Genomic DNA, 56,086 nt, shown 5'->3' on the forward strand with positions numbered 1-56,086 from the left:
ACAAACTGACGAGAATATTACATTCTCAATCCAAATGATTTCTCATTTGTTTTGTTCTCACTTTCGTGAAAACCACTCACTCGTTGTTCAGTTTTCAAAGATCAATTTCTCTTTCGTTTCTCTCCGATTGTTCTCGGCGACAACTTCTATAATATATCACACCTACCAAATGTTTTGCAAGTACTTTTTTTAAAAAGTTTCAAAGTCATTTGGAATGAAATCTTCTCGCATCTTAATGATTACTATTATGACGCGAGATTTAATTTATCATATATCAATCAATTTAGTCAATAGTTTTTTATTATTATTTTGTTTGAGGAAAACGATTGTTACGAGCATACTTCGATAATTCCTTTTGTGGCGCGAATCTAGCGTACATACGGAACACCACTTTATACCGCCTAGCAATGGATTGTCTTATATCTTGATCTAACCTTTTATCATCTAAATCCATTAACATTTCATCTAATTCTTTGCGAATTACATAATCTAACTCCTTACACTCTTTATCATTAAATAACATCCCTAACATATTTTCTTACCTCCTCATTAAACTCACAAACGGATATACGTCGAACTCCTTCATACCCATCTCATATAACCGTGTTATTGTTATGCACATATTTTGGGAAATTTATGATTTCATTTTTTAATACTGCTTACTTCATGAGCCAAAAGGTCAATGTACTCTCAATAACGGCAGCGCCTAAGAGCAAGATCACGATCCACATGGAGATAGGACCAACTCTTTTAAAAAAAGAACTCCACTGTTGTCCCACATTCGCTCTCTTCTCCCTACTCCCTACTCCCATACTAATCCACACCAAAGTTCCTAACCGAAGTCCAAAGGCGCACGCAATGATAATGGCTGGAATCTCAATAATACCGTGAGGCAATAGTCCTTTTACAATAACTTCAAACATACTCTCGCCTTGAATCGATAAATGATGTACTAAATATCCTAGAACCATACCGTTCACCATCAAAAATATAATGGGAAGGATGCCAAAAAATATTCCTAAGAAGATAATCATTACACCTTTAATACTGTTGTTTAAAAAAATAAAAACAAAAAAGCTCCACTCTGGGTTGTCTGATTCGCTTAAGCCTTCGCTTATAACACGAATCCCTTCAATTTGTTGATTAATGAACTGTGCTATTGAATCTGTCCCTACCCACCCAATTAGAATCCCTACACCGAATAGCAAGGTAGATAACATCATCGTTCTCTTGATCGAGGTAACATCTTTTATAAAAGTTGAAAATTTAAACATAAGCCATCTCCTTAAAAGTTTTGGAACAAAACTTACATCGTAAGCATAGTCCTTAAGAGTTTTGGGACAAAACTCACTTCGTAAGCATTATCTTAGTTTTGGAACAAAACTATCTTCGTAAGCATCATCTTAGTTTTTCGAAAAAACTACTTCGTTAACTCCACATTTTAGTATTAACTCCCCTGTACGAGCATAGAATTTGAAGTAAACAAGCTTTCACGCAGGAAAGGGGCGGATTAATCCAATGAATTCATTTTTTTATGTATTGAGCTGGAAGAAAATCAAAAGGTTCTTATTAGTTACCGCGGCTGTAGTATTTGCACTTGGAGTAGTCTACATCGAACGGGATCAAATCACCGTGTTCTCTGAAGGGGCTCCCTCAGCTATTTATAGTGTACCCACGGAGAAAAAATTAATTGCCTTGACCTTTGACATTAGCTGGGGCGACACAAGGCCAGGTCCTATTATACAAATTTTGAAGGATAAAAAAGTGCAGAAGTCTACATTCTTCCTTTCGTCACCCTGGAGCAAGAGTCATCCAGACATCGTCAAAGATATTAAGGAAAGCGGCTTTGAAATAGGGAATCACGGCCACAAGCATGTCAATTACACGACTCTGAGTGATGATGAGATCCGTAACCAAATTTCAATCTCTAATTCAGTATTAACCGATATGATAGGAAGTGAACCTAAACTGCTCCGGTTACCGAACGGCGATTTCGACAAAAGAGTTCTTCGGATTGCAGATAGTATGAATTATAAAGTGATTCAGTGGGATACCGACTCGTTAGATTGGAAAAATATTGGGGTTCAAAATATCGTCGATCGTGTGTTAAAGAAAGCTCATCCAGGCGATATCGTCTTATTACATGCAAGTGATTCCTCTAAACAAACACATGAAGCACTCCCCATCATTATTGATGAACTGCGCAAGCAGGGGTATCAATTCGTAACGGTTTCTGACTTACTTAACCAAACAGAGGCCAAAGGCACTGAAATCCGTGATCAAGCATTGGTTCAAAATTTCTTCAAAGGTTCAGATGACCTCTAGATTTATTAAAAAAAGAGCTAAGTTTTAGCTCTTTTTGTTTTGTACTATGCGATGAAGAATTAAAATCTGAAATACATTACAAGCTAATAATGGAATAACAATAAGAACTGTAGCATTATCAACATTAATCTTGAGTCCACCTACAATTTCTATAATTGTAACAGCAATCATAAAGAACATTGTCGGAATCCACGCTGATGTATTCGTCAATCTCGCTTTAATAAAAGCTGTCATTACAGCCACCACGAGAATTACAATACTCAGAATAAGGTCAGATGATTTTCCAGTTTGTCCACCGACAAACGTACGGAAGAACATTAATTCAAGTAATGCCAACACGGTTAGGACCATCTGTATGTATTGCCAGCCTTTTTTGGAGAAAACACCACTACCCATATAATTCAATATTAAATAAGCAAAGAAACCCATTTGAGAGTAAACGCTGGCAAGCATACCAAATCCGGATAAAAAGATGAAATAGGCTACATAATCAGAAAAACCATTAAATGAAATGCCACCACTTCCAAAATTAAATACGATGCCAGTAATAAGCGAAGCTACAGCACCAACTAATACGACCTGCCAGAACAATATGAACCATTTTCTTAATGTCAAAAACTCACCTCCCTAAGAATGTATTGTACCAACGTTTTTTATAAAAAACCATTACCCTCCAAACATATTTTTTGTTCCAGCTTCACATACTACACATAGTGTTCTTATGTTAAGGAGGTGCACATAAATGAAACCAATGGACATACGCTCAATTGTAATGATATTTGTTCTTGTAACAACTCTAACTGCCTGCGGCTCGGAGAGCAGTTCATCTTCCCCCATGGGATATAAAGAAATGAAAACCATGGTTGTGGATATTCTCAAGAGTGATGACGGAAAAAAAGCTGTAGAAGAAGCATTAAGCACTCCCAGTTCTGAAAGCGGCAGTTCTGGCGGAGGAATATTAGGGATGAAGATGTTATCATCAGCTTCTTCAGAAGAAATTCGAACCGCAGTTAAAGATACAATTACAGCTCCCGAGTATACAAAAGAAATCGAAAAGATTATGAAAGATCCTAAATTTGCAGGAGATTTTGCCAAGGCGCTTAATTCACAAAGTAAACAACTCCATATGGAATTGATTAAAGACCCTACTTATCAAAAAGCTGTTTCCGACATTATGAAATCACCTGAAATCTCAAAGATGTTCCTCGATCTAACCAAGACATCTGATTTCCGCAAACAAACGATGGCCGTCATGAATGAAGCTATGCAAAACCCTTTGTTCAAAATGGAAGTGATGGACTTACTTAAAGCAGTTGTGCTAACCGAACTTCAGCCTAAAGAGGAAGAGAAAAGCGAGAGTGGCGAGAGTGAAGCTCAAGGTGAAAGTAAGGAGGGTAGTGGCGGTGGTGGTGAGTAAAATGCACACTTATATTCGGCCATATTCCCCTATTAGTACTTTTAGTTGCATAAAGGGCATCTAATTATTGGAGAATCGTCTATTCTCACGTAATCTTTATGTATGAAGTGTTCTTCCAAATGAAGTGTTTCAACACCCCTGGATGAACTCTATCTTAAGACTCATAATAAATAGGCCTAGGAGAAGAGTCAGCCAAAAACCTTATACTTTTCTATTATATCAAGAAAAGAGTTCCCAACATTATACAGGGAACTCTTTCTTTATTCCTTGAACTACCCTCAGACTAGTTCTGCTCACATTTGCCAATAATGGAATTGGCAATATCTGCATAAATTTTGCCACTCGTTGTTTCAGCCTTATATATTGAGGGAGAGAAATCCGGCTCAGACAGATGATTATTAGGAATACCCAATGGTAATTGGGCTAGTAACTCCGTGTGAAGCGTTTCAGCCAATTGTCCGCCACCGCCTCTACCAAATATATAGTCACGATTCTCGCAGCCAGGACATTCATAATAAGCCATGTTCTCGACTACTCCCAAGATCTCATGATTCGTTTGTAGCGCCATCGCTCCGGCTCTAGCGGCTACAAACGCAGCTGTTGCATGTGGTGTAGTGACAATAATCTCTTTACTCTGAGGCAACATTTGGTGCAAATCAAGGGCGACATCACCTGTACCAGGAGGTAGATCCAGTAACAGATAATCTAAATCCCCCCACCTCACATCACTCAGAAATTGCCGTAACATCTTGCCTAACATAGGCCCACGCCATATGACTGGATTATTCTCGCGGATAAAGAATCCCATCGACATCACTTTCACGCCAAAACGTTCCACCGGTATAATGACGTCGCCTTCAACGATAGGGCCCTCTTCCAACCCCATCATATCCGGAACGCTAAAGCCATATATATCTGCATCAATCAGACCTACACGTTTACCTTGACGTGCTAAAGCAACAGCTAAATTGACAGTGACGGTTGACTTACCAACACCGCCCTTACCACTTGCTATCGCTATAAAATGTACTCCCGAATCCTCTTTTATTAGAGCATGATCCTCTAATCCAGCAGCATGACCTTTCTTCAATACCGCCTCATCCTCCGGTGACATTTCTTCTCCGAAGGCTAATTTACGATCATAATCCGTAGCTTCACGTAAACGAATATGAATATCCTCTACTCCCGCCTGCTCAAGACGTTGTCGGATTACCTTATCGAGTTCAGCTTGATACTCATCACTAGAATCTATAAATATAGCTGAAAGTGAAACTCGATTATCTTTTATTACAATATCTCGTATGAGCTGCAATTCAATCAAGCTTTTACCACTAGTAGCCTCAGTAATCGGCTGTAAGATTTCCTGCACTTGCTCTCTTGATAACATAACAGCAGCACCTCAATTTCGTATATTAGTATCTGCTTATTATACCATTTCTAATCTTACTCTGACGACACCTAAGGTTTTTCTCCTGAAGTATAACGTAGAATACCTTTATAAATTGAAGCTGCCACTTTCCGTTGATATTTCTCATCTTTTAACAACAATGCTTCTTCCGCATTCGATAAAAAGCCGACTTCAACCAGTACCGATGGAATCTTCAGAGCCTGAAGGATATACACAGTGTTAACTGTCTTAGCTATTCGATCCGTATTTTCTAAATTACGTTTTATTTCTTCTTGCATGAGAGCAGCCAAGTCTGCGTTATCCGGGTGAGAGGGGTAATAGAACACTTGAGCACCCCTCCAGCGATTGGACGGTATACTATTCATATGAACGCTGATAAATAGATCCGACTCGTTTTCCTCTATTACTCTCACACGCTGTTTCAAATCCTCTGTCTTACGTTTAGAATAACCCTTTGTTTCAGGCGAAGCTAAATCATAGTCGCCTTCCCGTGTCATTTTCACAATCGCCCCCGACTGTTGTAAATAATCACGCAAGGTTAAAGTAATAGCAAGGTTAATATCTTTTTCAATAACGCCCTGACGACTTACAGCACCTCCATCAGGCCCACCATGCCCAGCATCGAGGGAGATTACTTTACCCGCTAAAGGCAAGCTCCAATACTTCGTTGCTTGTTCCGCAGGAATTTCATATGTAACTATAGCCACGAACACAATGAGTAAGCTCAGCCCTAACAGTAACTTTTTGATTGTCCTTATCTGAATCCACACCGATATCACATCTCGCTTAGGCTTGGACATACACAAAAACACCCCCTGTCCCACATAGACTCTTATCATCTATATGGGAGGAGGCGGACAAATAGTACCTTATAGAGGAAGTTCAAAAAGTCGACTTTTGAACTCTCAGTTATATCGTAACTTGCTCAGCCATTCCTTCAATAAGAATCTTAGCTACCTCAGGACGTGTGAATTCAGGTGGTGGACATTGGCCATCGCGAAGTAATGCCCGTACCTTTGTTCCCGACAGTGTCATATGATCTTCTTTTCCATGAGGACATGTTTTACTTGATGCCATGTTGCCACATTTGATACAAAAGAAGCTATGCTCAAAAAATAAAGGCGTAATTCCTATTTCTTCGGCTGTAAAGTTCTTGAATATCTCTTGCGCTTCATACGTGCCATAGTAATCGCCAACACCCGCATGGTCACGCCCTACGATAAAGTGTGTACAGCCGTAGTTCTTACGCACAAGAGCATGAAATATAGCTTCACGTGGACCAGCGTAACGCATTGCAGCAGGAAAAACACCAAGAAAAGCACGATCCTTTGGATAATAGTTTTCTAAAAGTGCGAAATAACTGTTCATTCTTACATTCGCAGGAACATCGTCAGATTTAGTCTCTCCGACAAGCGGATTCAAGAATAGAGCATCAACAATTTCCATAGCACTCTTCTGAATATATTCATGGGCTCGGTGAACAGGATTACGAGTTTGGAATCCAACGACCGTCTTCCAACCTTTATCCGCGAACAAACGGCGTGTTTCAGCAGGAACAAAGTAGAATTCTTTGAACTTCGCAGGCTCAGGTCTATTCAACACTTGAATGGAACCACCCACATAGGTTGAAGAACGCTCCATTAGTTTCTTCACTCCCGGATGCTCTGGATCATTGGTTCTGAATACGTTAATAGCTTCCTCTGCTTGATCTACTACATATATGCTTTCTACAGTAAGTGTTCCGTACACAATTCCATCTGCCTCACCAACTAAAGCAACTTGTTCTTGAAGTGCCAATTTCGAAGCTAGGACTGGATCAATAGCTAATGTAATAGGAATACTCCACACTGTACCATTAGCCAATTTCATCGAAGAAATAACCGATCTATAATCCTCTTCATTCAAGAATCCTGTGAGTGGTGAGAAGGCACCTACGCCGATAAGATCCAAGTCTGAGATGGTCCACGTATTAATAGCAATTTGCTTAAAGCTTTGTGCAGCCTTCAATAACACTTCTCTTTCTTCACCCTGTACAACCCGCTGAACTAATTCTCCGCCATGCGGTAATATTGAAGTCATCTACCCATCTCCTCGTAAACAGTTATATTGTTCAACTCTTTATTTATGAAGTCCACATTCCGTCTTCTCACTACCCGCCCAACGCCCAGCACGAGCATCTTCTCCAGGCATAACTTGGCGTGTACAGTATTCACAACCAATACTAGGATAATTTTGATCATGCAATGGATTGTAAATAACATCATTTGTACGAATATAATCCCATACATCCTCGCTACTCCAAGAAGCGATTGGATTGAATTTAATCAGCCCAAATTTAGCATCATACTCTACTTTTCTACTATTGGCACGTGTTGGCGCTTGATCACGACGAATGCCTGTAATCCAAGCATCGTACTCTGTTAGAATTCGAGTTAGCGGTTCAACTTTACGGATATTGCAACATTGGGTAGGATCCACCTTCCACAAAGCATCTCCAAACTCTAATGCCTGTTCTTCTGGCGTTATCTTAGGAGACACACGAACAAAATCCATACCATACTTCTTTACCATCTTATCTCGCGTCTCATAGGTTTCTTTAAAATGAAAATCCGTATCTAAATAAAATACATCGGTAGATGGACTAATCTTTTGAATCATATCCACTAATACAACATCTTCCGCTCCGAAACTACATGCAAAGGTAATGTTAGGAAATGTCTCTATTGCCCAACGGATGACTTCCTCAGGTGATGAGTGTTCAAATTCATCTGCCTTCACTTGAATAAGTTGTTCTTTCTCCAATAAATTCATGATTTTATCTCCCCCAATTCAACTAAATATTAAAGCCGACTATCTTAATATGAATTATATACTATTATAAATCTTAATCCCTTTTTGTCAACAAAACAATAGAAAAAAGCCCTTGACCATGATGGCCAAGGGCTTAAAAATGTTAATAAATAAGTAATATTAACGTTTCGAGAACTGAGGAGCACGACGTGCTGCTTTAAGTCCGTATTTCTTACGTTCCTTCATACGTGGATCACGTGTTAGGAATCCTGCTTTCTTAAGAGGGGAACGCAATTCTGGATCTACTTTAAGCAATGCACGTGAAATACCGTGACGAATTGCTCCAGCTTGACCGGATGTTCCTCCACCATGAGCAATTACGAGAATATCGTATTTACCTAGTGTTTCTGTTAAGTTAAGTGGTTGTTTAACAATCAACTTAAGTGTTTCAAGACCGAAATATTCATTAATGTCGCGTTTATTAATGACAATGCGTCCTTCACCCGGTATAAGGCGTACACGTGCTACCGAATGTTTACGACGACCTGTCCCATAGTATTGTACTTGTGCCATGAAACTGTCCTCCTTTTAAATTAGCCGCGAAGTTCGTAAACTTCTGGATTTTGTGCTACATGTGGATGTTCCGTACCTGCATATACTTTAAGTCTCAATTGCATCTTATCACCCATACGAGTTTTAGGGATCATACCTTTAACGGCTGCTTCAATAATACGCTCTGGGAAAGTCTTAAGCATATCTTGAGCTGTCGTTACTTTCAATCCGCTCATGTGTTGTGAGTGACGGTAGTATTTCTTGTCTGACCACTTTCTTCCTGTCAGATGAATCTTCTCAGCATTGATTACGATAACGAAATCGCCAGTATCAACGTGTGTTGTGAATTGTGGCTTATGTTTGCCGCGAATAAGAGCAGCAACTTCTGTTGCCAAACGACCGAGCGTTTTACCATCGGCATCTACAATATGCCAGTTGCGCTCTACTTCATTTGGCTTAGCCATATAGGTGGTACGCATAAATATTTCCTCCTTGTTGTCGTCCTAAAATCAAATATATTTCATTTATCTTCGATCATAGTAGTTAGTTAATGTTATTTATTAAATATAATTATACTGTGAATATCTTATTTGGGGCTGTGGGAAAGCCATTAAGAAAACACAATTACTATTGTACAGCATCCACAGACAAATCGCAAGTGATTTATAAAGTTTCATTCGTAAATTCATTGTATTCTACATCCCATAGCATAAGGCCTTTTCCTTCCGCAGTTGGACCCGCCTGTGTTCGATCTAAAGCTGCTATAATACGTGGAATATCCTCCGGAAGTTTCTTGCCTTCGCCAACCTCTAGTAGTGTCCCCATCATAATACGAACCATGTGCTGAAGAAAGCCACTTCCAGTAACGTAAGTATGGATGACCCCTTGATCACGCGATGAAGTCCGACACATTGATTCATCCACTTCGATATAAGCGTCGAACAATGTGCGAATATGAGATGTCTTCGTAGAAGCTCGTGAAGCAAATGATGTGTAATCATAAGTTCCAATGAAATACTTTATAGCACTCTTCATCGCCTCTATATTCAATCTCCCGTGATGATGAAATTGAGTATGACGCTGAAACACATCAATAAATTGATTAGCATTTACTGTGTAACGATAAGTCTTGCGCTTGGCGGAGTAACGAGAATGAAATTGTTCAGACACTTCAATTGCTTCTATGACAATAATATCTATAGGTAGTCTCGTGTTGAGTGCCATAGCCCATCGCTCTACAGGAATGGTAGAACTTGTTGGGAAATTGAACACCTGACCGTAAGCATGCACACCTGCATCCGTACGACCCGATGCTATAATCTTCACATCTTCACCTGAGAGCATCTTAATAGCCTTCTCAAGCTGGTCCTGAATCGTTCTGCCATCAAGCTGTGTCTGAAAGCCGTTATAGTGTGTCCCATCGTAACTGACTTTCATGCATAAGTTGCGCAATTACATCACCCTATTTCATTTAAAAAGGAAGCCCCTTCAGGAGCTTCCTTTTCCCGAAATGAAGTGAAAAAAGGGTTAGTACAGAATCTGTGATTCCTGCTTACCCTTTCAACATTTCGATAGTTACGCGCGGTCTACTAATTCCAAATAAACCATTGGCGCAGCGTCACCACGACGAGGTCCTAGTTTCAAGATACGTGTGTATCCACCTGGACGCCCAGAGTAACGAGGTCCCAAATCGCTAAACAATTTTTGAATAGCATCTTGCTCGCCGTCCACTGTCTCACGACGAACGAATGCAGCAACTTGACGACGTGAATGAAGATCACCTTTTTTAGCTTTAGTAATCAGCTTTTCAGCAATCGAACGAACTTCTTTTGCCTTCGCTTCCGTTGTTTGGATGCGTTCGTATAAGAAAAGGTCCGTTACTAGATCACGAAATAATGCTTTACGTGCACTAGCATCGCGGCCCAACTTTTGGTATGCCATGTTTTTCCCTCCTTCACTAACGATCTTAAGAAGCTATTCTTCTGTCCGAAGTCCCAAACCTAGTTCCTCGAGCTTCTCTTGTACTTCCTCCAAAGATTTGCGGCCTAAGTTACGAACCTTCATCATATCTTCTTCGGTCTTAGTTGTAAGTTCTTGTACTGTATTGATACCAGCACGTTTGAGACAGTTATATGAACGAACGGATAGATCCAGCTCTTCAATCGTCATCTCAAGAACTTTTTCTTTCTTATCTTCTTCTTTTTCAACCATAATTTCAGCATCTTTAGCTTCGTCAGTAAGACCAACAAACAGCATTAAGTGCTCAGTCAAAACTTTGGCTCCAAGACTCACTGCTTCTTCTGGTCTGATGCTACCATCTGTCCAGATTTCCATTGTAAGCTTATCATAATTCGTTACCTGACCAACCCGAGTGTTCTCAACGCCATAATTGACACGAGAAATCGGTGTGTAGATAGAATCAATCGGAATGACGCCAATAGGCTGATCATCACGTTTGTTCTTATCTGCTTGGACATAACCACGACCACGATTAGCAAAAATGCGCATATGAAGTCTAGCTCCAGGATTCAATGTTGCAATGTGAAGATCCGGGTTAAGGATTTCTACATCACTATCCGCACGAATATCAGCTGCCGTAATTACTCCTTCACCTTCAGCATCAATCTCGAACACTTTCTCTTCGTCAGAATGAATTTTAAGGGATAGAGCTTTCAAATTCAGAATAATCTCCGTAACGTCTTCTTTTACTCCTGGAACTGTTGAGAACTCATGCAGAACACCATCAATCTGAACAGAGTTAACGGCTGCACCAGGCAAGGAAGACAGTAAGATTCGGCGAAGTGAATTCCCCAATGTCTGACCGTACCCTTGTTCTAGTGGTTCTACTACGAATTTACCATAGTTACCATCTTCGTTTACGTCAATGGTCTCAATCTTTGGCTTTTCGATTTCAATCACGCATGTACCCTCCTTCAAACGTCGCTCCTATATGAACCAGTCACCTTGTCAAGCGTATCCCAAGTAGTATGCCTAAACAACCATTGTTAGCAGATTGCGCCGGTTTTATACCACATTGTTCAGGTTGACCTTATTAGACACGACGACGCTTAGGTGGGCGGCACCCGTTATGTGGAACTGGAGTTACATCCTTAATCAGGTTGACTTCCAGACCAGCGGCTTGCAAAGAGCGAATAGCTGCTTCGCGACCAGCACCAGGGCCTTTGACCATAACTTCTACCGATTTCATGCCATGTTCCATCGCTGCTTTTGCTGCTGTTTCAGCGGCCATTTGTGCAGCAAACGGTGTTGATTTACGTGAACCTCTAAATCCAAGGCCTCCTGAGCTAGCCCATGAGATTGCATTACCATGTGGATCAGTGATTGTTATGATTGTATTGTTGAACGTGGAACGAATATGAGCCACGCCAGATTCAATATTTTTACGGTCGCGACGCTTAGTGCGTACGACTTTTTTTGGTTTTGCCATTGTCTTTTATCCCCCCTTATTATTTCTTCTTATTCGCTACCGTACGACGAGGGCCTTTCCGTGTACGTGCATTCGTCTTAGTACGTTGTCCGCGAACCGGCAACCCACGGCGATGACGCACACCACGATAGCAACCAATCTCAACGAGACGCTTAATATTCAAGGAAATTTCACGACGTAGGTCACCTTCAACTTTAACCGTTTTGTCGATCGTTTCACGCAATTTGCTTACTTCATCTTCTGTCAGATCTCTAACGCGAGTTTCAGAACTAATGCCTGTTTCTTGTAAAATTTTCTGGGAAGTCGTTCTACCGATTCCGAAAATGTAAGTTAAGGCGATCTCAACGCGCTTATCACGTGGTAAATCCACTCCAGCTATACGTGCCATTTTACGCTACACCCCCTTCTTAACCTTGTTTTTGTTTATGTTTCGGATTTTCACAAATCACCATTACAATCCCTTTACGACGAATGACTTTGCATTTCTCGCACATGGGTTTTACAGAAGGTCTTACCTTCATGTTAATTACCTCCCTAAAGTTTTGCGAAGCAAAACTAACTTCGTAAGGATTATCTCAATTACTTGTACTATTTACGGTACGTTATACGACCTTTGGTTAAATCATAAGGTGATAACTGTACGACCACTTTGTCTCCAGTCAGAATACGAATAAAATGCATCCGTAGCTTTCCTGAAACATGACCTAATATTTGATGACCGTTCTCAAGCTCAACCTTAAATGTTGCGTTAGGCAACAATTCAAGAACTGTACCTTCTACTTCAATGACATCTTCTTTAGCCACAATTAGTCTCCTTTCTCTTCTACATATGATTCGGTAGATTGTCTAAACTTCATCACTGCATGACGCAGCTTTCCATTTGTCACCCGACCGTTTTCCATTAAACTGTTTGCAACCTCACTGCTAATGTAGGATTGGGTTTCCAAATGAAGAAGATTCTTCTTCTTCGCTTGGTCAAACTTTCGTTTATCCCCATCCGCAATATAGACGAACTTGTTATCGTCATGCGAGAGGACAACCGCCAACTGTCCGGCATCCTTACCTCTCAATATCTTCACAATCTGACCAGCATGGGGTACGGATCGGTTATTCAAGGTCCATCACCAACCACTTCAGTTATTTTGTGAAAACCCACGATACTTCGCTCTAATGTCTAGCATAACAATGTGCCCATCGTTTAATTTACGTTTAGCGGTGGATCCAAAGACTAAGACCGAAGTGTAAATGCTAGTAAGAAGACCATGGTAGCCCATATTGGATGGCACTAATGTTACACTGCGAAAGTACTGGTCAGCAAGTTGACTTGTAGCCACAACAGGTTCTGCTTCATTCATTAGCCCAAGTTCCGTTTCGGACTTAACTATGATCATTACAACTAACCTCTTAATATAGATACGATATCTGTTGAAACCGTATCTATATCTTGTTCACCATTGATCTGACGCAATAAGCTTTTACTCTCATAAAAATCTAGGAGTGGTGCTGTTTTGTTGATATATTCGTCAAGCCGTTTCCCAACACTCTCTTCATTATCATCAGAACGTTGGTATAATTGCCCTCCATCTATATCACATACACCTTCCTGCTTGGACGGGTTAAAGATCACATGATATGTGGCTCCACAGTCCTTACAGATCCGTCTTCCAGTTAAACGCGCCAACAATTTGTCGCGATCCACCTTCAAATTAACGACATGATCCAATTGGGTATTCAATTGAGACAGAATTCCTTCCAGCGCTTCCGCTTGCGAAAGGGTTCTTGGAAAACCATCCAATAAGAAACCTTTTTCGCAATCGGACTGCTGTAGACGCTCAGCAACAATTCCAATTGTTACATCATCCGGTACCAATAAGCCTTGATCCATATATTCTTTGGCCTTAATTCCAATAGGAGTCTCCTGCTTAATCGCTAAACGAAATGCATCGCCAGTCGATATGTGAGGAATCCCAAATTCATTAATAACCGCCGCTGCTTGTGTACCTTTGCCTGCCCCAGGAGGTCCCATGAAAAGAATGTTCACGATTATCACTCCCATCAAGAATTCCTATTGCAAGAAAACCTTTATTTATTAATGAATCCCTTGTAATGACGTTTGATCAATTGGCTCTCGATTTGCTTCATAGTATCCAGCGCTACACCGATCACGATCAGTAGTGCTGTACCCCCGATTTGCACCGATTTAGGCAAACCAGCCAACGTACCTAAGAATATCGGCGTTAATGATACAACCGCTAGAAATATAGCACCAGTCATAGTCAAACGAGTCATGACTTTAGTCAAGTATTTCTCAGTGGCTTTCCCTGGACGAATCCCTGGAATATATCCGCCGTTCTTCTTCATGTTCTCAGCCATTTGTTGTGGATTCATCTGTACAAATGTATAGAAGAATGTAAATCCAATAATCATTATAACATAGAGGACCATACCCAGTGGTTGATCATGACTTAAGTTTTTAATAACCCAGTCAGCCCATAGGTGTGTCGACCAGAAGTTTGCAAGGATAACCGGAAATTGAAGCAATGATATAGCGAAGATAACTGGAATAACACCCGCCGCATTAATCTTAAGCGGTATATGCGTATTCTGTCCGCCATACATTTTGTTACCAACGACACGCTTTGCATATTGTACAGGGATTTTACGAATCGCTTGCTGGATGTATATAACACCAACAACAATTAGTAAAAGCACAATTACTAGAAGAAGTGTCTTCAGGGAATTCATAAATACTTGGTTCTCCTGAATAAAGGATGAGTTTGCTGTTGTCGTAATATACGTTGGAATATTGGCAACGATACCTGCAAAGATAAGGATCGAAATCCCGTTTCCAATACCTTTTTCCGTAATTTGTTCTCCCAACCACATAAGGAAGGCAGTACCAGCAGTCAACACAATAGCGATCAGAAGATACTTTGTAAATGTTGCATTTGGAATCATCACCGTACCATACATACGGTTAAATCCGATTGACATCGCAAATGCTTGAATTGTTCCCAAGATAATCGTACCGTACCGTGTTAGTTGAGCTGACTTCTTCTTACCGTGTTCGCCTTGTTTGGCCCACTCGGCAAGCTTTGGAATAACATCCATAGAGAGCAACTGCACTATAATGGATGCGGTAATATAAGGCGTAATTCCTAGGGCGAAAATCGAGAAATTCTGAAGTGCGCCACCAGAGAATGTATTAAGGAGACCTAGTAGGTCTGCTCCAGCATTGTCCGCTTGAGCTAACACTGATTTATCAACACCAGGTACAGGTACGAAAGTACCAATACGGTAGATAAACAGTACGAACAATGTGAATAAGATCTTTTTACGTAGATCCTCTATATGCCAAATATTTTTGATCGTCTTAATCAATTAGATCACCTCGGTTTTACCGCCGGCAGCCTCGATTTTCTCCACCGCAGATTGAGAAAACTTATTCGCTTTGACAGTCAGCTTAATAGTTATTTCGCCGTTGCCTAGAATCTTGATTCCGCTTTTAGCATTTTTCACGATTCCGTTTTCGAACAAAAATTCAGGTGTTACTTCTGTATCTGCCGCAAAGTTGTTAAGATCTTCAATGTTGATAATCGCATATTCTTTACGCGTAGGATTCGTAAATCCGCGTTTAGGTAAGCGACGATACAACGGGTTTTGGCCACCTTCGAAACCAGGGCGTACTCCACCGCCGGAACGAGAATTTTGACCTTTATGACCACGGCCTGATGTCTTACCCGTGCCGCTACTAGGACCACGTCCAACGCGTTTGCGTTCCTTTTTGGATCCAAGGGCTGAGGACAGCTCATGTAATTGCATCGTTCGTTGCACCTCCTTAATTTTTGTAGACTAATCTCTTAGGTCAATTAACCTTCGATTTCAGTAACTGATACTAAATGGGACACTTTATTGATCATTCCGCGAATCGCGGGATTGTCGTTATGAACAACAGTTTTGTTGAGTTTTTTCAAGCCTAGTGTGGTGACAGTCGCACGTTGATCTTCTGGACGACCAATCAAGCTACGGACGAGGGTAATTTGCAATTTTGTCATGACGTTCCCTCCTTAACCGAGCAATTCTTCGACGGATTTGCCGCGTAATTTCGCAACATCCTCAGCGCGTTTTAGACGGGATAAACCCTCTATAGTTGCGTTGACCATATTCATGGAATTCGAAGAACCCAGAGATTTTGTTAAAATATCACCTACACCAGCAAGTTCAAGTACAGCACGTACAGGACCGCCAGCGATTACTCCAGTACCTTCTGATGCTGGTTTCAATAAAACTAGACCAGCTCCGAATTTACCTGTAACAAGGTGAGGAATAGATGTTCCTACAAGAGGAACAAGTATTAGATTTTTCTTAGCATCTTCAATACCTTTGCGAATCGCATCAGGTACTTCGCCAGCTTTACCGATACCGACGCCAACATAACCTTTGCCATCGCCGACAACTACTAACGCGCTAAAGCTAAAACGGCGTCCGCCTTTTACAACTTTTGCTACACGGTTAATATTTACAACTCTTTCAGTCAGTTCTAAAGTATTCGGATCTACACGCAAGTCGTTAACCTCCTTTTTTAAAAATATCTTAGAATTCTAAGCCAGCTTCGCGAGCTGCATCAGCAAGTGCTTGAATCCGTCCGTGGTATAAGTAACCTCCGCGGTCAAAAACAACCGAAGTATAACCTTTATCTTTCGCACGTTTAGCTACGAGTTCTCCAACTTTGCGAGCGGATTCTACGTTAGCTCCATTGGTAATTCCTTCACTCAATTCTTTGTCAACCGTAGATGCTGCTACTATTGTAACACCAGCTACGTCATCGATTAATTGAGCATAGATATGTTTGGAAGAACGGAAGACGTTGAGACGAGGACGTTCAGCTGTTCCAGTAATTTTCTTACGAACACGAAGATGTCTTCTCACACGCGCCTTGTTCTTATCTTGTTTTGTAATCATAAATTCCTTTTCACTCCTTTCAGTTTGCCTTCAAAGCTCCACTGTAAAACGTAAAGGATATATCGAAAATAAGTAATAACAACTTATTTCTTCTTACCAGCTTTACCTTCCTTACGAATAATACGTTCACCTTCATACTTAATCCCTTTACCTTTGTAAGGTTCAGGTTTACGTACTGAACGTATTTGGGCAGCGTAAGCACCTACACGTTCTTTATCGATCCCTTTTACAATAATCTTTGTGTTTACAGGCACTTCAAATTCGATACCCGATTCTGGAGTGATTTCAACAGGGTGAGAGTAACCCACGTTCAATACGATATTATCTCCGGATTTACTTGCACGATATCCGACCCCAACCAATTCCAGAGATTTAGTGAACCCTTCAGTTACACCATTTACCATATTGGAGACAACGGTGCGGGTTGTGCCGTGTAGAGAACGATGCAATTTGTTGTCGGATGGACGCTCAACAAGAATTTCATTATTATCTACGGATACTTTCATATCTTTATGAAGTTCACGAGTCAAAGTTCCTTTAGGTCCTTTTACTGTGATTACAGAGCTATTCAAAGTGATTTCTACACCACTTGGTACTGCGATTGGTTTACGACCAATACGTGACATATATGTTGCACCTCCTTGTCTTGTGACATTATATTACCAAACGTAGCAGACAACTTCTCCGCCAGCTTTTGATTGTCGAGCTTCTTTATCGGTCATAATCCCTTTTGAAGTAGAGATAATCGCAATACCTAGACCGCCTAGAACACGAGGAACTTCTGTGCTTTTCGTGTACACGCGGAGGCCTGGTTTACTGATTCTCTTCAAACCAGTTATAACGCGTTCGTTATTTTGTCCATATTTCAAGAAAATACGGATAATCCCTTGTTTGTTGTCAGCGACAACTTCTGCATCACGAATGAAGCCTTCACGCTTTAGAATATCAGCGATTTGTTTCTTCATCGTTGAAGCAGGCATTTCTACCGTTTCGTGACGTACTGTATTAGCGTTACGAATACGAGTTAGCATATCTGCAATTGGATCAGACATAGTCATGTGTGTAAACCTCCTTCCCGTTTATGGACTTCTTACCAGCTTGCTTTTTTCACGCCAGGAATCTGGCCTGCATGAGCTAATTCACGGAAACAAATTCTGCAAATTTTAAACTTTTGCAGCACCGAGTGTGGACGACCGCAACGTTCGCATCTTGTATATCCACGCACTTTAAACTTAGGTGTACGTTGTTGTTTCACTATCATTGACGTTTTTGCCACTTAGACTGACACCTCCTAATAATTTTCGGAGAAATGGATTTGCGAAATTATTTCGCAAAAGGCATTCCCATTTGAGCGAGCAGCTCGCGGGACTCTTCATCAGTATTAGCTGTCGTTACAATAACGATATCCATACCACGAACCTTATCAATCTTATCATATTCAATTTCCGGGAAGATCAATTGTTCTTTAAGACCAAGTGTATAGTTACCGCGGCCATCAAACGATTTGCTTGATACACCGTGGAAGTCACGGACACGAGGAAGAGTAATGCTGAACAATTTGTCCAAGAAATAATACATACGTTCACCGCGTAGAGTTACTTTTACACCGATTGGCATATTTTCGCGCAATTTAAATCCAGCAATGGATTTCTTAGATTTAGTAATAACTGGCTTTTGACCAGAAATCATTTGCATGTCGCTAACAGCGGCATCAAGAACTTTGGAGTTAGAAACGGCTTCACCAACACCCATGTTGATAACAACCTTCTCAACCTTAGGAACTTGCATTACTGTTGTATAGTCGAACTTCTGCATCAAAGCAGGAGTTATTTCGTTCAAGAAACGGTCTTTTAGTCTTACTGCCATGAATTACAAACCTCCTTTCTTCACTAGTCGATTAGTCGATAACTTCTCCGGATTTTTTCGCTACGCGAACCTTTTGTCCGTTATCCAATACTTTGTATCCGATACGAGTTACTTTTCCGCTCTTTGGATCTATATGCATCACGTTCGAAACGTGAATTGCTGCTTCTTGTTCAATGATACCGCCTTGCGGATTAGCTTGGTTCGGCTTTTGGTGTTTCTTCACCATGTTTACACCCTCAACTAACACACGGTTATGACGGGGGTAAGCAGCGATGACACGACCTTTTTTGCCTTTGTCTTTTCCGCTAATCACCATCACTGTATCATCTTTTTTGACGTGCAGCTTGTGGCTATGCGATTCTAGAACTTTTTTCACTTTTGGCATTTATTACACCTCCTGCGGCTTGCTATATGTTGCAAGTTAAAGGTTATTTGGTTTAGATAACTTCTGGAGCCAAGGAAACGATCTTCATGAAATCTCTGTCGCGAAGTTCACGAGCAACAGGTCCAAAAATACGAGTTCCGCGTGGGCTCTTATCGTCCTTAACAACAACTGCTGCATTCTCATCAAATGTGATATATGAACCGTCTTTACGGCGAACCGTACGTCTTGTACGAACTACAACCGCTCTAACAACATCACCCTTTTTGACAACGCCGCCTGGTGTTGCTTGTTTGACAGAACATACGATCAAATCTCCAATTGCAGCTGTACGACGTCCTGTTCCGCCTAGAACTCGGATACACATCAGTTCTTTCGCTCCGGAGTTGTCGGCAACATGCAAACGTGTAAATGGTTGAATCATTTATATTTCCTCCTTTCGAACAAAAGGTACTAGAGTTTAGATAATAATCGCTTTTTCTACGATTTCGACCAATCTCCAGCGTTTATCCTTAGATAGTGGACGTGTTTCCATGATTTTAACAAAATCACCGATTTTCGCAGTATTGTTCTCATCATGCGCTTTAAATTTCTTAGTGTACTTAATGCGCTTGTGATACAAGTTATGCTTTTTATGAGTTTCAATAGCGACAACAATCGTTTTATCCATTTTGTCACTAACTACTTTACCGAATTGTACCTTTCGAGCATTACGTTCTTCACTCATTGTAAGCCTCCTTCCTGAATATAGACAACATCAGTCCGATTCAATTAACTAATCCCAAGTAATCTTTCATGGATAATAGTTTTAGCACGAGCTATTTCTTTACGAACATCACGAATCCGAGTTGGGTTGTCAAGCTGGCCAGTAGCCAGTTGAAAACGAAGATTAAAGAGTTCTTCTTTAAATCCGGATATTTTTTGTTCTATCTCAGCGGAGGTTAAGTTACGAAATTCACTGGCTTTCATTTGCTTCACCACCCACTTCTTCACGTTTTATAAACTTTGTTTTGATTGGAAGCTTATGTGCTGCAAGACGCATTGCTTCGCGAGCAATATCTTCCGGCACTCCACCAAGTTCAAACATGATTTTTCCAGGTTTAACTACTGCTACCCATTTTTCCACGTTACCTTTACCACTACCCATACGAACTTCTAGAGGCTTCTGTGTAATTGGCTTATCCGGGAAAATTTTGATCCATACTTTACCGCCCCGTTTGATGTAACGCGTCATAGCAATACGCGCTGCTTCAATCTGACGGTTCGTAATCCAAGATGGTTCAAGAGCTACTAGACCGTATTCACCGAAGTTCAATTCAGTGCCGCCTTTAGCTTGACCTCTCATATGTCCGCGTTGTTGCTTGCGGTGTTTTACACGTTTTGGTACCAACATGATTAGTTGCCTCCTTCCTGCGCAGCCTGTTTCTTAGCCGTAGGAAGAACCTCTCCACGATAGATCCATACCTTCACTCCGATTAGACCGAAAGTAGTAGCTGCTTCAGCTGTACCATAGTCAATATCAGCACGAAGCGTATGAAGTGGAACAGTTCCTTCGCTGTAGCCTTCTGAACGAGCAATCTCAGCACCGCCAAGACGTCCGCCAACTTGTGTTTTAATCCCTTTTGCACCAGAGCGCATAGTTCTTTGCATTGCTTGTTTCAAAGCACGACGGAATGAAACACGACGTTCCAATTGTTGTGCAATGCTTTCTGCAACTAGAATAGCATCCAGTTCAGGGTGTTTGATTTCCGATATGTTAATATGAACTTTTTTACCATCAGAGATTTTAGTAATTTGGCTACGAAGTACTTCTACTTCAGCACCACCCTTACCAATAACCATACCAGGTTTCGCAGTATGAATAGTAACGTTCACTCGATTAGCAGCTCTTTCAATTTCAATATGGGAGACAGCTGAATCTTTTAATTTAGCCTTAACGTAATCACGAATTTTAAAGTCTTCTACCAATAGAGTACCGAAGTCCTTGCCTGCGAACCACTTTGATTCCCAGTCACGAATAATACCTACACGCAATCCAATCGGATTTACTTTTTGACCCACTCGTTATCCCTCCCTTATTTTTCAGATACCACTAAAGAAATGTGGCTAGTGCGTTTGTTTATTTTACTAGCACGTCCCATCGCACGAGGACGGAAACGTTTCATCGTCGGCCCTTGGTTGACATAAACTTCACTGACAAACAGTTTGTTAATATCTAGTGAATAGTTGTGCTCAGCATTAGCAATCGCTGAATTCAACAACTTTTCCACAACCGGGGAAGCGGCTTTCGGAGTGTGGCGAAGAATTGCGATTGCAGCGCCAACTTCTTTACCACGTATCAAGTCAATTACCAATTGAACTTTACGTGCTGAAATCCGAATAGATTTAGCATGTGCTTTTGCTTCCATTGTGTTACCTCCTCTCAGACAAAGAGCTTAAAATATTATCTTCTTGTTTTCTTATCATCATCCGAATGACTTCTGTAAGTACGAGTTGGAGCGAACTCGCCCAATTTGTGTCCTACCATATCTTCCGTTACATATACAGGAACGTGTTTACGTCCGTCATACACACCGAATGTGTGTCCAATAAATTGTGGGAAAATAGTGGAGCGACGAGACCAAGTCTTAATAACTGCCTTTTTAGCCGAATCTTCCATAACTTCTACTTTTTTCAGCAAGTAACCGTCAACGAAAGGTCCCTTTTTTAAACTTCGACTCATATGTGAATCCTCCCTTCATCAAATCTTCTCGTTACTTTCGCATACTTCACAATGTTATGCACAATGTGCATTATTTTGTGCGGCCACGAACGATATATTTGTCAGAAGCTTTACCTTTTTTACGTGTTTTCCAACCAAGAGTTGGTTTACCCCAAGGTGACAATGGTGATTTACGACCGATTGGAGCACGTCCTTCACCACCACCGTGTGGGTGATCGTTAGGGTTCATAACTACTCCGCGGACTGTTGGACGATTACCCAACCAACGACTACGACCCGCTTTACCAATCTTGATTAGTTCGTGATCCCCATTACCTACAGAACCGATAGTAGCACGGCAAGTTTTAAGAATGTGACGAACTTCACCTGAAGATAAACGTACAGTTACGTACTTTTCTTCTTTACCAAGAAGTTGAGCCTCAGTACCAGCTGCGCGTACCAATTGTCCACCTTTACCTGGTTGCAATTCAATGTTATGAATGACAGTACCTACTGGAATGCTTCCTAGAGGAAGAGCATTACCAATTTTGATATCAGAAGTAGGTCCTGACTCGATTACATCTCCAACCTTCAGACCTTGAGGAGCGATAATGTAACGTTTCTCGCCGTCTGCATAATTGATCAGAGCAATGTTGGAAGTACGGTTCGGATCGTATTCAATCGTAGCAACGCGACCTGGTATGCCGTCTTTAGTCCGTTTAAAGTCAATAATACGGTATTTACGCTTATGTCCGCCGCCGTGGTGACGAACAGTGATTTTACCTTGGTTATTGCGGCCCGCATGTTTGAATAGTGGGCTCAACAAGGATTTCTCCGGTTCGTTTGTAGTTATTTCTTCAAACGTAGACACAGACATATGTCTTCTAGCCGGGGAAGTCGGTTTATACTTTTTGATTGGCACTGAATTTCCCTCCTTACTTTAGCGATTTTATTACTCTACTGCTTCAAAAAATTCTAATGGCTTACTATCTTTGCTAAGCGTTACAATAGCTTTCTTCCATTCTGATCTGTAACCAGAATATTTACCATAACGTTTAGGTTTCTGTGGAACACGCATTGTGTTAACACTTGTTACTTTAACCTTGAAAATAGCTTCAATTGCTTGCTTAATCTCGGTTTTATTAGCACGGAGTTCTACTTCAAAAGCGTACTTCAAGTCGCTCATATATTCGGCCGTACGTTCCGTAATTACTGGACGCTTGATCACATCGCGAGGATCCTTCATTACGCGAACACCTCCTCTACCTTCAGAACTGCTTCCTTCGTAATAATCAACTTGTCGTACAACAGTACGTCAAGGACATTAATGCCGTCCGCAGCTACAAATTTCACACCAGGAATGTTACGAGCAGACAAAGCTACTGTATCATCATAAGCAGGTGTTACAATTAGTGCTTTACGATCGACTTTCAAATTACTCAAAATTGCTGCAAACTCTTTCGTTTTTGGCGAACTCAATGTCAATGCATCCAGAACAATAATATTATTATTGATCACTTTGGAAGACAAAGCAGATTTGATTGCCAAACGACGAACCTTCTTAGGCAGTTTGAAAGTATAACTGCGTGGTGTTGGTCCAAATACCACACCGCCGCCCTTCCACTGTGGCGAACGAATTGATCCTTGACGTGCGCGACCCGTACCTTTTTGTTTCCAAGGTTTACGTCCACCGCCACGTACTTCAGAACGTCCTTTAACTTTGTGAGTACCACGACGTAACGAAGCTCTTTGTAGCAAGACAGCTTGATTCATAACATGGACATTCGGTTCAATACCGAATACCGTGTCACTCAATTCCACTTCTCCTACTTCACTTCCGCCGACATTAAAGAGGACTAATTTGGGCATTGTTGTTTCTCCTTTCTAAAGGTGATTATTTCTTCACCGTTTCTTTAATTTTCAAATAACTGTTTTTAGGTCCTGGAATAGCACCTTTAATGAGTAGAACATTACGTTCCACATCCACTTTAATTACTTCCAGTCTTTGAACAGTAATCGTTGTATGACCCATATGTCCTGCAAGCTTTTTACCTTTAGGAACACGGTTTGCTTGAATGGAACCCATGGAACCTGGTCTACGGTGATAACGAGATCCGTGAGACATTGGCCCGCGGCTTTGTCCCCAGCGTTTAATTACACCTTGGAAACCTTTACCTTTAGAAGTACCTGTTACGTCAACAAATTCACCTACAGTGAATACATCAGCTTTCAATTCTTGACCCACTTCAACAGTTGTGGAGTCAATCCCGCGAATTTCGCGAACGTAGCGCTTAGGCGCAGTGTTTGCCTTTTTCGCATGACCTATTTCAGGTTTGATCGCGTTTCTTTCCTTTTTATCGGAAAAGCCTAGTTGAACTGCTTCATAGCCATCGTTCTCTAGATCTTTCTTTTGCAAAACAACACAAGGTCCTGCTTCAACTACTGTTACAGGAATTACATTACCTTCAGGGGTAAATACTTGAGTCATCCCGAGTTTTTTTCCTAAGATACCTTTCATGTTGACACCTCTTTTCGTTTAAAAATTTCATTGCTTGATATTACAATTTTATTTCAATATCTACACCGGACGGCAGGTCCAAGCGCATTAAGGCATCCACTGTTTGTGGAGTCGGGTTCACAATGTCGATCAAACGCTTATGTGTGCGTTGCTCGAACTGTTCCCGCGAATCCTTATACTTGTGTACCGCACGTAGAACGGTAATGATTTGCTTCTCAGTCGGAAGTGGAATCGGCCCGGATACACTAGCACCCGAACGTTTTGCAGTTTCAACAATTTTCTCAGCGGATTGATCAAGAATTCTGTGATCATAAGCCTTCAAACGAATACGAATCTTTTGTTTTGCCATTTTAGTCCCTCCTTTTATCGCCCAATTTGGTATCGGACATACTCCGCGAAAATTTTCTAACAACCGCTCCATGGCAAAGGGGCCTGGTGTGTCAGTAACCTCTCACTTCATCGCAACGTCTCAGAACAACATTCATTATTATATATAATAGTAAGAGATTATGCAAGTATTATTTCAAACTTATTGAAAAGAAAATGGAGGGTCTTATCCATGGAGGACAAGACCCTCTATTGTAATTGCGTTCACATCACAATGTTGCTCGTTACAGTACACTGTTGCTTATGATTAAAGACCGAAGTCCTTTATTACTTAGTGATAGTTGCAACGGCGCCCGCACCAACAGTACGTCCACCTTCACGAATAGAGAACTTAGTTCCTTCTTCGATCGCGATCGGGTTGATCAATGCAACAGTAACACCGATGTTATCACCAGGCATAACCATTTCAGTACCTTCTGGCAATGAGATAACGCCTGTTACGTCAGTTGTACGGAAGTAGAACTGTGGACGGTAACCTGTGAAGAAAGGCTTATGACGTCCTCCTTCTTCTTTGGACAACACGTAGATTTGTGCAGCGAATTCTGTGTGAGACTTAACAGTACCTGGTTTAGCAAGTACTTGACCACGCTCGATCATTGTACGGTCAACACCACGAAGCAATGCTCCAATGTTGTCACCAGCTTGAGCGGAATCTAGCAATTTACGGAACATTTCCACACCAGTAACAACTGATTTCTTGGATTCTTCAACGATACCGATGATTTCGATTTCTTCTCCGACTTTAACAGTTCCACGCTCTACACGACCTGTAGCAACGGTACCGCGACCAGTGATAGAGAATACGTCCTCGACAGGCATCAAGAATGGTTTGTCAGTGTCACGAACTGGATCTGGTACATAAACGTCGATCACTTCGAACATCTCAACGATCTTCTGAGCCCATTCTCCAGTTGGATTAGCCAATGCTTCACGTGCAGAACCCTTGAAGATAGGAGTATCGTCACCTGGGAAATCATACTCGTTCAACAGGTCACGAACTTCCATTTCAACCAATTCAAGAAGCTCTTCGTCTTCAACAACGTCACATTTGTTCAAGAATACAACGATGTAAGGAACACCAACTTGACGAGACAACAAGATGTGCTCGCGAGTTTGTGGCATCGGACCATCAGCTGCAGATACAACTAGGATAGCCCCGTCCATTTGAGCAGCACCAGTGATCATGTTCTTAACATAGTCGGCGTGACCTGGGCAGTCAACGTGTGCATAGTGACGTGTAGGAGTTTCATATTCAACGTGAGATGTAGAGATTGTGATTCCACGTTCGCGCTCTTCTGGAGCTTTATCGATTTGATCAAACGCGATTGCAGCACCCCCGTAAGTTGTAGACAATACAGTAGTGATTGCAGCAGTCAAAGTCGTTTTACCGTGATCGACGTGACCAATAGTACCGATATTTACGTGTGTTTTATTACGTTCAAATTTAGCCTTTGCCATTTTAAATACATCCTCCTTCAATATATAAATTGTTTATGTTCATACATCGCAGAGCTAGGCAGGTTCACCTTTAACTCCGTTCTGTATGGAAAACTTGAATTATTCTTCACCTTTATGCTTCGCAGCAATTTCTTCGGAGATACTCTTCGGAACTTCTTCATAATGAGAAAGCTCCATTGAGAACACACCGCGTCCTTGCGTACCAGAGCGAAGCGTTGTTGAGTATCCGAACATTTCGGAAAGAGGAACCTTAGCACGAACAACCTGTGCTCCTGCACGAGCGTCCATACCTTCAATCCGTCCTCGACGGGAACTCAGAAGACCCATTACATCACCCATGTACTCTTCAGGCACTGTAACTTCTACCTTCATGATTGGCTCAAGAAGAACTGGCTTACACTTATCTTTAGCAGCTTTGAGCGCTAGAGAACCAGCAACCTTAAACGCCATTTCATTGGAATCGACATCATGGTAAGAACCATCAACGATAGTTGCTTTAACGTCCACAAGCGGGAAGCCTGCAATGACACCATTCTTCATTCCTTCTTCAATTCCTGCAAGAGCTGGAGCGACATATTCTCTAGGAACAGATCCACCGACAACCTTGCTTTCGAATTGGTTACCAGTACCTGCTTCAAGTGGTTCGAATTCAACCCATACGTGACCGTATTGACCACGACCACCGGACTGACGTACGAACTTACCTTCTACACGTGCTGGCGTACGGAATGTTTCACGATAAGCAACCTGTGGTTTACCCACATTGGTTTCGACTTTGAATTCACGACGCATACGCTCGATGATGATGTCTAGGTGAAGCTCACCCATCCCTGCCAGAATCGTCTGGCCTGTCTCTTCATCTGTATGTGCACGTAATGTTGGATCCTCTTCAGTCAATTTACCGAGAGCTACACCCAACTTATCTTGGTCTGCTTTAGTTTTAGGTTCAACTGCAATAGAGATAACTGGATCCGGGAAGTCCATTGATTCAAGAATTACCGGGAATTTCTCATCACATAGTGTATCACCTGTACTTGTATCTTTCAAACCTACAGCTGAAGCAATATCTCCACAGTAAACTATGGAAATTTCTTGACGGCTGTTGGCATGCATTTGAAGGATACGTCCGATCCGTTCGCGTTTACCTTTCGTTGCATTCAGTACATATGATCCAGAATTCAATACACCGGAATATACACGGAAGAACGTAAGTTTACCCACGTAAGGGTCAGTCATAATTTTAAATGCAAGCGCTGAGAATGGCTCATTATCATCAGAATGACGAACAGTTTCTGTACCATCTTCCAAATGACCAATAATAGCTGGTACATCGGTTGGTGCTGGAAGATAATCAACAACAGCATCCATCATTAGCTGAACTCCCTTGTTGCGATAAGAAGATCCACAGATAACTGGGAATATCTTCGTATCAACAACACCTTTACGAAGTGCCGCTTTTATTTCTGGAATTGTGATTTCTTCACCTTCAAGAAACTTCATTGTCAAATCTTCGTCCAACTCTGCCACTTTTTCGACTAGTTCTGCACGAAGTTCTTCTGCTTGAGCTTTATACTCTTCTGGTATTTCAACAACTTCGATATTTTGACCCATATCATCTTTATACATATGAGCTTTTTGCTCAATTAGGTCAATAATACCGATGAAGTTATTCTCTGCACCAATTGGCAATTGAATAGCTACCGCATTCGCACGAAGACGATCACGCATAGCATCAATTACGTTTAGAAACTCAGCACCAATGATATCCATCTTGTTCACGTATGCAATACGTGGTACGCCATAACGGTCAGCCTGTCTCCATACGGTTTCGGACTGAGGTTCTACGCCCTCTTTTGCACTGAACACACCTACTGCCCCATCCAACACACGAAGAGACCGTTCAACTTCAACTGTGAAGTCAACGTGTCCCGGGGTATCAATGATATTGACGCGGTGACCTTTCCAAGAAGCGGTCGTAGCTGCGGAAGTAATCGTAATTCCGCGCTCTTGTTCTTGTTCCATCCAGTCCATAGTCGCAGCACCTTCGTGTGTTTCACCGATTTTGTGCGTTATGCCTGTATAGTACAAGATTCGCTCCGTGGTAGTTGTTTTACCTGCGTCAATATGAGCCATGATCCCAATATTACGTGTATTATTCAAGGAGAACTCTCTTGTCATAAAAATAGTCTCCCTTCAACATCTCGTTTATTATAAAACAAATTCTACCAACGGTAGTGAGCAAACGCTTTGTTCGCTTCAGCCATTTTATGTGTATCTTCGCGCTTCTTAACAGCAGCGCCTGTGTTGTTGGAAGCATCAATAATTTCTGCTGCCAAACGTTCTTCCATTGTCTTCTCTCCGCGGTTGCGAGAGTAGTTCACGAGCCAACGTAGACCTAAAGCTGTACGTCTCTCAGGTTTCACTTCTAGTGGTACCTGGTAAGTAGAACCTCCTACACGACGAGCTTTAACTTCTAGAACTGGCATGATATTCTTGATAGCAGCCTCAAACACTTCCATCGGATCTTTCTCCGTACGTTCTTGAATAAGCTTGAACGCATTGTATAGAATTGTTGCAGCAGTACCTCTCTTACCATCCAACATGATGCGGTTGATTAGACGTGTAACTAACTTGCTGTTATACAACGGATCTGGTAATACGTCTCTTTTAGTAACTGGACCCTTGCGTGGCATGGATATCCCCCTTTCTTAAATCATTGAACCCTTCAGGATTCACTATTATTTTTTGACTTTCGGACGTTTCGTACCGTACTTGGAACGAGCTTGCATCCGATTGTTAACACCTGCAGTATCAAGTGCACCACGAACGATGTGATAACGTACTCCTGCAAGGTCCTTCACTTTTCCTCCACGAACCAATACGACACTGTGCTCTTGCAAGTTGTGTCCGATTCCTGGAATATAAGCAGTCACCTCTATGCGATTCGTCAAACGAACACGGGCATATTTACGAAGTGCGGAGTTTGGTTTACGTGGAGTCATTGTACCTACACGAGTGCAAACGCCACGTTTTTGCGGAGCCGTTAATCCAGTCTCTTCACGCTTCAAAGCGTTATACCCTTTATGCAATGCTGGGGATTTAGACTTGTAAATCTTGGATTGGCGTCCTTTACGAACTAGCTGATTAATTGTTGGCATTTTGTTGCCACCCCCTTCCCATATTAATGTCCCTTTATAACCTTTCCCAAGTCCACAGAGCCAGGCGGTTCATAAAAAGACAAATGAAAAGTTCTTGCCGAAAGAATATCTCTCCTCCGTAACAAAAACGTCTCTCAAAACTATTGTTTAATGACGGCAGCCATTGCTGCACCCACTTCAATGCTGCATGCTTCGCCCAATTCAACCATGGTATCCACATACGTTATGTTCACACTATGCTTCTCGCATAGCGCTACAATCTTTGAAATAAGCCGTTGATCCGCATCTAATGCTACATAAACATCTGTAGCTTGGCCTAACTCCACAGTTCTTGTGGTTTGTTTAGTACCGATTCGAACATGAAGATCCTGCAATCCTTTATCATTAGACATCTTTACGATTCCTCCAAAAGAACAGGCATGACGAAACTACTCGTGCACCTATGATATATTAGCACCCAATATTAATGATGTCAAGAAGTTTCTTGAATCTTTGTTTATAATAGTCGGTGCATTGAAGCCATGTACATTACACCATGACCTCAATGCAACCACTACCTTTATTCTACTGTAACAGCTTCCATTGCTTCTTTATCTTTGTTAACTCCTTCTGGATCAGCATATGTCACACTACGATAACGATTCATACCTGTACCCGCAGGTATCAACTTACCGATAATAACATTTTCCTTCAAGCCGAGAAGCTTATCGACTTTACCCTTGATAGCGGCATCTGTCAATACGCGAGTCGTCTCTTGGAAGGATGCTGCCGACAAGAATGAATCGGTCTCTAGAGAAGCTTTCGTGATTCCAAGAAGAACTGGTTTAGCAACTGCTGGTTCTTTACCAGATAGAATAGCTACTTTATTAGCTGCTTCGTATTCATGAATATCCGAGAATGCACCTGGAAGGAGTGTAGTCTCTCCAGCATCCACTATACGAATCTTCCGAAGCATCTGTTTAATCATAACTTCAATGTGTTTATCGTTAATTTCTACACCTTGGTTACGATATACACGTTGTACTTCTTGCAGAATGTAGTTCTGTACGCCACGAATACCTTTGATCCGTAAAATTTCTTTCGGGTCAATCGAACCATCCGTCAACTCGTCCCCAGCTTCGATCTCCTGTCCTTCGCTAACACGAAGACGAGATCCGTAAGTAACCAGGTACGTTTTTGTCTCAGCTTCACCCTGAATTTCAATTTCACGACGGTCTTTGGTTTCGCGAATTTCTTTAACAACACCATCAATTTCACTGATTGTTGCTTGACCTTTCGGAATCCGTGCTTCAAAGAGCTCTTGAATACGCGGCAAACCTTGTGTAATATCGTCCCCGGCAACACCACCGGTATGGAACGTACGCATCGTAAGCTGAGTTCCTGGTTCACCGATAGATTGTGCCGCGATAATACCAACCGCTTCACCAATCTCAACGTGCTTACCAGTAGCTAGATTCCGTCCGTAACAAGTCTTACATACACCGTGACGAGCACGACAACTAAGAACAGAACGAATTTGTAGTTTCTCAACGCCAGCTTCGACAATAGCACTCGCTTTATCAGAGTCAATTAGTTCATTGCGCTTAACAATGACCTTACCTGTCTCTGGATGACGAACGGTCTCGAAGCAATAACGCCCTTCAATACGGTCATATAGATCCTCAATAACTTCTTTACCATCTTGAATCTTAGATACGCTAAATCCTTTATCCGTACCACAGTCCTCTTCGCGCACAATAACATCTTGTGCAACGTCAACGAGACGACGCGTTAGATAACCTGAATCGGCTGTACGCAGTGCAGTATCGGCAAGTCCTTTACGCGCTCCGTGAGTAGATAGGAAATACTCTAGTACAGTCAACCCTTCACGGAAGTTCGATTTAATCGGAATCTCTATGATACGTCCTGATGGATTGGCCATTAGACCCCGCATACCACCCAACTGCGTGATTTGCGATTTATTACCACGGGCTTTAGAGTCAACCATCAACATAATATTGTTATAACGATCCATCGATTTCATGAGCACATCTGTAAGCTCATCTTTCGTCTTGGACCAAATATCAATAACTCTGTCATATCGCTCTTCATTAGTAATCAAACCACGACGGTACTGATTCGTAACAACAGAAACTTTCGCATCAGATTCACGTAGGATTCCGTCCTTCTCTTCAGGAACGATAACGTCAGACACAGCGACGGTAATACCCGCACGTGTTGAGTACGTAAATCCAAGTTGTTTAATATCATCCAGAATAATGGATGTTTCCGTTGTATGGTAAGTCTCGAAACAACGAGCAATGATTTGTCCTAGATACTCTTTACCTATTGCCCCAGCTGTCGGAAGTTCCATCATTAGCTGACGAATATCCGCACCCTTCTCATATACGAAGTATTGTTCAGGTGTCCCTTGGAATAAGTTCTCACGTGTCGCTTCGTTAATGTACGGGAAGCTACTTGGATAGATTTCATTAAAGATAATCTTACCGATCGTTGTAAGTAACATCGCGTCTTGCTGTTTCTCTGTAAAGTTGGTTTTACCCAGAGCCTTAACAGGAATCGCTACACGCGCATGTAGACCAGCTAATCCCCGTTGGTACGCAGATATAGCTTCATTTACAGTTCTCAGAATCAACCCAGTACCTTTTTCTTCTTTGTTATCCATCGTTAGATAGAATGTTCCCAGAACCATATCCTGAGAAGGTGTAACAACTGGCTTACCATCTTTCGGATTCAGTATGTTACCTGATGCTAACATAAGAATACGTGCTTCCGCTTGGGCTTCAGCAGACAATGGAACGTGAACAGCCATTTGGTCACCATCAAAGTCGGCATTATACGCCGTACATACGAGTGGATGAAGTCGAATAGCATGACCTTCAACTAGAATCGGTTCAAACGCCTGAATTCCCAATCGGTGAAGCGTAGGAGCACGGTTCAGTAAAACTGGATGCTCTTTAATAACTTCTTCAAGCACATCCCATACTTCAGGGCTTACGCGTTCAACTTTGCGTTTGGCACTCTTAATGTTATGAGCAAGGCCTTTATTAACCAATTCTTTCATTACGAAAGGCTTGAACAATTCCAAAGCCATTTTCTTAGGAAGACCACATTGGTACATCTTCAGATACGGACCTACGACGATAACGGATCGACCAGAATAGTCAACACGTTTACCTAGTAAGTTCTGACGGAAACGCCCTTGTTTACCTTTAAGCATATGGCTTAGAGATTTCAATGGACGATTACCAGGACCCGTAACCGGACGACCACGACGGCCATTATCAATTAGAGCATCCACAGCTTCTTGAAGCATACGTTTCTCGTTCTGAACGATAATGTCAGGCGCTCCAAGATCAAGTAGACGCTTCAACCGATTGTTACGGTTAATAACACGACGATATAAGTCATTCAGGTCAGACGTTGCGAAACGTCCACCATCCAACTGTACCATCGGACGAAGCTCAGGAGGAATAACCGGTAGCACATCCATGATCATCCACTCTGGCTTGTTCCCAGAATTACGGAATGCTTCAATGACTTCAAGGCGCTTAATCGCACGATTACGACGTTGGCCTTGTGCAGTACGGAGTTCTTCTTTTAGGAATACTAATTCTTTATCCACTTCAATATCCTGCAAAAGTTTCTTGACAGCTTCTGCACCCATGCCAGCATGGAATCCGTAACCATATTTCTCACGATAGCTACGATATTCTTTCTCAGACAAGAGTTGTTTCTTCTCCAGCGGAGTTTCACCAGGATCTGTTACAACATATGATGCGAAGTATATGATCTCTTCAAGTGATCTTGGAGACATATCCAAAGCTAGACCCATCCGGCTTGGAATTCCTTTGAAATACCAGATATGAGATACAGGTGCTGCAAGTTCGATGTGTCCCATACGTTCGCGACGAACTTTCGCCCGTGTGACTTCAACGCCACAACGATCACAGACAACGCCTTTATAACGGACACGCTTGTACTTACCACAGTGACATTCCCAGTCTTTCGTTGGGCCAAAGATCTTTTCACAGAATAGGCCTTCTTTTTCCGGTTTAAGCGTACGATAGTTAATCGTTTCCGGTTTTTTAACTTCTCCGCGGGACCATGATCGAATCTTCTCGGGAGAAGCAAGCCCGATTTTCATGTATTCAAAATTATTAACGTCCAACAAGGAGCAACCCTCCTTAATCTAGTACTAAATTAGTAAGTAACGTGAGTCGGGCAGTAAGGCAAGCCCAACCGCCGACCACATTTCTTTTATTCCCGTCCGACTTCTGCGCCTTCCAAGTTGAGGCTCAGCTTATCGCCCGATACCTCATCTTCATCATCGAGTTCTTTCATCTCGATTTCTTGCTCATCACCACTAAGGATCTTAACATCCATACCAAGGGATTGAAGTTCTTTAATTAGAACCTTAAATGACTCTGGAACACCTGGTTCCGGCACATTCTCACCTTTGACGATGGATTCGTACGTCTTCACCCGACCTACAACGTCATCGGATTTAACTGTTAAGATTTCTTGCAATGTATACGCGGCACCATAAGCTTCCAATGCCCATACTTCCATCTCTCCGAAACGTTGACCACCGAACTGAGCTTTACCACCCAGCGGCTGCTGTGTAACGAGAGAGTAAGGACCTGTGGAGCGAGCATGGATTTTATCGTCAACCATATGTGCTAACTTGATCATATGCATGACACCTACAGTAACTTCACGTTCAAACAAGTCACCCGTACGCCCATCATACAATTTCGTTTTACCATTACGTTGCATACCCGATTCTTCCATTGTATCAAACACGTCTTCCTCATTCGCACCATCAAATACCGGCGTCGCCACATGAATACCAAGTCGCATCGCTGCCATACCAATGTGCACCTCAAGAATCTGACCGATGTTCATACGAGACGGAACCCCCAACGGATTCAGTACAACTTGAACTGGTGTACCATCTGGAAGGAACGGCATATCTTCTTCAGGCAAAATGCGAGCTACAACACCCTTATTACCATGGCGCCCTGCCATTTTGTCACCTTCAGAAATTTTACGTTTCTGTGCAATATACACACGAACCATTTGATTAACACCTGGAGGTAATTCATCGCCGTTCTCACGGGTGAATACCTTCACGTCCACGATAATACCATCACTACCATGAGGAACCCGTAGAGAGGTATCACGCACTTCACGAGCCTTCTCACCAAAGATAGCATGAAGCAGACGTTCTTCTGCAGTCAACTCCGTTACACCCTTCGGTGTAACTTTACCAACTAGGATGTCGCCAGCGCTGATCTCAGCACCGATGCGGATAATGCCTCGCTCATCCAAATTCCGAAGTGCATCTTCCCCAACGTTAGGGATATCACGCGTGATCTCTTCAGGTCCCAGCTTCGTATCACGAGCTTCCGACTCATATTCTTCAATATGAATTGAAGTATATACGTCTTCTTTAACCATCTTCTCACTCAGAAGAATAGCATCCTCGTAGTTGTAACCTTCCCATGTCATGAATGCAACCACTACGTTACGTCCAAGAGCAAGTTCGCCCATTTCCGTAGATGGTCCGTCTGCAAGGATGTCCCCTTTTTTCACAACATCTCCTCTGTTAACGATTGGACGTTGGTTAATACAGGTTCCTTGGTTCGAACGCATAAATTTATGGAGTTTATGTTTCTCGATATCACCCTTCACTTCATTGCCGTCTACAACTTCAACACGGCGCACCCAAATCTCATTGGCAGAAGATCGTTCAATAATACCGTCATAATTGGATACAATACACACACCAGAGTCTTTCGCTGCTTTATGTTCCATCCCTGTACCAACCAATGGCGCTTTAGGAATTAGAAGCGGCACCGCTTGGCGCTGCATGTTAGATCCCATCAACGCACGGTTGGAGTCATCATTCTCAAGGAACGGAATCAGTGCCGTAGCGACCGATACCACTTGCTTAGGAGATACATCCATATAATCGACGCGATCGCTTGGCATCGTCAGAATATTATCCGCTTGTTTGTTATAACGCACGATGACAGTGTCATCACGAAATTTACTATCTTCTGTCAATACAGCGTTCGCCTGAGCGACGATATAGTTATCTTCTTCATCAGCAGTAAGGTAATCGATATGTTCCGTAACAATCCCTGTCTTCGGATCCACCCAACGATATGGAGCTTCAATAAAGCCATATTCATTGACACGGGCAAATGTAGACAATGAGTTAATCAACCCGATATTCGGACCTTCCGGTGTCTCGATTGGACACATCCGACCATAATGACTCGGATGGACGTCACGAACTTCAAAGCCAGCACGTTCACGAGTCAGACCGCCGGGTCCTAAAGCGGATAGACGACGTTTATGCGTCAATTCACCAAGTGGATTAGTCTGATCCATAAATTGTGACAACTGTGAACTACCGAAGAACTCCTTAATCGATGCAATGACAGGTCGAATGTTAATCAACGCTTGTGGCGTAATAACGTTCGCATCCTGAATGGACATTCTTTCACGGACAACACGTTCCATTCTTGAAAGTCCTATGCGGAATTGATTCTGAAGCAACTCACCAACTGAACGCAAACGACGATTACCTAAGTGGTCAATGTCATCTGTGTTCCCTACGCCTTGAAGCAAGTCAAGGAAGTAGCTGATGGATGAAATAATATCAGCCGGTGTAATATTCTTAATTGATTTATCAATATTAGCATTACCAATCACTTTGATAACTTTACCCTCTTCAATAGGAGAAAAGACATCGATGCTTTGAAGTGGTACTTCATCTGCATCAAGCGCGCCGTTAGCTACATGATATGTCTTAAGGCCAACACCTTTTTCCAAATAAGGGATCAGTTCGTCCAACAAGCGGCGATCTACCATTTGACCGGATTCAGCTAAAATCTCTCCTGTTTCTGGATCAACTAAATTTTGCGCCAACTTTTGATTGAACAAGCGATTTTTAATGTGTAGTTTTTTGTTAATCTTATAACGACCTACATTAGCTAGATCATAACGTTTCGGATCAAAGAACCGTGCTACCAAAAGACTCTTTGCATTGTCAAGTGTAGGAGGTTCACCCGGACGAAGACGTTCGTAAATTTCTATGAGCGCTTTCTCCGTTGAATCCGTGTTATCTTTATCCAGTGTATTACGGATATACGGATCGTCACCTATCAAATCTAGAATTTCAGCATCACTACCAAAACCTAATGCGCGAAGTAGAACCGTTACTGGTATTTTACGAGTACGATCAATACGGACATACATGATATCCTTCGCATCCGTCTCCAGTTCTAGCCATGCTCCACGGTTAGGAATCACTGTTGCTGTGTAATTCCTTTTACCATTCTTGTCGATTTTGGTGCTAAAATAGACGCTAGGAGAGCGTACCAACTGACTGACAATTACCCGTTCTGCACCGTTGATAATAAATGTACCAGTCTCCGTCATCAATGGGAAGTCGCCCATGAACACTTCTTGTTCTTTGACTTCTCCTGTTTCCCTATTGATGAGTCTTACCTTAACGCGTAGCGGAGCCGCATACGTGACGTCACGCTCTTTAGCGTCGTCCATGTTATATTTAGGCTCACCAAGGCTGTAGTCTATAAACTCCAGAACCAAATTACCTGTGAAATCTTGGATCGGCGAAATATCGTGAAACATCTCCCGCAATCCTTCCTCTAGAAACCATTGATAAGATTTCTCTTGGATTTCAATCAGGTTCGGAATTTCGAGTACTTCGTTAATTCGTGCATAACTTCGCCGAGTGCGTCGACCATACTGAACAAGATGTCCCGCCAACTTTAACTCACCCCTCATGTCTACTCACTTTAAAAATACATTGCGAACCTCTGTTTGGACATTTATAATGAAACCATACAGAGGAACTCCCACAAATCAAGAAAAGCCCTTACCCGAAATTTTCCGAACAAGAAGCACTTTCCAGTGGGTCTTACATCACACAGACCTCAGACTCAATAGAATAGCTCCACATACCACACTTAGACATATACTGTCTATGTTATTTAACTAACACAGGTCAATATATTTGAGCAAACTAAAGACAAGAAGCCTATCCTAATACTGACATTCCATAATAGTATCACATCTGAAATGTCAAGTCAATAGACTTATTGCGGATTATTCCAAGGTTTTATAGCCTTGAATATACGATATCCTTTTTCCTTCGTCACTTCTTGCACTTCTCCGAAACATTGTTCTAACTTTTCCTTTGCCGATGGAGCTCCCTGCTTCTTTTGAATAACAATCCACAGTGCGCCACCTTCGCGCAATTGATGATAAGCCTGTTCAAATATGGCATGAACCGTTTCCTTACCTGCACGAATTGGAGGATTACTTAGAATAACATCGAAACTTCTCCCTTTCACTGCAGTAAATAAATCACTTTCCATAATCGTAACATTCGTAATCCCGTTCAGTTGAGCATTCTCCTTAGCTAGTTCGATCGCCCTCGTATTAAGATCCAGCATGGTCACGTGTCCATTCTCCACTAACCGTGCCGCTGCAAGTCCAATCGGGCCATAACCGCATCCCACATCAAGCACTTCAGCTCCAACCGGTAAGTCCATAGCTTCAATTAATACTTTACTACCGAAATCTACACCTTTTTTCGAGAACACTCCAGCATCACTTATGAAGCGATACTTCACTCCTCTTAATTGCTCATCAATGGTCCTGCGATCATGCTCTGATTCCGGTTGGTTCGAATAATAATGCTGTGGCATCCTAATCCTCCGAATCTTCAATTAGAAACAAACCCCTTGAACTAAATTCAAGGGGTTTGTTTTTTTGAATATGTGCAAGCATTGCTGCTCACAGAAATTAGATGTAGATATTATTTCACTTCTACAGAAGCGCCTACTTCTACCAATTTAGCTTGTACAGCTTCTGCTTCTTCTTTAGATACTTTTTCTTTCAATGCTTTTGGAGCGTTATCTACCAAGTCTTTTGCTTCTTTCAAGCCAAGACCAGTAATTTCGCGAACTGCTTTGATAACGTTGATCTTAGAAGCGCCAGCGCCTGTCAAGATTACGTCAAATTCAGATTGCTCTTCAGCAACTGCTGCAACAGCACCTGCTGCAGCTACTGGAGCTGCTGCTGTTACTCCGAATTCTTCTTCGATTGCTTTAACAAGATCGTTCAATTCCAATACAGACATACCTTTAATTGCTTCCAAAATTTGTTCATTAGTCATGGTGGAACCTCCAATTTTATATTAAAATAATTTTTTTATTACGGAACTCACAAGATTCAAAGTGCTTACGCGCTTTGTTCTTCTTTTTCAGCAACAGCTTTAACCGCAAGTGCGAAGTTACGCACAGGCGCTTGCAATACGCTGAGAAGCATGGAAAGAAGTCCATCGCGAGAAGGAAGTTCAGCCAACGCTTTAATTTGATCAACGCTTACGACTTTACCTTCAACGATACCACCTTTTAATTCCAATGCAACATTCTTCTTAGCGAAATCGTTAAGAATTTTTGCAGGTGCTACAGCATCTTCTCCACCAAACACTACTACAGTTGGACCAACTAGAACGTCATCCAATTCTGTAAGTTCAGTAGCGGCAGTCGCACGACGCAACAAAGAGTTTTTCAATACTGTCATCTCAATACCCGCTTCACGAAGTTGCTTACGCAATTCAGTGATTTGAGTAACGTTCAATCCCCGATAATCGGCAACAACAGTTGTTACGCTTTTGCGTATCTTTGCTGTAACGATATCAACGGAATCTTGTTTAGCTTGAATAGTTTTTGCATTTGCCATTCTCTACACCTCCTGATCAATTACTATGCAGCAGTACTTCATACCACTGACTATTCCTACTTAGGCATTTAAAAAGCCTCCGCAGAATCTACGAAGGCCTGATGAATCATCATTTGTAAGGACTTTCGTCCAACCATTACTGACGTTCTATCACAACACCTCGGTAGGAATTTATGCCACAGGCACCTACTGTCTACGGTAAGCATATTCAACTTTATAATACAATACCAAGTCATTCACAACAACTTTTACATATTATCAAATTACACTGAACAAGTCAACATAATAATCTTATTTGTAAGAAGCTGCATTCACACGTGCACTTGGACCCATCGTCGAGGAAATAGCAATCCCCTTCAGATACACACCTTTAGCAGATGCTGGTTTTGCACGGTTCAACGCTTCAATCAACGAATTAAGGTTCTCATTCAACTGTTCTTCAGAGAATGAAGCCTTACCGATTGGCGCGTGAATTTGACCTGCTTTATCAAGGCGATATTCGATCTTACCGGCTTTAATTTCTTGAACAGCCTTAGCAACATCAAAAGTAACTGTGCCAGCTTTAGGGTTAGGCATTAGACCTTTACCACCAAGCAGACGACCCAGTTTACCAACCTCACTCATCATGTCAGGTGTAGCTACGCAGACATCGAAATCGAACCAGCCTTGTTGAATTTTGTTGATCATATCTAGATCACCAACAAAATCTGCACCAGCCGCTTCCGCTTCCTTCGCTTTGTCACCTTTTGCAAATACCAATACGCGTTGTGTTTTACCTGTGCCGTGAGGCAAGACAACTACACCACGAACGGCTTGATCTTGTTTACGAGGGTCAACACCCAAACGAACAGCTGCTTCAACAGTTTCGTCAAATTTAGCAGTCGCTACCTTTTTCACCAATGCTACGGCTTCTGAAGGCTCATATACTGTTTCGCTATTAATTAGCTTAGCAGCTTCTTGATATTTCTTACCATGTTTAGCCATGAAATGTTCCTCCTTTGTGGTTTTAGCGGAAATTCCTCCCACATATTGCCGGCCATATACAGACCTGCGTGTCGTAGAAAAATCTAAAACTATTCTTCGATTGTGATACCCATACTGCGGGCAGTACCTTCAACCATACGCATAGCAGCCTCAACGGATGCAGCATTAAGGTCAGGCATTTTTTGCTCAGCGATTTCACGTACTACTGCACGCTTAACTGTAGCAACTTTCACCTTGTTCGGTTCGCCAGAACCCTTCTCGATCTTTGCAGCTACGCGAAGTAGAACTGCAGCAGGAGGAGTCTTGGTGATGAATGTAAAGGAACGATCTTCGAACACCGAAATCTCTACTGGAATAATCAATCCAGCTTGATCCGCTGTACGAGCATTGAACTCTTTACAGAATGCCATAATGTTGACACCTGCTTGACCCAACGCTGGACCTACCGGTGGTGCCGGATTCGCTTTACCTGCAGGAATTTGCAGTTTTACAATTTTGATTACCTTTTTTGCCATGTAAAACACCTCCTTGACTCAATAGTGGTAAGCGGACATCGCTGCCCTCCCACAAGAAACCTAAAGATTAATCAATCTTCTCCACTTGGTCGAAATCCAACTCAACTGGGGTTTCCCGTCCAAACATATTAACGTGTACCTTGACCTTACTCTTGTCCACCAAAATTTCTTCCACGGAGCCGACGAAATTCGCAAAAGGACCGACTTTAATCTTAACGGATTCCTTAAGTTCAAATTCGACAAGGGGCTTCGGTTCATTCATTCCCATATGTTTGAGAATCTGCTCCATTTCTTCTGGAAGCAGGGCTGTAGGTTTAGAACCTGAGCCAGTCGAACCAACGAAACCTGTCACTCCTGGTGTATTGCGAACAACATACCAAGAATCATCAGTCTGGATCATTTCGACAATGACATATCCGGGGTAAACTTTACGCATGACAGTCTTAATCTTGCCATCCTTGTTTACGAGTTCTTCTTCCATCGGAACAAGAACACGGAATATCTTATCTTCCATACCCATAGACTCTACGCGTTTTTCTAAATTGGCTTTCACCTTATTCTCATACCCTGAATAGGTATGAACAACATACCAGCTTTTTTCCATATCATGCCACCTGGGACCCTTCTTAAATAATCGCTTCGATCACAGCGGAAATACCGATGTCGAGCACCCAAAAATAAATAGTGACAAACGTAACAGTCCCAATAACTATAAGAGTATAGTTCGTCAGTTCTTTACGATTAGGCCAGCGAACCTTTTTAAGTTCAGCCCAGCTCTCAGAGAAAAAGGAAAAAATTGACTTGAATCTGCGTTTCACGCCGACTACACCTCCAATAAGACTAACTTATCTGGTTTCGCGATGAGGAGTTTGCTCGTTGCAATACTTGCAGAACTTCTTCATCTCCATGCGGTCGGGGTGGTTCCGCTTGTTCTTCGTGGTTGCGTAGTTTCTTTGTTTGCAATTCGTACAAGCCAAAGTGATAATTACCCGCATGATGTGCACCTCCCGTAGATGTCTCCTTTAAGAAGACTCTATATTGATCCCAATTAGAAACAGTTTCACTTCCATTGCTGAAAGAAAAAGCCGTTTCTGCGAGATGAATAAGAAAGAATACAAGATGACTTTTGCTCTCTTATTCATTAAAACCACGCGAATTTAGGCTTACCTAAACCACTTTATCACATGGCTCATATCATGTCAACGAAAGATTGGCTTCATTCATAACCACATATTCCTATTTGAGAGTTTATCCAAAAAGCCTACCTTTTGAACTCGCACTGCTAGAAATCGTCACAATCCTAATTTCCTATTACTTAAGTATCCGCCTGCAATTCTGTACTAGTATCGTCATTCTTGCAGGGCCTAAACATTGGCATTCCATCATGTGATAAAAAAAAGACTCGTTATCGAGCCTTTCTAATCTGAGCGTCTGTTCAGTTATCTCTTATCTCTAAATATTTCTCCAACTTACGCTTCACACGCTGAAGTGCATTATCTATCGACTTCACATGTCTGTCCAAATCTACCGATATTTCCTGATAGGATTGGCCATCCAAATACAACATAAGAACCTTACGTTCCAAATCACTTAGAATTTCCGACATTTTGTCTTCAAGACCCATGAACTCTTCTTTGTTAATAGCTAGTTGCTCCGGGTCACATATTTGTGTCCCTGAAATAACATCTAGCAACGTTCGATCAGAATCTTCATCATAAATGGGCTTGTCCAACGATATGTATGAATTCAATGGAATATGCTTCTGTCTAGTAGCTGTCTTAATCGCCGTAATAATTTGTCTTGTAATACATAATTCGGCGAAAGCTTTAAACGAGGACTGCTTATCCGCTCTGAAATCCCTTATCGATTTATATAACCCAATCATTCCTTCTTGAACGATATCTTCACGATCAGCACCAATCAAGAAATAGGATCTGGCTTTAGCACGTACAAAATTTCTATACTTGTTGATCAAGAACTCCAGTGCTTCACTCTCCCCTAAGCGGAAAGCTTGGACAATGTCCTCATCACTGAGAGACACATAATCTGACACCATTAAATCCTTCAAGTCGACACTCACCAGAATCCCCCCGGTTGCAACGAAAGGTACACCGTTACTCTGTGAAATATAGCACCAGTATATATGATGTAACCTATGAACGTCAACCACAACATAACCAGTAAAGGCCATCTATAACAAGATTGTCAAGAGTTTGAAGTTTGTAATATATTCCTCATCTTCATTCGCGCCGCCAACGTTCGAACAGTATCCGCTGCTCTTTACTCAATTTGGCATCTAATGTATTGCCTTTAGAGACATACTTATCTAGTTCAATCTGTTTCTGAATTTCACGCTCACAATTCTCAACTTCAATAAGAAGTTCACGAGCGGATAGGCGAAGTGCCCCCTTAGCAAAAATAACATGCTGCTCAATTAAGTCGCTCGTTGCCACATAAATCTGACGTCGCCTACGAGTCATTTCACCCACTAACCGTTCAATGGTTTCATCAGCAGTTTCCTTTTCTTTCGTGAAAAAGACTTGTATTTTACTCTGAGAGAAGGACTTTCCTAACCCAGGGACACGATAAGCATCAAAGACTGCAATGACTTGTCTTCCTGAAAATGCCTGATAATTTGCTAGCCGCTCAAGTAGACGATCCCTCGCTTCTTGCATACTCTTTGTTGCCAATTGGGCAAGTTCGGGCCATCCCCCAATCATGTTGTATGCATCTACAAGAAGCACATCCCGCAAGTCTGCCATATATACTACTCTGGCTTACGACGTTGGCGCAGCACCTCATACATCACTACTCCGGCAGCTACAGAAGCATTTAACGAGTTAATCTTACCTGCCATAGGCAGTTTCACTAATACGTCACATTTCTCTCGGATCAATCGCCCCATACCTTTGCCTTCATTGCCCACAACGACGGCTAAAGGACCTACGAATACATCCGTTTCATATATTTCCTGCACAGCTTCAACATCAGTACCCACTACCCAAATACCCGATTCTTTCAACTTATCAATAGTCTGTCCTAAATTGGTCACTTGCGCTACTGGCACATATTCAACAGCACCCGCAGATGTTTTAGATACCGTTGCCGTCACTTGAGCAGAACGACGTTTGGGAATAATAACACCATGTACTCCAGTACAGTCTGCAGTCCGTAAAATAGAACCCAAATTATGAGGATCTTCGACTTCATCGAGCAACAACAAGAAGGGTACCTCACCTTTTTGTTCAGCAATAGCTAGAATGTCATCCACTTCCGCATATTCATATGGAGCAACTTGAGCTACCACCCCTTGATGCTGAACATCTGGGACCAATTGATCCAACTTTCGTTTATCCACTTGTTGAATAACAACCCCGCGTTTTTTAGCTTCAGCGATAATGGGTAATGTTAAATGCTTCTGTGCATTTTCAGATATCCATATCTTATTAATGCTTCTTCCCGAGCGAAGAGCTTCGGTAACAGAATGCTTTCCTGCGATCATTTCCTCTTCCATATTGTTTATTCCTCCTTCTCTCCACGTTCATTTTTTTAAAAAATACTATTGATCTATATACTGAATACTTAACAGGATTAATTCATTCATTCTTTCTATCTGTTCCGTGTAGTACAGATATCCTATTAGAGATTCAAACGCTGTAGCATGGCGGTATTCCAACACATCCGCGTTCTTAGGAACACTTCCCGATTTGGCATTGCGCCCTTGTCTAACGACATCTCGCTCCTTTTCCGTTAAGAACGTCTCAAGATGCGCTACGATTCTACTCTGTGCCTTCGCTGATACCATCTTCGTTGCCGAGGTATGAAGATGATGTGGTCGCAGATTCGGTTTAGAGATCAGATATTGGCGTACCGCTACTTCATAAAGTGCATCCCCAATATAGGCTAATACAATGGGTGGAAGCAGATTCGCCTTCTTTGCGGGGGGAAATGGATACAATCCATTCTCAAATAGCTTCAGATCATTTCCCTCGCTCATTTCCGTCTCCAGCGCATACCTTGCGCTGTATCCTCTAATATAATTCCACGGGAAGCAAGTAAATCACGGATTTCATCAGCACGACTCCAATTCTTATCCTTACGAGCCTGTTCTCGGTCAGCAATAAGCTTATCAATGTCTTCATCGATCAGTTCAGCTTCATTCACAGCGTACAATCTCAGTACTTGATTCATTTCATCAAAAACATGCAATAAAGCGTATATATCGACAGCTTTCACAACGGGATGTTCCAATAAGGAATTGGCTTCATTTACCCATTCGAACATAGCCGTAATCGCATCTGCTGTATTGAAATCATCCTGCATTTTGGCATGATACATTTCTAGAATATCCGAAAGTCTGACCTGCAATGACTCATCAACAGCATCCGTCATGTTCACTATAATAGAAGTTAATCGATGTTTGAGATTGTCGACCGCATTGCGAATTCGTTCTGTACTCTTCTCCGCTTGGTTAATCGTTTCGTTATTGAAATTCAGTGGATTACGATATTGGCTAGATAGCATAAAGTAACGAATCGACTCCCATTTATACTGTTTACGCAAATCTTTGACCAATATACCATTGCCTAGCGACTTAGACATCTTTTCATTGTCTATATTGATATATCCATTATGCATCCAATAATTAGCGAATGTCTTGCCCGTCAACGCTTCCGTCTGGGCTACCTCACATTCATGATGTGGGAATTGTAAATCTTGTCCCCCCCCATGAATATCGATAGTATCTCCTAAATATCGACGAGCCATAGCGGAGCATTCAATATGCCATCCCGGTCTTCCCTCTCCCCATGGACTTGACCAAGATATTTCCCCTGGCTTAGCAGCCTTCCATAGCACAAAGTCCTCTGGGTTCTCTTTGCGTTCATCCACACCAATGCGAATACCGAACTGTAATTCTTCTACATTCTGATGAGATAACTTACCGTATTCCTTGAATTTATGAGTACGATAGAATACATCTCCACCGTTCTCGTAGGCGAATCCCTTCTTCTCAAGCTCCTTTATAAACTCAAGGATCGATTCTATATTCTCCGTAACACGTGGATTAATCGTAGCACGAGTCAATCCTAACCCCTCTAAATCTTCATAATAAGCACCGATAAATGTATCCGCTACCTCTGGCACGGTACTACCTGTTTGTTCTGCTTTACGAATTAATTTGTCATCCACATCCGTAAAGTTCACAACATAATTCACTTCATTACCTAGTTGTTCTAGATAAGTTCGAACGACATCAAATACAATCATTGGACGAGCATTACCGATGTGAATAAAGTCATAGACGGTTGGTCCGCATACATACATTTTCACCTTCCCGGGTTCCTGTGACACAAAGAGTTCCTTGTTACGGGTTAGCGTGTTATACATTTTTAGTGCCATGTATTCAAATCCTCTCGTTCTTGTTCTTATTCTTATTCTTTGACTTGCCCATGTAACTGCTGATTTTCCCGCTTCACATGATCCAGCTCGATACGAAGCGCTTCAATCTCTCCTTGAAGTAAACGAATAGCATCCACGACGGGATCGGGTAACTGATGACTGAGGCGATCAACGCGTCTTCCATCCTTCTTAACAATTTTACCCGGAATACCTACTACGGTACTATTCGGTGGGACCTCTTTCAGAACAACAGAGTTAGCTCCAATATTAGATTGGTCACCTACCGTAAAAGAACCTAATACTTTGGCTCCTGAGGCAATGACGACATTATTACCAATAGTAGGATGGCGTTTGCCCTTTTCCTTACCTGTCCCTCCAAGAGTCACCCCTTGGTAAATGACCACGTCATCTCCAATTTCACATGTCTCCCCAATAACGACGCCCATCCCGTGGTCAATAAACAATCTATTTCCGATTGTGGCACCAGGATGGATTTCGATCCCTGTCATGAATCGACTGACTTGCGAGATGATCCGTGCTATTGTAAACCAACGGCGTTTGTAGAAGCTATGTGCAATCCGCTGCGCCCAAATGGCATGAAGTCCCGAATAGGTGAAGATGACCTCGAATAATCGTCTAGCCGCAGGATCGTTTTCAAATACCGCTTGGATATCTGATTTCATGTTCTTAAACATATCGTTCTCCTCTTCGACACTTTTCGGTTCTCCTTATTTCGCTGCTTGTGTCCATATTATCACTTATAGAAATCAAAAAATCCCCTGCAGCATACGCTGCAGAGGCGTTGATCGCGGTTCCACTCTGCTTGAGCTGTTCATCACATTAATAATTTATATTATTAACATGACTTGCATCTCTTCTTAGCGTCCAATAACGGGTGACGATCCGGAAATGATCTAACGTTAGGATAGAACCCCTCTCCTTCGCTCGATCAATCAGCTCACAGGCGCATTTCGATTACCGACATATGGATAACTCACAGCACTAGGCGAGTATGAACTCTCCTGGTTATCCTCTCTGGATCATGCCACAGTAACGTACTTTTCCTGATCCTAGCTATTCGTATATACTCTCAAGTCTCATAATACTCCATCCGCCAACCTAGCACAATATCCTTTTAGAAGTTGTTCAAAAAGTCATCTTTTGATCACGATGTATACCAAGAGGCTTACTCGACATCGAAGATTGAATTCAGCCGGTCTTTCCGGTGCTCACGTAGGTACTGCCTACGCTACGCTCCGCTCTCCCTTGCTTCATCCAATCTTCTCGGTGCTGAAAAGTCGACTTTTTGAACACGCACTTTTCACAAGATATGTTATGATCCAATAATTTGTGACTTCAGTCTGTTCTTCACATTATCCAATCCAAGCAAGTAGATCGTTTGATTCAGATCACGACCATGCATCTGACCTGTCAAAGCTACGCGAATTGGCATGAACAATTGCTTGCCCTTGAACCCTGATTCCTTCTGAACTTCTTTAATCAGAACGGCCATCTTTGCTGGGGTGAACTCGTCTGTTCCTTCCAACTTAGCAAGAAAAGCTGACAATACTGTTGGCACCTGTTCTTCTGCAAGAATAGCCTTCGCTTCCTCATCGAGCTCAATGTCAGAACGGAAGAACATCTCAGACAATGCCACAATATCAGAAGCTGAATTCAGTTGTTCCTGGTAGAGTGCAATAAGCAATTTCGCCCATGCTTCCTGCTCCTCACTCAATGCCTCAGGTAAACGACCTGCACGTTGTAGATGCGGGATCGCTAGCTTAGCAATTCGATCTGGATCTGCCTGTTTAATATAATGATTGTTCAAATAAGCTAATTTATTCTGATCGAACACAGCCGGGCTCTTAGACAAACGTTCCGCGTTAAATATCGTAATTAGCTCATCTTTAACGAACATCTCCTCTTCACCCTCTGGCGACCAGCCGAGCAAGGAAATAAAGTTAAACAACGCTTCCGGTAAATATCCCAATTGATCATACTGCTCAATGAACTGCACAATCGACTCATCACGTTTACTCAACTTCTTATGATGTTCATTCACGATCAAAGTCATATGGCCGAACAACGGTGCGTCCCAACCAAGCGCTTCATAAATCATCAACTGACGTGGTGTGTTAGATATATGATCTTCTCCACGCAGTACATGCGATATTTCCATGAGATGGTCATCGATAACGACGGCGAAGTTATAGGTTGGAATCCCATCCTTCTTCACGATAACGAAATCACCTGTCTCATCTGTGTTGAAAGAAATACTTCCCTTAACGATATCCTCGAAAGTATAAGTTCTATCTTCCTGCACACGGAAACGTATACTCGCTACACGACCTTCCGCTTCAAATGCACGGCGTTGTTCTTCGGTTAAATGACGATGCTTACCTGAATATCGAGTCGTTTCCCCACGAGCGATCTGTTCTTCCCGCTCCAGTTCCAGTTCCTCTTCTGTACAATAGCAACGATAGGCAAAACCTTTATCCAACAGTTCCTGCCAGTACTTTCGATAAATATCAAGACGTTCTGTCTGGCGATAGGGTCCATATTCGCCCCCTACATCGATACTTTCATCCCATTCCATGCCCAGCCACTTCAAATATTTCAGTTGGCTCTCTTCTCCGCCTTCTACATTGCGTTTCAAGTCCGTATCTTCAATTCGAATAATAAACTTCCCGCCTAGATGGCGAGCAAATAAATAGTTGAAAAGAGCCGTTCTTGCATTACCAATATGTAAATGTCCGGTTGGACTCGGTGCATAACGTACGCGCACTGCATTGGTCATTATTATCCCTCCAATTCGTCAATCTTACACGTCATTTATATTTTAAGATGATAGCATATTTCGGGTTAAGCATACAACAGATTGGGCGGCGATCCCTTCGCCTCTTCCGACGAATCCTAATTGCTCCGTTGTCGTTGCTTTCACATTAACTTGAGTCACATCCGCTTCAAGCGCCTTGGCGATCACTTCCACGATTTGAGGAATATAAGGTGCCATCTTCGGCTTCTGAGCCATAATCGTCGAATCAATATTGCCAAGTTGATAACCTTTCTCTTTAGCAAGTACCCATACCTCTTCTAATAACTTCAGACTGTCAGCATCCTTATAACGAGGATCTGTGTCTGGAAAGTGCTTCCCGATATCCCCTAGACCTAGCGCTCCAAGGATCGCATCTGTGACTGCATGCAGAAGCACGTCAGCATCCGAATGTCCTACTAGACCTAACTCATAGGGTATCGTAACCCCACCAATAATACATGGTCTACCCTCAACCAATTGATGCACATCAAACCCTTGTCCTACTCGTATCATTATTTTCCCTCTCCTTTACGATTCTCTATAAATGCTGCATACTCCAAATCATCAGGCGTCGTTAACTTGATGTTGGCATAGCTCCCCTGTACGACAGCGACAGGAATGCCTAAGCGCTCCACTAGCATCGAATCATCAGTTCCTACGAACTTCGCACCCTGTGCCTCCTTATGGGCCCTCAGAAGATCTGAAACACGAAAAGTCTGTGGGGTCTGAATAGCCCACAGACTTTGACGATCTGGCGTCGCCACAATAATACCCGATCCATCAACTTGCTTAATTGTATCCTTCACAGGGACAGCTAATACAGAAGCACCGACGCGAAGGGCGACCTCATAACATTCTTCAATATCGGACTCTTCCACAAACGGCCTTACCCCATCGTGGATCATGACCCATTCCGTATGGATCTCTAATAAGCCCTTGTATACAGAATGTTGTCTCTCGCTTCCCCCTGAGATAACTTTGACTACTTTGTCCAAGCTATACTTCTGTACCCATGCCTCAGCGCGGTCGACATCATCCTGACCCGTTACCAATACAATCTCTTGCACCAAAGGTAACCTATTGAACACTTCTAGTGTGTGAATAATAATCGGCTTATCCGTAAGCATAAGATACTGTTTACTTTCTTCAGTACCCATTCGAGAACCTTTACCCGCCGATACAATAACGATTCCCAGACCCTTGTCCATAATGATACCCCTGTCTTCCTTCCCATGTACTAGGAAATAGTTATCTCCATCATACCGTTTCTACTGGGCTTTTTCCAACAGTTTCGGTTTCGCAAAGATCATTCGTCCTGCAGAGGTCTGAAGAACGCTTGTCACCAACACTTCCATCAACATACCGATATATTCACGTCCACCTTCCACAACAATCATCGTTCCATCATCAAGATAAGCTACACCCTGCCCATGTTCTTTGCCATCTTTGATCACCTGAACCATAATTTCCTCACCTGGAAGCACGACAGGCTTAACTGCATTCGCAAGATCGTTGATATTCAGTACTGAAACACCTTGCAGCTCACAGACTTTGTTCAAGTTGTAATCATTCGTAACCACTTTCCCCTTCAACACCTTAGCCAGCTTCACAAGTTTACTATCGACTTCCGATATTTCTTCGAAATCCCCCTCGTAGATTAACACTTTAATATCTAATTCTTTCTGAATTTTGTTCAAAATATCAAGACCTCTGCGGCCACGATTACGCTTAAGTAGATCCGATGAATCGGCGATATGCTGTAACTCTTCAAGAACGAACTCAGGAATAACAATCGTCCCTTCTATAAAGCCCGTCTTACAGATATCCGCAATCCGTCCATCTATAATGACACTCGTATCGAGAATTTTATGCTCTTCTAGTTTTCTTTCATCGGAAAGTTCCTCCCGACTCCATCTCCCAGATGTCCATAATGTCGCCAATTCAACTTTTTTCTCCATAGCAATTCTAAGCCCCAAATAACCACATGTAAGCGTCACTCCTACTCCGAGCAACTGTCCTGCCGTTCCAAGCCATCCAAGGCTAGGATACAATAACAGGGCTAGTATGAGGCCTCCTGTCAATCCAGTCGCCCCCGCCGTCAACTCATTCATAGGCATTGTTGTGAAAGAACCGACGAATGAATGTAATCTGTAAACCGCCTTTTCTACACTTATAGAGCCAACCAACATAAATAAAATAGCACCTAACGCTGCGAAGGCTAAACTACCTCCCACACTATCACTTCCACCAAATTGGGTTATCCAATCTGGGAATGATCGTCCTAATAAACCATATATCGCATATCCAAACCAAACACCACATAGCCCAATGAATGCTAAAATAGCTTTTTTTAACATGATTACCCACACCTCCTCCAAAATATTTACCATAAGAGGTAGTTCAAAAAGTCACCTTTTGATCACGAAGGTTAGCAAGAGGTCTATTCGACATCGAATATTGAATTCACCCGGTCCTTCCGGTGCTCACGTAGGTACTGCCTACGCTCCGCTCCTCTCTCCCTGGCTTCATTCAATCTTCTCGGTGCTGAAAACCTGACTTTTTGAACTTTCACTCATACATATCCTTATCCAGTATGATCCAGTTCAACGATGAATAACCCTACCCCCCATAATAATTTATGTTCATCACTTCATAGCCTCATGACCTAGCTATTTGGGATGATTGTAGTTTTTCTAGTTGAAAATAAGTAAACGACTGGCATATAATGAATGCAATTCATAATACTAGAGGTGATTGATAAAATGGGTTCATTAAGTTTACAGGATTTCCAGAATCAAGTATCAGACCTACTACTCCGTCACCGCAGCCTACTTGATGTCTTGTCTAAGAATGGACAGAGCAGTGCATCATTGAATAGGGCCGTTGTCAAAGCAGTTACTGACTGTGGATGCATTGAAATTCATGCTACCCAACAAACTTTTGAGCCAGAGTTAAACCTCTCATCATCAAAAGAAGTTGTAGGATCTCACGTATCTGGTCATTTATGCGAGAACTGTAAGGAATTCATCAGCACGGAATTGGGACGGAATATGTTCTATTTGTCCGCCCTTTGTAACTTACTTGATATTAATATGGATGACGTCGTTGCAGAAGAATCGACGAAATGCTCTACCCTTGGACTATTCAATATGTCTTAATATTGATTTATACATGCTCGGGAATGATAAGAAAAACTCCTTTCGACGTTCTTGGCGAAAGAGTTCGTTCTATTCCCTTCTTTGGCTTACTTTCACGGGACTTCTACTAGCTACTGCCTACTGCCTGCTATTCACTATCCGCTATCCACTATTCACTTTACAGCCACCTAACATATACCGTCCCCCCAATCACTAATAGCTGCATTAAGTACACTTATATTTGGTCATATTCCCTTTTCACTACGTTTAGTTGTATAAAGGTCATCTAATTACTGGAGAATCATCTATTCTCATCATTTCCCCTGTTTTAAGTGTGCTTTGTGCAACTAATTCTTCTTCAGCCACCCTTTTCTTCTGAGTAAGTATCATTTATGCAACTATTCCATCTTATTCAAGCGAACTTCTTGTATAAAATACTCTTCCAAATGTTACAATGACATACTATGTACTTTTGAATTAATTCCAGCCTGAATAGGACAAAAAAAGCATTTATCTCGTTGCCCTAGAGGCATGAAATAAATGCTTTTTATTTATACATATATCGAGGCTCTTAATCCTCATTCAGTTAATTATCCATATGAAGAGGATCCTCTTCCGTCTTCTCTTTGTTACGGCGTCTTAAAGCTCTGTCTATACTCTTCTTCACACCGTATACAGCATACGTGGCTAACGGTATAAAAATTACCTTGGATATTTGTTCTGGATATATCACTGCAATAGCTACAGCAATAATAATGACGATTGGTGCACCTATAACTACCTTTCTAGGTAGGCCAATCTTCTTAAAGTTCGGATATCTTACCCTGCTAATCATTAAATAGGATAACAATAACATGATTATAACCATATAAGTGCCAGATATTTCTTTATGAAAAAGAGTTAATGTTGCTAATACTCCCCCAGCTGCTGGAATCGGTAATCCGATGAAATAGCCTGTTGTTCCTCCTGTTCGTACATTGAACCTTGCTAAACGAAATGCCCCACACATCGGGAATATGGCTGTAGCTGCCCAAGCGATGGAATACGGCATATCTTGCAATGTAACCATATACATCAGGATTGCAGGTGCTGCACCAAAAGAGATCATATCTGAAAGAGAATCTAACTCTTTCCCGAACTCACTTTGTGCATTCAATGCCCTTGCGACACGTCCATCAAGACCATCTAACAACATCGCAATAATGATCATAATCGCAGCCATACTAAACTTATCATTCAGTGCCAACATCATGGCAATCATTCCCAGAGCCAAGTTCCCCAATGTGAACATATTCGGAATTGATTTTGTCATTCATTATTCACCTCAATCTAGTTCAAATCAGCCTTGATCATTCATTGATTGTATGGCATTTATACTTGCCTGTCAATGAATACTTGCTCTTGTAAGCGGTTCAGACCTTCCTTAATATTCTTCGCCCTAACCTCTCCAATCCCGTCCACTTCGTCCAATTCTTCGATAGTTGCTGTCATAATTTGCGGCAATTGTTCGAATCGTTCCAACAGGTTATTAATGATTACATTAGGCAATCGAGGTATTTTGTTCAGCACTCTATATCCTCGCGGTACGATGGCTTCCTCCGATGTAACCGATGATGCTGAGTATCCTAATAATCGAGCTATGTAATGAAGATCCAGCAATTCATCGTCGGTGGCACGCTTCAGCCCAGCAATAATCTCACGAATTTTCTCTTCCTTATCCACTTTGGCATAGTCTCTATATAGAAGCCAAGCCTCCACTTCCATATTACTAACCAGTTCCTCCAATTGCATGCTGATCAGACGACCCTCATTACCTAATTCAGTAATATATCGTTTGATCTCCATTTTAATTCGAACGACTCTTTCCACGCGTTGAACTACGCTAACAACTTCAGGTACCGTAACGAGTTCTTCAAACTCCGATGCAGACAGATTGGTTAGTGCTTGATTCAGTACGGACCGATACTTCTCCAATGTCTGAATGGCTTGGTTCGCTTTGGTCAGAATGACACCTATCTCCTTAAGCGAGTAGCGTAAGCCTCCTTGGTATAACGTAATAATCGTGCGACGCTGTGAGATCGAAACGACAAGCTTTCCTGTTTGTTTCGCCACACGCTCAGCGGTTCTATGCCGGATCCCTGTTTCGGATGACGAAATGGAGGAATCAGGGATCAATTGTGTGTTCGCATACAGAATTCGTTTGAGATCCTCACTCAATATGATAGCCCCATCCATCTTCGCTAACTCGTATAAATAATTGGGTGAGAAATCGCAGTTGATCGAGAATCCACCATCCACAACCTCCATCACCTCAGGACTGTATCCGACAACGATTAACCCGCCTGTCTTCGCACGCAATACGTTCTCAAGTCCCTCCCTGAAGGGAGTTCCAGGTGCAACTAACTTCAATAGATCATTCATTATATCTACCTGATTGGCTTCCTTCATTAAAGTTAATACCCCCTAATCTAATGCAATGGATAAGTCTACAGCAGATCTATAATCTAAAACGGAACTAATCTAACGCAGCTGCCAATGCTTGGGCAACAGTCGTTACACCAATAAGTTCTATCCCTTTAGGATGGCGCCATCCCTTCAAGCTCTTCTCGGGCAGAATAACTCTTTTGAATCCTAATTTCTCCGCTTCCTTCACACGCTGTTCTACGCGAGATACACCCCTCACTTCACCCGTCAAGCCAACCTCACCAAAGAACACATCATATGGCCTTGTCGGTGCGTCTCGAAAACTAGATGCAATACTCACTGCGATCGCTAAATCTACCGCCGGTTCATCAAGCTTCACGCCTCCGGCAACGTTAAGATACGCATCCTGATTCTGAAGGAACATCCCCATTCTTTTCTCTAAAACGGCAATAATAAGACTCATTCTATGATGATCAATCCCAGTACACATTCGACGTGGGGATGGGAAATTGGTAGAAGTAATTAGCGCTTGCAGTTCAACAAGGACAGGTCTTGTACCTTCCATACTTGCAACAACTGTTGAGCCCGCTACTCCAAGAGGTCTCTCTGAGAGGAATAGCTCCGATGGATTCTCCACTTCATTAAGACCGCTTTCACTCATCTCAAAAATGCCAATTTCATTCGTCGATCCGAACCGGTTCTTCACCGCCCTAAGCAAGCGATACGTATGATGTCTTTCTCCTTCAAAATAAAGCACACAATCCACCATATGTTCAAGCATTCTCGGTCCTGCAATCGCTCCTTCTTTAGTAACATGACCCACTAGAACGGTTGCGATACCTTGACCTTTAGAGACACGCATAAATCGGGCAGTACATTCCCGAACCTGAGATACACTTCCAGGAGCACTTGTTACCTCAGGCAAATAAACAGTCTGAATCGAATCGATCACTAGAAAATCAGGTTTAACGCTTTCGATAGCTTCTTCGATGGCTTCCATATTCGTCTCACATAGAACGTATAACTCGGCAGATAGCGCACCGAGCCGATCAGCTCGTAACTTCGTCTGTTGTACGGATTCTTCACCTGAAATATAGAGCACCCGAAGTCCTGACATAGATAAAGAATGCGATGTTTGGAGAAGCAATGTTGATTTACCAATACCCGGGTCACCACCAACGAGGACAAGTGAACCTGGAACGATTCCTCCACCTAGTACTCGATTTAGTTCGGCAATCCCCGTGTCCACTCTTCCTTCTTTGCTACTTTCTATACTTATGATGGGGAGTGGCTTTTCTTTACTCTGAAAAAGGGAAGAGTTCATACCTTGTGTCTTAACGACACTTTCGGTCTCCTCCACCATTGAATTCCAGGCCTGACAGCCTGGACATTTCCCATACCATTTCGGCGATTCATATCCGCACTCGGTACAGTTAAACTTTATTTTAAGCTTAGCCATCGTTCTCTCCTTAATTAAATAGCACAGTAAGTTATGCTAATGATGTCGAATTCACGCTATTATTAAGTTTACCACCAAGATGGAATGAACTAAAGGTAAATCCTCGCTCATTTATTCCTTCTATATATGATTTATCGTAAAGAAGGGATGAAAAGTTTACATCATCCTTAATTAAACTGAGATACACTCTG

At 42.1% G+C, this 56,086-nt stretch carries 72 protein-coding genes and 1 other annotated feature; of the genes, 3 read left to right on the forward strand and 69 right to left on the reverse strand.

Annotated elements, in window-relative coordinates:
- Positions 1-304: 304 nt before the first annotated feature.
- Complete coding sequence (locus AC1TO8_RS21925) at positions 305-532, reverse strand: hypothetical protein (protein ID WP_482057736.1); 228 nt, start codon at positions 530-532, stop codon at positions 305-307.
- 127 nt (positions 533-659) lie between these two features.
- On the reverse strand, positions 660-1,274 hold the full coding sequence (locus tag AC1TO8_RS21930; protein WP_482057737.1) for a stage II sporulation protein M: 615 nt from the start codon (positions 1,272-1,274) through the stop codon (positions 660-662).
- Positions 1,275-1,518: 244 nt separating this feature from the next.
- Between AC1TO8_RS21930 and pdaB the strand changes: the two genes are divergently transcribed.
- The gene (gene pdaB / locus AC1TO8_RS21935) at positions 1,519-2,325 is read left to right on the forward strand and encodes a polysaccharide deacetylase family sporulation protein PdaB (RefSeq protein ID WP_482057738.1); all 807 of its coding nucleotides are present in this window, start codon (positions 1,519-1,521) and stop codon (positions 2,323-2,325) included.
- Positions 2,326-2,349: 24 nt separating this feature from the next.
- Here the strand turns inward: pdaB and AC1TO8_RS21940 are convergent, their stop codons facing one another.
- Positions 2,350-2,940 carry a KinB-signaling pathway activation protein gene (locus tag AC1TO8_RS21940; RefSeq protein WP_482057739.1) on the reverse strand — a complete coding sequence of 197 codons (591 nt, stop codon included), beginning with the start codon at positions 2,938-2,940 and terminating at the stop codon, positions 2,350-2,352.
- A gap of 127 nt (positions 2,941-3,067) precedes the next feature.
- Here AC1TO8_RS21940 and gerD point away from each other — a divergent pair, with 127 nt between their 5' ends.
- Positions 3,068-3,742 (forward strand): spore germination lipoprotein GerD, encoded by a 675-nt coding sequence (gene gerD, locus AC1TO8_RS21945; RefSeq protein WP_482057740.1) that lies wholly within the window; start codon positions 3,068-3,070, stop codon positions 3,740-3,742.
- Positions 3,743-4,025: 283 nt separating this feature from the next.
- Here the strand turns inward: gerD and AC1TO8_RS21950 are convergent, their stop codons facing one another.
- The 63 genes from AC1TO8_RS21950 to AC1TO8_RS22260 all read right to left on the reverse strand — a co-directional run bounded on the left by AC1TO8_RS21950 (position 4,026) and on the right by AC1TO8_RS22260 (position 51,232).
- Positions 4,026-5,129, reverse strand: a complete 1,104-nt coding sequence (locus AC1TO8_RS21950; protein ID WP_482057741.1) for an Mrp/NBP35 family ATP-binding protein — start codon at positions 5,127-5,129, stop codon at positions 4,026-4,028.
- Positions 5,130-5,200: 71 nt separating this feature from the next.
- The gene (gene cwlD / locus AC1TO8_RS21955) at positions 5,201-5,950 is read right to left on the reverse strand and encodes an N-acetylmuramoyl-L-alanine amidase CwlD (protein ID WP_482057742.1); all 750 of its coding nucleotides are present in this window, start codon (positions 5,948-5,950) and stop codon (positions 5,201-5,203) included.
- A gap of 109 nt (positions 5,951-6,059) precedes the next feature.
- On the reverse strand, positions 6,060-7,229 hold the full coding sequence (gene sat, locus AC1TO8_RS21960; protein WP_482057743.1) for a sulfate adenylyltransferase: 1,170 nt from the start codon (positions 7,227-7,229) through the stop codon (positions 6,060-6,062).
- A gap of 39 nt (positions 7,230-7,268) precedes the next feature.
- Entirely contained in the window at positions 7,269-7,961 is a 693-nt protein-coding gene (locus AC1TO8_RS21965) for a phosphoadenylyl-sulfate reductase (protein ID WP_482057744.1), read from the reverse strand.
- 159 nt (positions 7,962-8,120) lie between these two features.
- Positions 8,121-8,513 (reverse strand): 30S ribosomal protein S9, encoded by a 393-nt coding sequence (gene rpsI / locus AC1TO8_RS21970; protein ID WP_482057745.1) that lies wholly within the window; start codon positions 8,511-8,513, stop codon positions 8,121-8,123.
- Between the two features lie 20 nt (positions 8,514-8,533).
- Positions 8,534-8,971 carry a 50S ribosomal protein L13 gene (gene rplM, locus AC1TO8_RS21975; RefSeq protein ID WP_482057746.1) on the reverse strand — a complete coding sequence of 146 codons (438 nt, stop codon included), beginning with the start codon at positions 8,969-8,971 and terminating at the stop codon, positions 8,534-8,536.
- A gap of 184 nt (positions 8,972-9,155) precedes the next feature.
- Positions 9,156-9,944, reverse strand: coding sequence for a tRNA pseudouridine(38-40) synthase TruA (truA, locus tag AC1TO8_RS21980; RefSeq protein ID WP_482057747.1), 789 nt, complete (start codon positions 9,942-9,944; stop codon positions 9,156-9,158).
- A 123-nt stretch (positions 9,945-10,067) separates the two neighbouring features.
- The gene (gene rplQ / locus AC1TO8_RS21985; protein ID WP_482057748.1) at positions 10,068-10,433 is read right to left on the reverse strand and encodes a 50S ribosomal protein L17; all 366 of its coding nucleotides are present in this window, start codon (positions 10,431-10,433) and stop codon (positions 10,068-10,070) included.
- A 33-nt stretch (positions 10,434-10,466) separates the two neighbouring features.
- Complete coding sequence (locus tag AC1TO8_RS21990) at positions 10,467-11,411, reverse strand: DNA-directed RNA polymerase subunit alpha (protein WP_482057749.1); 945 nt, start codon at positions 11,409-11,411, stop codon at positions 10,467-10,469.
- A gap of 133 nt (positions 11,412-11,544) precedes the next feature.
- Positions 11,545-11,940: a 30S ribosomal protein S11 gene (rpsK, locus tag AC1TO8_RS21995; RefSeq protein WP_438348992.1), complete on the reverse strand. Its 396-nt coding sequence runs from the start codon at positions 11,938-11,940 to the stop codon at positions 11,545-11,547.
- Positions 11,941-11,959: 19 nt separating this feature from the next.
- Positions 11,960-12,328 (reverse strand): 30S ribosomal protein S13, encoded by a 369-nt coding sequence (gene rpsM / locus AC1TO8_RS22000; protein ID WP_068591185.1) that lies wholly within the window; start codon positions 12,326-12,328, stop codon positions 11,960-11,962.
- Between the two features lie 19 nt (positions 12,329-12,347).
- The gene (gene rpmJ / locus AC1TO8_RS22005; protein ID WP_438348991.1) at positions 12,348-12,461 is read right to left on the reverse strand and encodes a 50S ribosomal protein L36; all 114 of its coding nucleotides are present in this window, start codon (positions 12,459-12,461) and stop codon (positions 12,348-12,350) included.
- Between the two features lie 67 nt (positions 12,462-12,528).
- Entirely contained in the window at positions 12,529-12,744 is a 216-nt protein-coding gene (infA, locus tag AC1TO8_RS22010; protein WP_068537283.1) for a translation initiation factor IF-1, read from the reverse strand.
- Between the two features lie 2 nt (positions 12,745-12,746).
- Complete coding sequence (locus AC1TO8_RS22015; RefSeq protein ID WP_482057750.1) at positions 12,747-13,055, reverse strand: KOW motif-containing protein; 309 nt, start codon at positions 13,053-13,055, stop codon at positions 12,747-12,749.
- An 18-nt stretch (positions 13,056-13,073) separates the two neighbouring features.
- Positions 13,074-13,331 (reverse strand): hypothetical protein, encoded by a 258-nt coding sequence (locus tag AC1TO8_RS22020; RefSeq protein ID WP_482057751.1) that lies wholly within the window; start codon positions 13,329-13,331, stop codon positions 13,074-13,076.
- 5 nt (positions 13,332-13,336) lie between these two features.
- On the reverse strand, positions 13,337-13,981 hold the full coding sequence (locus AC1TO8_RS22025; RefSeq protein ID WP_482057752.1) for an adenylate kinase: 645 nt from the start codon (positions 13,979-13,981) through the stop codon (positions 13,337-13,339).
- A 41-nt stretch (positions 13,982-14,022) separates the two neighbouring features.
- Complete coding sequence (gene secY, locus AC1TO8_RS22030) at positions 14,023-15,321, reverse strand: preprotein translocase subunit SecY (RefSeq protein WP_482057753.1); 1,299 nt, start codon at positions 15,319-15,321, stop codon at positions 14,023-14,025.
- Positions 15,322-15,762, reverse strand: coding sequence for a 50S ribosomal protein L15 (gene rplO, locus AC1TO8_RS22035; protein WP_482057754.1), 441 nt, complete (start codon positions 15,760-15,762; stop codon positions 15,322-15,324).
- A gap of 47 nt (positions 15,763-15,809) precedes the next feature.
- Positions 15,810-15,995 carry a 50S ribosomal protein L30 gene (gene rpmD, locus AC1TO8_RS22040; RefSeq protein WP_482057755.1) on the reverse strand — a complete coding sequence of 62 codons (186 nt, stop codon included), beginning with the start codon at positions 15,993-15,995 and terminating at the stop codon, positions 15,810-15,812.
- A 12-nt stretch (positions 15,996-16,007) separates the two neighbouring features.
- Positions 16,008-16,505 carry a 30S ribosomal protein S5 gene (gene rpsE, locus AC1TO8_RS22045; protein WP_482057756.1) on the reverse strand — a complete coding sequence of 166 codons (498 nt, stop codon included), beginning with the start codon at positions 16,503-16,505 and terminating at the stop codon, positions 16,008-16,010.
- Positions 16,506-16,533: 28 nt separating this feature from the next.
- Complete coding sequence (gene rplR / locus AC1TO8_RS22050; RefSeq protein ID WP_482057757.1) at positions 16,534-16,902, reverse strand: 50S ribosomal protein L18; 369 nt, start codon at positions 16,900-16,902, stop codon at positions 16,534-16,536.
- 83 nt (positions 16,903-16,985) lie between these two features.
- A complete protein-coding gene (rplF, locus tag AC1TO8_RS22055) occupies positions 16,986-17,528 on the reverse strand; it encodes a 50S ribosomal protein L6 (RefSeq protein WP_482057758.1) in 543 nt (180 codons plus the stop codon).
- 33 nt (positions 17,529-17,561) lie between these two features.
- Entirely contained in the window at positions 17,562-17,960 is a 399-nt protein-coding gene (rpsH, locus tag AC1TO8_RS22060) for a 30S ribosomal protein S8 (RefSeq protein ID WP_438348981.1), read from the reverse strand.
- A gap of 32 nt (positions 17,961-17,992) precedes the next feature.
- Positions 17,993-18,178, reverse strand: coding sequence for a type Z 30S ribosomal protein S14 (locus AC1TO8_RS22065; protein WP_068591169.1), 186 nt, complete (start codon positions 18,176-18,178; stop codon positions 17,993-17,995).
- A 47-nt stretch (positions 18,179-18,225) separates the two neighbouring features.
- On the reverse strand, positions 18,226-18,768 hold the full coding sequence (rplE, locus tag AC1TO8_RS22070) for a 50S ribosomal protein L5 (RefSeq protein ID WP_482057759.1): 543 nt from the start codon (positions 18,766-18,768) through the stop codon (positions 18,226-18,228).
- A gap of 31 nt (positions 18,769-18,799) precedes the next feature.
- Entirely contained in the window at positions 18,800-19,153 is a 354-nt protein-coding gene (gene rplX, locus AC1TO8_RS22075) for a 50S ribosomal protein L24 (protein ID WP_482057760.1), read from the reverse strand.
- 52 nt (positions 19,154-19,205) lie between these two features.
- Entirely contained in the window at positions 19,206-19,574 is a 369-nt protein-coding gene (rplN, locus tag AC1TO8_RS22080) for a 50S ribosomal protein L14 (protein ID WP_482057761.1), read from the reverse strand.
- A gap of 36 nt (positions 19,575-19,610) precedes the next feature.
- The gene (gene rpsQ, locus AC1TO8_RS22085; RefSeq protein ID WP_438348977.1) at positions 19,611-19,877 is read right to left on the reverse strand and encodes a 30S ribosomal protein S17; all 267 of its coding nucleotides are present in this window, start codon (positions 19,875-19,877) and stop codon (positions 19,611-19,613) included.
- Between the two features lie 44 nt (positions 19,878-19,921).
- Positions 19,922-20,119: a 50S ribosomal protein L29 gene (gene rpmC / locus AC1TO8_RS22090; protein WP_438348976.1), complete on the reverse strand. Its 198-nt coding sequence runs from the start codon at positions 20,117-20,119 to the stop codon at positions 19,922-19,924.
- Complete coding sequence (gene rplP / locus AC1TO8_RS22095; protein WP_482057762.1) at positions 20,106-20,543, reverse strand: 50S ribosomal protein L16; 438 nt, start codon at positions 20,541-20,543, stop codon at positions 20,106-20,108. The genes rpmC and rplP overlap by 14 nt, the downstream gene beginning before the upstream one ends.
- A gap of 2 nt (positions 20,544-20,545) precedes the next feature.
- On the reverse strand, positions 20,546-21,211 hold the full coding sequence (gene rpsC / locus AC1TO8_RS22100; protein WP_482057763.1) for a 30S ribosomal protein S3: 666 nt from the start codon (positions 21,209-21,211) through the stop codon (positions 20,546-20,548).
- A 14-nt stretch (positions 21,212-21,225) separates the two neighbouring features.
- Positions 21,226-21,558 carry a 50S ribosomal protein L22 gene (gene rplV / locus AC1TO8_RS22105; RefSeq protein WP_482057764.1) on the reverse strand — a complete coding sequence of 111 codons (333 nt, stop codon included), beginning with the start codon at positions 21,556-21,558 and terminating at the stop codon, positions 21,226-21,228.
- 35 nt (positions 21,559-21,593) lie between these two features.
- Positions 21,594-21,872 (reverse strand): 30S ribosomal protein S19, encoded by a 279-nt coding sequence (gene rpsS, locus AC1TO8_RS22110; RefSeq protein ID WP_482057765.1) that lies wholly within the window; start codon positions 21,870-21,872, stop codon positions 21,594-21,596.
- 70 nt (positions 21,873-21,942) lie between these two features.
- Positions 21,943-22,773: a 50S ribosomal protein L2 gene (gene rplB, locus AC1TO8_RS22115; RefSeq protein ID WP_482057766.1), complete on the reverse strand. Its 831-nt coding sequence runs from the start codon at positions 22,771-22,773 to the stop codon at positions 21,943-21,945.
- 30 nt (positions 22,774-22,803) lie between these two features.
- Positions 22,804-23,097, reverse strand: a complete 294-nt coding sequence (rplW, locus tag AC1TO8_RS22120; RefSeq protein WP_482057767.1) for a 50S ribosomal protein L23 — start codon at positions 23,095-23,097, stop codon at positions 22,804-22,806.
- The gene (gene rplD / locus AC1TO8_RS22125) at positions 23,097-23,720 is read right to left on the reverse strand and encodes a 50S ribosomal protein L4 (protein WP_482057768.1); all 624 of its coding nucleotides are present in this window, start codon (positions 23,718-23,720) and stop codon (positions 23,097-23,099) included. The genes rplW and rplD overlap by 1 nt, the downstream gene beginning before the upstream one ends.
- A gap of 25 nt (positions 23,721-23,745) precedes the next feature.
- Complete coding sequence (rplC, locus tag AC1TO8_RS22130) at positions 23,746-24,369, reverse strand: 50S ribosomal protein L3 (protein ID WP_482057769.1); 624 nt, start codon at positions 24,367-24,369, stop codon at positions 23,746-23,748.
- A gap of 40 nt (positions 24,370-24,409) precedes the next feature.
- The gene (rpsJ, locus tag AC1TO8_RS22135) at positions 24,410-24,718 is read right to left on the reverse strand and encodes a 30S ribosomal protein S10 (protein WP_102715347.1); all 309 of its coding nucleotides are present in this window, start codon (positions 24,716-24,718) and stop codon (positions 24,410-24,412) included.
- 305 nt (positions 24,719-25,023) lie between these two features.
- Positions 25,024-26,214: an elongation factor Tu gene (gene tuf / locus AC1TO8_RS22140; protein WP_482057770.1), complete on the reverse strand. Its 1,191-nt coding sequence runs from the start codon at positions 26,212-26,214 to the stop codon at positions 25,024-25,026.
- 99 nt (positions 26,215-26,313) lie between these two features.
- Positions 26,314-28,392 (reverse strand): elongation factor G, encoded by a 2,079-nt coding sequence (gene fusA / locus AC1TO8_RS22145; protein ID WP_482057771.1) that lies wholly within the window; start codon positions 28,390-28,392, stop codon positions 26,314-26,316.
- 44 nt (positions 28,393-28,436) lie between these two features.
- Positions 28,437-28,907 carry a 30S ribosomal protein S7 gene (rpsG, locus tag AC1TO8_RS22150; RefSeq protein ID WP_482057772.1) on the reverse strand — a complete coding sequence of 157 codons (471 nt, stop codon included), beginning with the start codon at positions 28,905-28,907 and terminating at the stop codon, positions 28,437-28,439.
- 45 nt (positions 28,908-28,952) lie between these two features.
- Complete coding sequence (rpsL, locus tag AC1TO8_RS22155; protein WP_482057773.1) at positions 28,953-29,372, reverse strand: 30S ribosomal protein S12; 420 nt, start codon at positions 29,370-29,372, stop codon at positions 28,953-28,955.
- 140 nt (positions 29,373-29,512) lie between these two features.
- A complete protein-coding gene (locus AC1TO8_RS22160; protein WP_482057774.1) occupies positions 29,513-29,764 on the reverse strand; it encodes a ribosomal L7Ae/L30e/S12e/Gadd45 family protein in 252 nt (83 codons plus the stop codon).
- A 167-nt stretch (positions 29,765-29,931) separates the two neighbouring features.
- Positions 29,932-33,546: a DNA-directed RNA polymerase subunit beta' gene (gene rpoC, locus AC1TO8_RS22165; RefSeq protein WP_482057775.1), complete on the reverse strand. Its 3,615-nt coding sequence runs from the start codon at positions 33,544-33,546 to the stop codon at positions 29,932-29,934.
- Between the two features lie 86 nt (positions 33,547-33,632).
- A complete protein-coding gene (rpoB, locus tag AC1TO8_RS22170; protein ID WP_482057776.1) occupies positions 33,633-37,178 on the reverse strand; it encodes a DNA-directed RNA polymerase subunit beta in 3,546 nt (1,181 codons plus the stop codon).
- 329 nt (positions 37,179-37,507) lie between these two features.
- On the reverse strand, positions 37,508-38,122 hold the full coding sequence (locus AC1TO8_RS22175; RefSeq protein WP_482057777.1) for a class I SAM-dependent methyltransferase: 615 nt from the start codon (positions 38,120-38,122) through the stop codon (positions 37,508-37,510).
- 110 nt (positions 38,123-38,232) lie between these two features.
- Positions 38,233-38,592, reverse strand: coding sequence for a 50S ribosomal protein L7/L12 (gene rplL, locus AC1TO8_RS22180; protein ID WP_438348959.1), 360 nt, complete (start codon positions 38,590-38,592; stop codon positions 38,233-38,235).
- Between the two features lie 65 nt (positions 38,593-38,657).
- On the reverse strand, positions 38,658-39,161 hold the full coding sequence (rplJ, locus tag AC1TO8_RS22185; protein WP_482057778.1) for a 50S ribosomal protein L10: 504 nt from the start codon (positions 39,159-39,161) through the stop codon (positions 38,658-38,660).
- Positions 39,162-39,221: 60 nt separating this feature from the next.
- Positions 39,222-39,378 (reverse strand) — a sequence feature (ribosomal protein L10 leader region).
- A 74-nt stretch (positions 39,379-39,452) separates the two neighbouring features.
- Positions 39,453-40,145, reverse strand: a complete 693-nt coding sequence (rplA, locus tag AC1TO8_RS22190; RefSeq protein WP_482057779.1) for a 50S ribosomal protein L1 — start codon at positions 40,143-40,145, stop codon at positions 39,453-39,455.
- Between the two features lie 89 nt (positions 40,146-40,234).
- Positions 40,235-40,660 carry a 50S ribosomal protein L11 gene (gene rplK / locus AC1TO8_RS22195; RefSeq protein WP_482057780.1) on the reverse strand — a complete coding sequence of 142 codons (426 nt, stop codon included), beginning with the start codon at positions 40,658-40,660 and terminating at the stop codon, positions 40,235-40,237.
- Between the two features lie 67 nt (positions 40,661-40,727).
- The gene (nusG, locus tag AC1TO8_RS22200; RefSeq protein ID WP_482057781.1) at positions 40,728-41,264 is read right to left on the reverse strand and encodes a transcription termination/antitermination protein NusG; all 537 of its coding nucleotides are present in this window, start codon (positions 41,262-41,264) and stop codon (positions 40,728-40,730) included.
- Positions 41,265-41,286: 22 nt separating this feature from the next.
- Positions 41,287-41,478 carry a preprotein translocase subunit SecE gene (gene secE / locus AC1TO8_RS22205; RefSeq protein ID WP_482057782.1) on the reverse strand — a complete coding sequence of 64 codons (192 nt, stop codon included), beginning with the start codon at positions 41,476-41,478 and terminating at the stop codon, positions 41,287-41,289.
- Positions 41,479-41,505: 27 nt separating this feature from the next.
- A complete protein-coding gene (rpmG, locus tag AC1TO8_RS22210) occupies positions 41,506-41,655 on the reverse strand; it encodes a 50S ribosomal protein L33 (RefSeq protein ID WP_082865682.1) in 150 nt (49 codons plus the stop codon).
- Between the two features lie 440 nt (positions 41,656-42,095).
- A complete protein-coding gene (sigH, locus tag AC1TO8_RS22215; RefSeq protein ID WP_482057783.1) occupies positions 42,096-42,740 on the reverse strand; it encodes an RNA polymerase sporulation sigma factor SigH in 645 nt (214 codons plus the stop codon).
- A 160-nt stretch (positions 42,741-42,900) separates the two neighbouring features.
- Entirely contained in the window at positions 42,901-43,422 is a 522-nt protein-coding gene (locus tag AC1TO8_RS22220) for an NYN domain-containing protein (RefSeq protein WP_482057784.1), read from the reverse strand.
- Positions 43,423-43,427: 5 nt separating this feature from the next.
- Positions 43,428-44,174, reverse strand: a complete 747-nt coding sequence (gene rlmB / locus AC1TO8_RS22225; RefSeq protein WP_482057785.1) for a 23S rRNA (guanosine(2251)-2'-O)-methyltransferase RlmB — start codon at positions 44,172-44,174, stop codon at positions 43,428-43,430.
- Positions 44,175-44,219: 45 nt separating this feature from the next.
- Positions 44,220-44,657, reverse strand: a complete 438-nt coding sequence (locus AC1TO8_RS22230) for a Mini-ribonuclease 3 (protein WP_482057786.1) — start codon at positions 44,655-44,657, stop codon at positions 44,220-44,222.
- A complete protein-coding gene (cysS, locus tag AC1TO8_RS22235) occupies positions 44,654-46,060 on the reverse strand; it encodes a cysteine--tRNA ligase (RefSeq protein ID WP_482057787.1) in 1,407 nt (468 codons plus the stop codon). The genes AC1TO8_RS22230 and cysS overlap by 4 nt, the downstream gene beginning before the upstream one ends.
- 32 nt (positions 46,061-46,092) lie before the next feature.
- On the reverse strand, positions 46,093-46,755 hold the full coding sequence (cysE, locus tag AC1TO8_RS22240; RefSeq protein WP_482057788.1) for a serine O-acetyltransferase: 663 nt from the start codon (positions 46,753-46,755) through the stop codon (positions 46,093-46,095).
- A 638-nt stretch (positions 46,756-47,393) separates the two neighbouring features.
- Positions 47,394-48,857 (reverse strand): glutamate--tRNA ligase, encoded by a 1,464-nt coding sequence (gene gltX / locus AC1TO8_RS22245; RefSeq protein WP_482057789.1) that lies wholly within the window; start codon positions 48,855-48,857, stop codon positions 47,394-47,396.
- A gap of 42 nt (positions 48,858-48,899) precedes the next feature.
- Positions 48,900-49,388 carry a 2-C-methyl-D-erythritol 2,4-cyclodiphosphate synthase gene (gene ispF / locus AC1TO8_RS22250; protein WP_482057790.1) on the reverse strand — a complete coding sequence of 163 codons (489 nt, stop codon included), beginning with the start codon at positions 49,386-49,388 and terminating at the stop codon, positions 48,900-48,902.
- Positions 49,388-50,083 (reverse strand): 2-C-methyl-D-erythritol 4-phosphate cytidylyltransferase, encoded by a 696-nt coding sequence (ispD, locus tag AC1TO8_RS22255; RefSeq protein WP_482057791.1) that lies wholly within the window; start codon positions 50,081-50,083, stop codon positions 49,388-49,390. The genes ispF and ispD overlap by 1 nt, the downstream gene beginning before the upstream one ends.
- 60 nt (positions 50,084-50,143) lie before the next feature.
- Complete coding sequence (locus AC1TO8_RS22260; protein ID WP_482057792.1) at positions 50,144-51,232, reverse strand: PIN/TRAM domain-containing protein; 1,089 nt, start codon at positions 51,230-51,232, stop codon at positions 50,144-50,146.
- A 405-nt stretch (positions 51,233-51,637) separates the two neighbouring features.
- On the opposite strand from AC1TO8_RS22260, the gene AC1TO8_RS22265 reads away from it, so the two are divergent.
- Positions 51,638-52,033 carry a DUF1573 domain-containing protein gene (locus AC1TO8_RS22265; RefSeq protein ID WP_482057793.1) on the forward strand — a complete coding sequence of 132 codons (396 nt, stop codon included), beginning with the start codon at positions 51,638-51,640 and terminating at the stop codon, positions 52,031-52,033.
- 565 nt (positions 52,034-52,598) lie between these two features.
- On the opposite strand, the gene pssA is transcribed toward AC1TO8_RS22265, so the two are convergent.
- The 3 genes from pssA to radA form a co-directional block, all read right to left on the reverse strand.
- A complete protein-coding gene (gene pssA, locus AC1TO8_RS22270) occupies positions 52,599-53,324 on the reverse strand; it encodes a CDP-diacylglycerol--serine O-phosphatidyltransferase (protein WP_482057794.1) in 726 nt (241 codons plus the stop codon).
- A 59-nt stretch (positions 53,325-53,383) separates the two neighbouring features.
- Positions 53,384-54,460, reverse strand: coding sequence for a DNA integrity scanning diadenylate cyclase DisA (gene disA / locus AC1TO8_RS22275; protein ID WP_482057795.1), 1,077 nt, complete (start codon positions 54,458-54,460; stop codon positions 53,384-53,386).
- 67 nt (positions 54,461-54,527) lie between these two features.
- A complete protein-coding gene (gene radA, locus AC1TO8_RS22280; RefSeq protein WP_482057796.1) occupies positions 54,528-55,895 on the reverse strand; it encodes a DNA repair protein RadA in 1,368 nt (455 codons plus the stop codon).
- Between the last annotated feature and the right edge of the window lie 191 nt (positions 55,896-56,086).

This window comes from Paenibacillus sp. Y859 (assembly GCF_056786405.1).

What these genes read in the sequence shown, in the direction of transcription:
- AC1TO8_RS21925 (WP_482057736.1), bottom strand. Translation starts at nt 532, where the DNA reads ATGTTAGGGATGTTATTTAATGATAAAGAGTGTAAGGAGTTAGATTAT.
- AC1TO8_RS21930 (WP_482057737.1), bottom strand. Translation starts at nt 1,274, where the DNA reads ATGTTTAAATTTTCAACTTTTATAAAAGATGTTACCTCGATCAAGAGA.
- pdaB (WP_482057738.1), top strand. Translation starts at nt 1,519, where the DNA reads ATGAATTCATTTTTTTATGTATTGAGCTGGAAGAAAATCAAAAGGTTC.
- gerD (WP_482057740.1), top strand. Translation starts at nt 3,068, where the DNA reads ATGAAACCAATGGACATACGCTCAATTGTAATGATATTTGTTCTTGTA.
- AC1TO8_RS21950 (WP_482057741.1), bottom strand. Translation starts at nt 5,129, where the DNA reads ATGTTATCAAGAGAGCAAGTGCAGGAAATCTTACAGCCGATTACTGAG.
- cwlD (WP_482057742.1), bottom strand. Translation starts at nt 5,950, where the DNA reads ATGTCCAAGCCTAAGCGAGATGTGATATCGGTGTGGATTCAGATAAGG.
- sat (WP_482057743.1), bottom strand. Translation starts at nt 7,229, where the DNA reads ATGACTTCAATATTACCGCATGGCGGAGAATTAGTTCAGCGGGTTGTA.
- AC1TO8_RS21965 (WP_482057744.1), bottom strand. Translation starts at nt 7,961, where the DNA reads ATGAATTTATTGGAGAAAGAACAACTTATTCAAGTGAAGGCAGATGAA.
- rpsI (WP_482057745.1), bottom strand. Translation starts at nt 8,513, where the DNA reads ATGGCACAAGTACAATACTATGGGACAGGTCGTCGTAAACATTCGGTA.
- rplM (WP_482057746.1), bottom strand. Translation starts at nt 8,971, where the DNA reads ATGCGTACCACCTATATGGCTAAGCCAAATGAAGTAGAGCGCAACTGG.
- rplQ (WP_482057748.1), bottom strand. Translation starts at nt 10,433, where the DNA reads ATGGCATACCAAAAGTTGGGCCGCGATGCTAGTGCACGTAAAGCATTA.
- rpsK (WP_438348992.1), bottom strand. Translation starts at nt 11,940, where the DNA reads ATGGCAAAACCAAAAAAAGTCGTACGCACTAAGCGTCGCGACCGTAAA.
- rpsM (WP_068591185.1), bottom strand. Translation starts at nt 12,328, where the DNA reads ATGGCACGTATAGCTGGAGTGGATTTACCACGTGATAAGCGCGTTGAG.
- rpmJ (WP_438348991.1), bottom strand. Translation starts at nt 12,461, where the DNA reads ATGAAGGTAAGACCTTCTGTAAAACCCATGTGCGAGAAATGCAAAGTC.
- AC1TO8_RS22020 (WP_482057751.1), bottom strand. Translation starts at nt 13,331, where the DNA reads ATGATCATAGTTAAGTCCGAAACGGAACTTGGGCTAATGAATGAAGCA.
- rplO (WP_482057754.1), bottom strand. Translation starts at nt 15,762, where the DNA reads ATGCAATTACATGAGCTGTCCTCAGCCCTTGGATCCAAAAAGGAACGC.
- rpmD (WP_482057755.1), bottom strand. Translation starts at nt 15,995, where the DNA reads ATGACAAAATTGCAAATTACCCTCGTCCGTAGCTTGATTGGTCGTCCA.
- rplR (WP_482057757.1), bottom strand. Translation starts at nt 16,902, where the DNA reads ATGATTACAAAACAAGATAAGAACAAGGCGCGTGTGAGAAGACATCTT.
- rplF (WP_482057758.1), bottom strand. Translation starts at nt 17,528, where the DNA reads ATGTCACGTATTGGTCGTAAACCAATCGCAGTACCAAGTGGTGTAGAA.
- rpsH (WP_438348981.1), bottom strand. Translation starts at nt 17,960, where the DNA reads ATGACTATGTCTGATCCAATTGCAGATATGCTAACTCGTATTCGTAAC.
- rplE (WP_482057759.1), bottom strand. Translation starts at nt 18,768, where the DNA reads ATGGCAGTAAGACTAAAAGACCGTTTCTTGAACGAAATAACTCCTGCT.
- rplX (WP_482057760.1), bottom strand. Translation starts at nt 19,153, where the DNA reads ATGCCAAAAGTGAAAAAAGTTCTAGAATCGCATAGCCACAAGCTGCAC.
- rplN (WP_482057761.1), bottom strand. Translation starts at nt 19,574, where the DNA reads ATGATTCAACCATTTACACGTTTGCATGTTGCCGACAACTCCGGAGCG.
- rpsQ (WP_438348977.1), bottom strand. Translation starts at nt 19,877, where the DNA reads ATGAGTGAAGAACGTAATGCTCGAAAGGTACAATTCGGTAAAGTAGTT.
- rpmC (WP_438348976.1), bottom strand. Translation starts at nt 20,119, where the DNA reads ATGAAAGCCAGTGAATTTCGTAACTTAACCTCCGCTGAGATAGAACAA.
- rplP (WP_482057762.1), bottom strand. Translation starts at nt 20,543, where the DNA reads ATGTTGGTACCAAAACGTGTAAAACACCGCAAGCAACAACGCGGACAT.
- rplV (WP_482057764.1), bottom strand. Translation starts at nt 21,558, where the DNA reads ATGGAAGCAAAAGCACATGCTAAATCTATTCGGATTTCAGCACGTAAA.
- rpsS (WP_482057765.1), bottom strand. Translation starts at nt 21,872, where the DNA reads ATGAGTCGAAGTTTAAAAAAGGGACCTTTCGTTGACGGTTACTTGCTG.
- rplW (WP_482057767.1), bottom strand. Translation starts at nt 23,097, where the DNA reads ATGAAGGATCCTCGCGATGTGATCAAGCGTCCAGTAATTACGGAACGT.
- rplD (WP_482057768.1), bottom strand. Translation starts at nt 23,720, where the DNA reads ATGCCCAAATTAGTCCTCTTTAATGTCGGCGGAAGTGAAGTAGGAGAA.
- rplC (WP_482057769.1), bottom strand. Translation starts at nt 24,369, where the DNA reads ATGAAAGGTATCTTAGGAAAAAAACTCGGGATGACTCAAGTATTTACC.
- rpsJ (WP_102715347.1), bottom strand. Translation starts at nt 24,718, where the DNA reads ATGGCAAAACAAAAGATTCGTATTCGTTTGAAGGCTTATGATCACAGA.
- tuf (WP_482057770.1), bottom strand. Translation starts at nt 26,214, where the DNA reads ATGGCAAAGGCTAAATTTGAACGTAATAAAACACACGTAAATATCGGT.
- fusA (WP_482057771.1), bottom strand. Translation starts at nt 28,392, where the DNA reads ATGACAAGAGAGTTCTCCTTGAATAATACACGTAATATTGGGATCATG.
- rpsG (WP_482057772.1), bottom strand. Translation starts at nt 28,907, where the DNA reads ATGCCACGCAAGGGTCCAGTTACTAAAAGAGACGTATTACCAGATCCG.
- rpsL (WP_482057773.1), bottom strand. Translation starts at nt 29,372, where the DNA reads ATGCCAACAATTAATCAGCTAGTTCGTAAAGGACGCCAATCCAAGATT.
- AC1TO8_RS22160 (WP_482057774.1), bottom strand. Translation starts at nt 29,764, where the DNA reads ATGTCTAATGATAAAGGATTGCAGGATCTTCATGTTCGAATCGGTACT.
- AC1TO8_RS22175 (WP_482057777.1), bottom strand. Translation starts at nt 38,122, where the DNA reads ATGCCACAGCATTATTATTCGAACCAACCGGAATCAGAGCATGATCGC.
- rplL (WP_438348959.1), bottom strand. Translation starts at nt 38,592, where the DNA reads ATGACTAATGAACAAATTTTGGAAGCAATTAAAGGTATGTCTGTATTG.
- rplJ (WP_482057778.1), bottom strand. Translation starts at nt 39,161, where the DNA reads ATGGCAAATGCAAAAACTATTCAAGCTAAACAAGATTCCGTTGATATC.
- rplA (WP_482057779.1), bottom strand. Translation starts at nt 40,145, where the DNA reads ATGGCTAAACATGGTAAGAAATATCAAGAAGCTGCTAAGCTAATTAAT.
- rplK (WP_482057780.1), bottom strand. Translation starts at nt 40,660, where the DNA reads ATGGCAAAAAAGGTAATCAAAATTGTAAAACTGCAAATTCCTGCAGGT.
- nusG (WP_482057781.1), bottom strand. Translation starts at nt 41,264, where the DNA reads ATGGAAAAAAGCTGGTATGTTGTTCATACCTATTCAGGGTATGAGAAT.
- rpmG (WP_082865682.1), bottom strand. Translation starts at nt 41,655, where the DNA reads ATGCGGGTAATTATCACTTTGGCTTGTACGAATTGCAAACAAAGAAAC.
- AC1TO8_RS22220 (WP_482057784.1), bottom strand. Translation starts at nt 43,422, where the DNA reads ATGGCAGACTTGCGGGATGTGCTTCTTGTAGATGCATACAACATGATT.
- rlmB (WP_482057785.1), bottom strand. Translation starts at nt 44,174, where the DNA reads ATGGAAGAGGAAATGATCGCAGGAAAGCATTCTGTTACCGAAGCTCTT.
- AC1TO8_RS22230 (WP_482057786.1), bottom strand. Translation starts at nt 44,657, where the DNA reads ATGAGCGAGGGAAATGATCTGAAGCTATTTGAGAATGGATTGTATCCA.
- cysS (WP_482057787.1), bottom strand. Translation starts at nt 46,060, where the DNA reads ATGGCACTAAAAATGTATAACACGCTAACCCGTAACAAGGAACTCTTT.
- cysE (WP_482057788.1), bottom strand. Translation starts at nt 46,755, where the DNA reads ATGTTTAAGAACATGAAATCAGATATCCAAGCGGTATTTGAAAACGAT.
- gltX (WP_482057789.1), bottom strand. Translation starts at nt 48,857, where the DNA reads ATGACCAATGCAGTGCGCGTACGTTATGCACCGAGTCCAACCGGACAT.
- ispF (WP_482057790.1), bottom strand. Translation starts at nt 49,388, where the DNA reads ATGATACGAGTAGGACAAGGGTTTGATGTGCATCAATTGGTTGAGGGT.
- ispD (WP_482057791.1), bottom strand. Translation starts at nt 50,083, where the DNA reads ATGGACAAGGGTCTGGGAATCGTTATTGTATCGGCGGGTAAAGGTTCT.
- AC1TO8_RS22260 (WP_482057792.1), bottom strand. Translation starts at nt 51,232, where the DNA reads ATGTTAAAAAAAGCTATTTTAGCATTCATTGGGCTATGTGGTGTTTGG.
- AC1TO8_RS22265 (WP_482057793.1), top strand. Translation starts at nt 51,638, where the DNA reads ATGGGTTCATTAAGTTTACAGGATTTCCAGAATCAAGTATCAGACCTA.
- pssA (WP_482057794.1), bottom strand. Translation starts at nt 53,324, where the DNA reads ATGACAAAATCAATTCCGAATATGTTCACATTGGGGAACTTGGCTCTG.
- disA (WP_482057795.1), bottom strand. Translation starts at nt 54,460, where the DNA reads ATGAAGGAAGCCAATCAGGTAGATATAATGAATGATCTATTGAAGTTA.
- radA (WP_482057796.1), bottom strand. Translation starts at nt 55,895, where the DNA reads ATGGCTAAGCTTAAAATAAAGTTTAACTGTACCGAGTGCGGATATGAA.